Genomic DNA, 55,360 nt, shown 5'->3' on the forward strand with positions numbered 1-55,360 from the left:
CATGTAGACCCGGTTCTCGTAGCTGTTCAGTGCCAGCAACCGGCCGTCGCTGCGCACGCCGCCGACGGCCTCGACGGCATCGAGGACGGTGTCGGGACCGAGGGTCTCGAACGGGTGGCGCGTATCCATGAACCGGCTCCTACAGCTGGGTGTGGGCGACGACGGTCGTCCGGGGGACGGCCCCGGCCCCGCAGTCAGGGTAGCCCGCGGGCTGGTCGGCCGGCTATCCTTGGCCCTTTGAAAGGTCAAGCAGGTGGGAAACCCCATGCGCATGCAGAACGTCGAACGCGGGCCGATCGCGCGGGTCGCGGGCGTCATCGGGGCCATCGCCGTCATCGCCCTGGCGGCAACGCTCGGGATCGTCGTGCTGGCGGTGATGCTCGGTCTGGCCCTCATCGGTGCCGTGATCATCGCCGCCCGCACGTGGTGGCTACGCCGCCAGATGCGTCGCGCCGCCGCCCGCGGCGAAGGCTTCGACCCGGCACGCCGATCCGGCACGCCGACCCGTGGCCGGATCATCGAGGGCGAGTACAGCCGCGGCTCAGAGGACGATCCGCGTCATCCGCGGCGCTGAGTTGAGCCCGCCCCGGCAAAAGCGGCAGGAACCGCCGCGCCCCCGGGAGCGCCCCGTTCGCCATAGGGGAGCAGAGACGGCGTGAAGGATCGTTTCACGGTCACCATCACCGACTTCCGCGGCGCCCGCCACTATTCGCTGCACCAGATCGCCAAGCGCTTCGCGCTGGCCCTGGCCGGCGGCTTGGCGCTCGTGCTGCTCGCAGGCGCCCTCGCCCTCCATGCGCTCAACGACAAGATCACCGAACTGAACCAGGTCCGCGCCGACAAGGCCGAGGCCGCCCGCCAGATCGAGCGGCGCAACGAGGAACTCCGCGAGCTGGTCAGCGAGCGGGAGCAAGAGATCCACCGCATGGATCTCGAGCTCGGCCACATCGAGACCCTGGTCGGACTCGATCCCCAGCCGGAGGCCAAGCGCCGCGAGCGGCTCGACACCGCCGGCCAGACGGCGCTCGAGAAGGCGCTAATGTTGCGAACCATCCCCAGCGGCTGGCCCCTCCAAGAGGAGTCACGAATCACCAGCGGCTACGGCTGGCGGACCCATCCGGTGACCGGCGAGCGCTCGTTCCACGCCGCGGTCGATCTGCGCGCACCGGTGGGCGAGAAGATCGTCGCCACCGCCGACGGGGTAGTCAACTTTGCGGCCAAGCACCAGGGCAGCGGGCTCGGCAAGCTGGTCATCCTCGCCCACGATTTCGGTTTCCAGACCCACTACGCCCACCTGAGCCGGATCGAGGTGGAGACCGGCGAGTTCGTCGAAGAGGGCGATGTCATTGCCCGCTCCGGGGCCACCGGCAATGTCAACGGCCCCCATCTGCACTACGAGATCTGGCACACCCAGCGCAAGCTGAACCCGGAACCGTTTCTGGACTGGAGCCTGGAGAACTATGAAGAGCTCTTTGAAGAAGAGGGCCGCGTAAAATGGGAATCATTGGCAAAGGGGATCAATCGAAGAGCCGAAGCCCTGGAACGACAGTTATCTGCGACGGCACGCGACTGGTCGGAGAACTGACCCTGGAGTCGAACCTGCACCTGGACGGGCAGATCAAGGGCACCATCGTCTCGGACCATGACGTGAGTATCGGCCACACCGGCCGCTTCGAGGGCAATATCAAGGCCCACCGTCTGCTGGTCAGTGGCTACGTGGAAGGCGTGATCGACTGCGCCAGCCTCGAGATCGTCGCCGAGGGGCGCGTCTTCGGCGAGCTCCACAGCGACGACTTCATCATCGAGGCCGGCGGCCAGTTCCTCGGCGAGAGCCATCCGCGGCGCGAGGTGCCACTGGCCGCCTTGCAGCATGAAGCCGGCCGGGAGTCGCAACTGACCGGGCCGGAACAGGCGCAGGCGCCAGCACAGGCGGAGACCGGGGCCGATACCGAGGCCGGGGCCACCCCGACGACGGACACCCCGCCCGAGCCCGAACCGGAACCGCCGCGTGCCGACCCCAGGCCCGAGCCGCACCGGGAGGAAGCGCACGGCCCGGCGGAGGAACCTGAGCAAGCGCAGGGAAGGCAGGAGCAGGAAGAAGAGGAGCCGTCGCGCAATGTCCGCCCCCAGCCGAGGCAGACGTTCTGGGGGCGGCGCTGATCTGTGGCGGGCCCGCCGGCGGCGTGTGCTAGCATGGCCGGTATCCGCCTGGGGGATTCAGGGTTTCTGAGCGCCCAGACAGAGACGGCGAACGGGCAACAGAGGGGGAGACGCCGTGGAACGTTGTATTGGCCTGGACATGGGGTACGGGTTCATCAAGATCGATGACGGCCGCGAGGGGCACGTATTCCCCAGCGTCGTCGGCGAGGGCGAGTCGGGCATGCCGATGTCCCTGGGCGTGGCCCAGCGCAGCGGCAGCAGCGAGCTGCGCATCACCTACGGTGGTAAGAGCTATCTGCTGGGCGACTACGCCATCCGCCACTCGCGCCTGGCGCACCGGGGACTGTCGCCGACCCGCGCGGAGGGGGACGACCTCAAGATCCTCTTCCTCGGCGCCCTCAGCCTCTACGCCCGCGAGACGGTGAACAACTTCCACGTGGTCACCGGCCTGCCACCAGGCCGCATGCACATGGCCGACGACCTGGTCCGCCAGCTGCGCGGCGACCACGAGGTCATCCGCCACGTCGGCCCGAGCCGCTTCGGGGTCAGCATCCGGCTCGAGAACATCGAGGTGGTCCCGCAGCCGGTGGGCAGCTTCTGGGCCGAGGTCCTCGACGACCGCGGGCAGATCCGCGGCGATCACCCGCTGCTCAACGGCCGCGTCGGCATCATGGACATCGGCTTCCGCACCAGCGACTTTGCCACCGTGATCGACGGCGAGTACTCCCCGGGCTTCTGCAAGACGGTGCCGCTGGGGATCTCCTTCGGCTACGAGGAGATCGCCCAGGAACTCTCCACCCAGTACGGGCTCGAGCGCGAGCAGTACACGCTGGACGAGGCCATCATCCAGGGCCAGGTCAACGTCAACGGGCGACCGGTAGACATCGTCGAGCTCCGCGACCGCATCTTCGGCGACATCGCCACCAAACTGCTGGTCGAGGCCCGCTCGATGTGGCAGATCCAAGAGTACGACCACATCATCATCACCGGTGGCGGTGGCCGGGTGCTCGAGCGCTACCTCCGGCCCGAGCTCTCCCAGGCCCAGCTGGCGCAGGACTCCGTCACCGCCAATGCCCGCGGCTACTTCAACTGGGCCTATTTCAACGCCCAGCAACGCGCCGCGGAGATGGGCCACGCCGCCGAGCAGGAGGCCGCCCCGCAGGAGGACTACCGTTCCGGCAGCTACGGCACCGGCAGTACCACCTACAGCCGCGGGGGCGACAGCGACGGGGACGGCGCGGCCGTGCCGCCGGCCCGCAGCGGCAGCGAGGGCTGACCGCCTCCCGCTGGGGCCCACGCCCCGGCGAGCGGATCGGACCGAGGGGCCGCGCCGCCTGGCGCGGCCCCTTTTTGTTTGGCGTGGGTCAATCTGCTGTTGCAACGCAACACGGGTGGTGCTATGTTGCATCGCACAAGGCATGGCGAGCGGTCATGCCTCGAGCAGCTTCAACAAGGAGAGAGACCCATGCAAGACCAGCTCAACAAGACCATGCAACAGTTCCAGAAGATGATGGAGCCGAGCCGCAAGCTCAACGCGCTGCTCCTCGACCACGCCGAGAAGGTCGCTCACCTGAACCTGGAGGCGGCGCGCTCCTACACCGACCTGGCCATGGAGCAGATGCGCAAGGCCATGGAGGTCCGTGATCCGGAGAGCTTCCAGAACTACCTGAACGACCAGGGCAAGGTCGTGCAGACGATGAGCAACAAGTTCACCGAGAACGCCAGCACCCTGGCCGACATCAGCAAGAACATGGGCGAGGAAGTGCAGAAGATCGCCCAGGAGAACGTCACGGCCATGACCGAGACGATGCAGGGCCAGGCCGAGAAGGCCACCGGCAAGGGCCGCAGCGCGGGCAGCAGTGCCAGCGGTGGTGCCTCGGCGGGTGGCAGCGGCAGTGGCTCCGCCGCCTCCGGCAGCAGCAGCAAGAAGTCCGCGTAACCCCTCCGGGGATTCCCGACAACGGAGCCGGTGCCCCGCGGGGCGCCGGCTCCGTTTCGTTCAGCCCCCTCAACGGGGCACCGGGGGGGGGGGTCAGCCGGTTTCCCGGGCAATGGCCCGGGCACCGATGTCCCGCCGGTAAAACACCCCCTCCCAGTGGATGGCGGCGACACCGCGATAAGCGGCCTGTTGCGCAGCAGCCACACGCTCGCCCAGGGCGCAGCAGCAGAGCACCCGACCGCCGTTGGTCACCACCCGGCCGTCGGCGTCGAGGGTCGTGCCCCCGTGGAAGACCTTGCAGCCGGTGTGCTCGGCGTCGTCGAGCCCTTCAATGACATCGCCCCGCTCCACCGGCCCCGGATAGCCGGCCGCCGCCATCACCACGCCGACCGCCGGGCGCGGATCCCAGCTCAGCGCCACCTCCGGCAGCCGGCCGTCGAGGGCAGCCCGGCAGAGCTCGGCGAAGTCCGCATCCAGGCGCATCAGCAGGGGTTGCGCCTCCGGGTCGCCCAGGCGGCAGTTGTACTCGAGGACGCGCGGATGGCCCTCGTCGTCGATCATCAGCCCGGCGTAGAGAAACCCCTTGTAGGGCCGCCCCTCGGCAGCCAGCCCGCGGACCGTGGGCCGGATCACCTCGTCCATGACCCGCTGGTAGAGCCGTTCATCCATCAGCGGCGCCGGCGAGTACGCGCCCATCCCCCCGGTGTTCGGACCCTCATCACCGTCGTCCCGCGGTTTGTGATCCTGAGAGCTGGCCATCGCCACCACATGCTCGCCGTCGACCAGGGCGATGAAGCTCAGCTCCTCGCCCTGCAGGCACTCCTCGACCACGACGCGCGCACCGGCGTCCCCGAAGGCCTGGCCTGAGAGCATGCGCTCGGCGGCCAGCAGGGCGGCATCCTTGGTCGCCGCCACCTCGACACCCTTGCCCGAGGCCAGCCCATCGGCCTTGATGACCATCGGCGCGGGGTGTTCCCGGATGTAGTCGGTGGCCGCGCCCAGATCGTCAAAGGTCCGGTAGGCCGCCGTGGGGATCCCGTGACGGGCCATGAAGGCCTTGGCGAAGGCCTTGGAGCCCTCCAGCTCCGCGGCGGCCGCGGTCGGGCCCAGACAGGGGAGCCCCGCCTCCTGGAACGCGTCCACCACCCCGGCCACCAGCGGTGCCTCGGGCCCAACCACCGTAAAGGCCACCGCTTGTTCCCGGGCCTGCTGGACCAGCGCCGGGACGTCCTCCGCGCCAACCTGGATGTTCCGGACCCCGGGCTCGCGGGCGGTGCCGGCGTTACCGGGGGCGACGAGCACCTCTTCGACCTGCGCCGAGCGCGCCAGGGCCCAGGCCATGGCGTGCTCGCGACCGCCCCCTCCGATAACCAGTACCTTCATCCTCTACCTCGCTTGGCCGCGTTCAGTGGCGGAAGTGGCGCATCCCGGTGAAGACCATGGCCAGGCCATGCTCGTCGGCGGCGTCGATTACCTCTTGGTCGCGCATCGAGCCACCGGGCTGGATGAGCGCCGCGGCACCGGCCTCGGCGGCCTGATCGACTCCGTCCCGGAACGGGAAGAAGGCGTCGGAGGCGAGCACCGAGCCCTGCAGGGCGAGCCCCGCATCCGACGCCTTCTCGCAGGCGATCCGGGTACTGAACACGCGGCTCATCTGCCCGGCCCCCACACCGAGGGTGCGCTGCCCGCCCGCAAAGACGATGGCGTTGGACTTGACGTGCCGCACCACTTCCCAGGCGAAACGCAGGTCGGCCCATTCGGCGTCGGTGGGCTGACGCCGGGTGACCACCCGCAGGTCGGCCGGATCGACCACTGCGGTGTCTCGATCCTGGACCAGGAGACCGCCGCGCACCCGCTTGAGCTCCAGATCTGCGCCAGCCTTCCGCGGCCAGCGGCCGGTCTGCAGCACGCGCACGTTGGCCTTGGCGGAGAAGCGCGACAGGGCCTCGTCGGTGACCGCCGGGGCAATGACCACCTCCACGAACTGGCGATCCAGGATGGCACCGGCCAACTCGGCGTCGACGGTGTCGTTGAAGGCGATGATGCCACCGAAGGCCGAGGTCGGGTCGACCTCGAAGGCCCGGTCGTAGGCCTCGCGCAGGGTCTCGGCACAGGCCACACCGCAGGGGTTGGCATGCTTGACGATGACACAGGCCGGCGCCTCGAACCCCTTGACGCACTCCAGCGCGGCATCGGTATCGGCGACGTTGTTGTAGGACAGGGCCTTGCCCTGGAGCTGGCGCGCCGTGGCGACGCTGGCCTCACCGGGGGTGACGTCACGGTAGAAGGCAGCGGACTGATGCGGGTTCTCGCCATAGCGCATATCCGCGATCTTCTCCACCTGCAACGTCCAGATACCCGGGAAATCGCCCTGCTGCTCACCCTGCTCGTCGCGCTGGCTCAGGTAGGCGGCGATGGCGCCATCGTAGCGTGCGGTGTGGCTGAACGCCCGGGTTGCCAGGTGGTGACGCAGGGCCCGGCTGGTCCCGCCCAGGCGCTGGACTTCGTCCAGGACCCGATCGTAGGCGGCAGCCTCGGTGACCACCGCCACATCGGTGTGGTTCTTGGCCGCGGCACGGATCATGGCCGGCCCGCCGACGTCGATGTTCTCGATGGCCTCGGCCAGCGTGCAATCCTCGGCGGCGACGGCCTGCTCGAAGGGGTAGAGGTTCACGCAGAGCAGGTCGATGGGCCCGATGCCGTGCTCGTCCATGACCGCGTCGTCCGTGCCGCGCCGCCCCAGCAGCCCGCCGTGGATGCGCGGATGCAGGGTCTTGACCCGGCCATCCATGATCTCCGGGAAGCCGGTCTCGGCCGAAACCTCACGCACCGGGATACCGGCCTCGCCCAGCAGGCGGGCCGTACCACCGGTCGAGAGGATCTCGACGCCTTGCTCATGCAGGGCCCGGGCGAAGCCCTCCACCCCGCTCTTGTCGGAAACGCTGATCAAGGCCCGCCGCAGGGGCCGCACGCCGTCGTTGGTCGCCATATTGGATTGTCCGGGTTGTTCAGTTGTAGTCGATGCCGTGATCGCGCAGCTTCTTGCGCAGGGTCGCCCGATTAAGGCCGAGCAGCTGCGCAGCCCGCGTCTGATTGCCAGAGCAGTAGTCCATCACCGACTCGAGGAGCGGAACCTCCACCTCGTTGAGCACGAGCCGATAGAGACCATTGCAGTCGTGCCCGTCCAGCTCCCTGAAATAGTCATCCAGGGCGCGACTGACCGCCTCGCGGATGGGCCCCCCCACCTCGCCGTCGCCGCCCCTGCCAGGACCCTGTCCGGGACCGGGTCCCTTGCCGTCCTGCATGCATCACCCCCATTCATGTCTGTCTGGAAGGATAACAGAGCCGACCGGCGGCCCCCCGGGCCCTGGCGGCCCTACTCGACCGGTCGGAATGACAGCGAGAAACTCTCGGCCCCGCCGTCGGGCTCTGCCACGTAGAGTTCCACCGGGATCCGAGCCCCCGGCTCCATGCCCGCGCCCAGGCGCGCCCGCAGACGGCTGTCGGCCACGTAGTCCTCAGGGCGAACCCAGCGCTCGCCGGTCACGTGGCCGTCCAGATCCCGCAGTGTCAGCCGCATCTCGGGATAGGGCAGGCGCCGCTCGCCGGTGTGCACCAGCACCCCGCCGAGCATCAGCGCATCGTCCCGACGCGGATCCGGCTCCAGCCAGCGCTCCTCGACCTCGATGACGTCGTAGCTCGCCGCGGTCTCCAGCTGGCAGTCGTACACGGCGCAGACCGCCGAGAGCCACGCCCGCGTCCCGGGCAGCTCGAGCAGCTGCGCGCGGTAGAGGTACGAGCCATGGACCAGGGCCGCCGCCAACACCAGCACGCCAGCGGCGGTCATCCAGAGGCGCCGCTTGGGCCTCGTGCCAGCCCCCGGGGCACGGGCGGGACGCTGCCCGGCACGCAGCTCGGCCAGGACCTGCTCCCAGTCGGCCTCGCCCCCCCCCGGTTCGGCTGCCCGATCCGCCGCCTCCGGGCCGGAACCTGAGCGCTCCCCCGCGGTCGAGCGCTCACCGACGAGGGCCTGCAGGTCCACCGGCCGATCGCCTCTGTCGTCGGGCAGCATTCGGCCGATGGCCGACATCTGCGGTCCCAGGGCGGGGATGCGCACCTCGTCCCCACCGGCGGACCGGGACGGCGGGGCCCCGTCGGTCGTCGCGGCACCCGGCTCGCCGGGCAAGTCCTCGCTCAGCGCCTGAACCGCGTCGAAGGTGGTCTGGCACAGGCCACAGGTAACCCGACCGCGCGCCTGGCGAAGCTGCCACGCACGCAGCGCGAAGATCGTCCCGCATCCAGGGCACTGGGTGTACACGGGCTTCCCTCGTTGTTGGAAAATCCGGCGACCGACGTTCAGGCGGTGCGGGTGCCGCTGACCAGCACCCAGTCGCCGCGAGTCTGCGGCGCATCCCAGGCGATGCTGCCCTGGAAGGCATCCATGACCTGCTGCTCCTGCCCCAGGAGGATCCCGGAGAGCGCCAGGCGCCCACCGACGCGAACGCCGCTACGCAGCTCACCGGCCAGCTCCACCAGCGTCGATGCAAGGATATTGGCGACGAGGAAATCGGCGCAATACGCCGGCCGCTGATCGACGGCGTACGCCGGGACCCAATCGGCGACACCGTTGCGCTCGGCGTTGTCGCGGCTGGCGATCACTGCCTGGGGGTCGTTATCGACGGCCATGCAGCGGGCCGCGCCCAGACGTACCGCAGCCACGGCTAGGACGCCAGAGCCGGCGCCGAAATCGAGGCCGTCACGCCCCTGGATCGGCTCGCCATCAAGCCACTGCAGGCACAGCGCCGTGGTCTCGTGGGTGCCGGTGCCGAAGGCCAGCCCCGGGTCGAGGTGGATGGCCACGGCGTCGCGCGGCAGCTCCGGCTCGCTCCCGGTGGGGACGATCCAAAGCCGCTCGCCGAAGGCCATGGGGCGGAAGTGGTCGAGCCACTCGCGCTCCCAGGCACGATCCTCCAGCGTCTCCGCCTGCCAGCCTTGCAGACGTTCGCCCAGCTGCCCGGCGAGCAGCTTGTAAAGGTCCTCGGGATCGGTCCCGGCAGGAAACAGCGCGGCAACTCGAACCCGCTCCCACATCGGGTGCTCGCCCACGCCGGGCTCGAGGAGCACGGTGCCATCATCGGCCTGGTAGGTCTGGGACAGCGCCCCGGCCAGTTCCAGGGCGCCATCCACGGCATCGAGGTCGCCGGCGGCGACCTCCAGCGTCACCTGCAGCTGCGCCACGACTCAGGAACCTTGTCGCGGGGTCGGGGGAACCACGAAGCAGGCGGCCTGCTCGCGGGTATAGAAGCAGCCGTCGCGCTCGAACCCGGAGACCACCCGCTGCTTCACCGCGATGACCCGACCGCGGTCGTCGCGTTCGCTGATCAGCTCCTCGGGCAGACCGTCGAGGCGGTGAAAGGGGGCCGGCTGCCCGTTCCCGCTGCAGGAGAGGTAGATCGTCCCCGTCTCGGTGTCCAGGAAGGCCGGGCGGAAGCCGTGGTCCCGGTTGCAAGCGCTGACGCCACCGGTCCCCTGGAACGTGGCGTTCTCACACTTGAGTCGCTCTGCCGTAAGGGCGCGAGCCATCGCTCACCACCTCCGAACGTCGATACCGCTTCACGGGTTATCGGCCGCTCCACTGGCCCCCTGAGTCGGGCAACGCTCCCTGCGTTGCTACTGATTCCGGTAGTTGGACACCGCGTGCTCGATCTCGGCTCGCGCGGCGTCGGCGCCCTTCCAGTCGCGCACCTGAACCCACTTGCCGGGCTCAAGATCCTTGTAGTGCTCAAAGAAATGGCTGATCTCCTGCAGCAGGCGCGGCGGCAGGTCGTCGGGCCCCTTAACCTCGCTGTAGTCGGTGGTCAGCTTGTCCACCGGAACCGCAATCAGCTTGGCATCCTCGCCGGACTCGTCCGCCATCTCCAGCACACCCACCGGGCGGCAGCGGATCACCGAGCCGGGCTGCAACGGTAGGGGGGTGATGACCAGGGCGTCTACCGGATCGCCATCATCGGCCAGCGTCTGCGGCACAAAGCCGTAGTTGCACGGATAGTGCATGGCCGTGGCCATGATGCGATCGACGGTGAGCGCACCCGTCTCCTTATCCACTTCGTACTTCACGGGGCCGCCGTGGAGCGGGATCTCGATGACGACGTTGATATCGTCCGGAATCGACCGCCCGGCGGGCACGGAATCGAGGCTCATGCAGTTACTCCGTTCAGTAGAGGACGTTTGCGTATCGAGGAACGGTTCGACAGGGGCGAACTGTAACGCCGTTGCTGCGCCGCGGCAAGCAAGGCCGCGGCGCAACCGGCCGCCCCGTAAGGGGCCCTATGCCAGCGCACCCCGGCGTCGACGTCAACCGGCGGCATCGTGCCGCCATGCCATGCGGTATGATTGGGCCGAACAACCACCCAGGGGGAGAGCATGGGTCCTTTGCTGCAGAAACTGGTGGGGATCTGCCTCTTTCGCGACGGTCCCCAGGATCTGCCCTACTCGGCCACGCACCTGCTCGGGTTGATCGGGGCGAGCATGATCCTAACCTACATCGCCGCGGACAACCTCCCGGACACGGGCACCGTCGGCCTGCAGGTGGTGGTCGCGACCGGCTTCAGCCTGGCCTTCCTCTACGCCCTGCTCCTGCTGCGCGGACTAACTCCGCGCTTCACCCAGAGCGCCACGGCGATGTTCGGCACCGACGTGCTGATCGGCATCCCGGTCACACTGATGACCTTCCCCATCGCCGCCTACGGCGCGGAGCAGGCCCAGGGCGCCGCCGCCGGCATCCTCTTGCTCTGGTTCTGGCAGGTGGCCATCCTCGGGCACATCTTCCGGCATACGCTGGAGATGCGCCTGGCGCTCGGCATCCTCCTGGCGCTGGCGTACAGCTTCCTCAGCTTTCAGGTGGTCCAGCTGGCCGCCGACTGATCGGGACGGTCCATGAAGATACACATCCTCGGTATATGCGGCACGTTCATGGGCGGCGTCGCCCTCCTCGCCCGGGAGAGCGGGCACGCGGTGGACGGCAGCGACAGCGCGGCGTGGCCACCGATGAGCGACATCCTCGACCAGGCGGGCGTCCCGGTCCGACCCGGCTACGACGCCGCCCACCTGGAACCCGCCCCGGACCGGGTGGTCATCGGCAACGCCCTCTCCCGCGGCAACCCGGCTGTCGAGCACATCCTGGACCGCGGGCTGCCCTACCAGTCCGGTCCCGCGTGGCTGGCGGAGAACGTCCTCAACGGCCGCTGCGTGGTAGCCATCGCCGGCACCCACGGCAAGACCACCACCGCCTCGATGACCGCTTGGGCCCTGGAGCGCTGCGGCCTCGACCCGGGCTATCTGATCGGCGGCGCCCCGGGGTTCAGCGAGCGCTCCGCCCGGCTAGGCACCGGTTCGCCCTTCGTGGTGGAGGCCGACGAGTACGACACGGCCTTCTTCGACAAGCGCGCCAAGGTCGTCCACTACCAGCCCCGCGTCCTGCTGCTGAACAATCTGGAGTACGACCACGCCGACATCTACCCGGATCTGGAGGCCATCGCCACGCAGCTCCACCATGCGGTGCGTACCGTCCCCGGCAACGGCCGCGTGCTCATCAACGGCGATGACCCCAACCTGCCCGCCGTCGTCGCGCGCGGCTGCTGGTCGCGGCTGGAGCGAATCGGCTTTGGCGCCGACAATGACTGGCGCATCACCGCCGACGACCGCCCTGACGCCGGCGCCGTACTCCTGCACCGGCGCACTCCGCTCGGCCCGCTGCATCCGCCGCAGCCGGGCCGCCACAACCTGGCCAATGCCGCGGCGGCGGTGGCGGCTGCCGCCGGGGCCGGGGCGGATCCGACCACCGCCCTGGAAGCCGTGAACGCCTTCCCCGGCGTCCGCCGCCGGCTGGAGGTGCGCGGCCGCGTCGGCGGGGTCGAGGTCATCGACGACTTCGCCCACCACCACAGCGCCGTGGCCGCCACCCTGGAGGCCCTGGCCGCCCCGGGGCGGCGACTGCTGGCCGTGCTGGAGCCGCGCTCGAACACCATGCGCCTGGGCATCCACCGCCGGCAGCTGGCCGACGCCCTGGCCCGCGCCGACCACGCCTTCGTGTTGACCCCACCGGACCTGCCCTGGTCCGTCCCCGAGGCCCTGGCACCACTGGGAGGGCGCCTGCATACCGCCGCCGAGGTCGACCACCTGGCCCGGCTCGCCCTGGCCGAGGCGCGCCCTGGCGACCGCCTGGTGGTGATGAGCAACGGCGCCTTCGGCAACATCCACGAGCGACTGCTGGCCGGCCTGGAGGCCGGGAGCGCCCCGGCATGAGCGGGGTCAGCGTCGCCCTAACCGGGGCCTCTGGCCTGCAGTACGGTCTGCGCCTGGTGCAGACCCTCGCCGGGGCGGGCGAGACCGTCCATCTGCTGGTCTCCGATGCTGCCCGGGTGGTTGCCGGACTGGAGACGGACACCCCGCTCCCCCGGCGCAGCGCCGAGTTGCACCGCCAACTGGTCGGGGCCCTAGGCATCGATCCGGCGCGGCTCCACGTCTACAGTGATCAGCAGTGGACCGCACCCCTGGCTTCCGGCTCGGCAGCCCCGAAACGCATGGTGGTCTGCCCCTGCACCACCGGCACCCTGGCGGCGATCGCCGGCGGACACTCGGACAGCCTGATCGAGCGCGCCGCCGATGTGGTACTCAAGGAGCGCGGTCAACTGGTGGTGGTTCCGCGGGAGACCCCGCTCTCGGCGATCCACCTGGAGCATATGCTGTCCCTGACGCGGCTCGGCGTGGTGGTCCTGCCGGCCAACCCGGGGTTCTACCATCGGCCGCAGCGGGTCGAGGACCTGATCGACTTCGTCGTGGCACGGATCCTGGACCACTTGGATGTGGCCCACGACCTGGGCCCCCGCTGGGGCAAGGAGAGCGACTGATGGACGATGAGCTGCCGCTGTTCCCTCTGCGTACAGTGCTTTTCCCGGGTGGGCGACTGGAGCTGCGCATCTTCGAGCGCCGCTATCTGGATCTGGTCACCTACTGCCTGCGCAACGACAACACCGGCTTCGGCATCTGCCTGATCGAGAATGGCGGCGAGGCGGGGCTGCCGGCCCGTCCCCACGCCGTGGGGACGGAGGTGCGCATCATCGACTGGGACCAGCGCAGCGACGGTCTGCTGGGGATCACCGTCGAGGGACAGCGGCGCTTCGAGATCCTTGAGCGGCAGACCCCGACGGGGAAGGTGCAACAGGCGCAGGTGCGCTGGCTGACCGACCCGCCGGCGCCGCAACTGGACGCCGAGCTCCGCCCGCTGGCCGATCTGCTGGAGCGAATCCTCGATCAGATCGGCGGCCTGTACGGGGCCATGCCCCGCCAGCTCGATGATGCCGGCTGGGTCAGCGCGCGGCTATCGGAGCTGTTGCCGATCCCCACCGAGGCGAAGCAGCAGCTGCTGGAGATCGACGCCCCGGAGGAGCGCCTGGAGCTGCTGCGCCGGGCCCTGGAGCAGGACTCGCCGCCCCGCGGCGACGCCGACTAGCCCCACGCACCGGGCGTTGCGGTGTGCCCCCCGAGGCCGGGGCCTTTGAGCGTGCCGAGCCGCGCAGCCCCGGCGGGGGGCCAGCGCGAACCTTTCCGGTTCGCGCTGGTCAGCGAGGTTTTGTCCGAGCGGCGCGACCGCGCCGCGAGTTAAGCGAGCGGCCCCGCCGGGGCGAGCAGCGCAGGGGACCCCGCCGCCAGGCGGGGCGCGCTCATCAGGCCCCGGCCTCGGGGGGCACACCGCAACGCCCGGCGGGGGGGGTCAGCGACCAGCGTCGCCGGACAGGGCCCGGGCGGGCAAGATGCGGATCGGCTGTGCCGGCTCCAGGATGCGTAGATCCCCCGTGGTCAACAGCCGATCCACCACACGGATGCGCTCACCGGGTGTCACCGGCCGAGACTGGATCGCCGCCACCGGCCAGCCGCTCTGGATGCGCTCCACCTCCAGGCTGACCAGCCACACCGATGCCGCCTCGCCCGTGACGCTCATCGGCGCCGGCCACAGGCGCAGTACCAACCGTCGCTCCGAATCGGCCGGTATCACCCGAATCAGCGCCGGCAGACGCCCCCGGTACCAGCGCGGCAGCGGCGCCATTCGGTACAGATCCGGCTCCGGCTGCAACCAGCGCAACGCCCCGTAGAGGCGGCGCTGGGGCTCCTGCCAGCCGGCTTCATCGAGCCGGGCAACCAGTGTCTCCGGCTCCGCCAACCACTGCAGGTCCACCGCACGGCGGCCGCCGTCAAGCCAACGCAGTTCCCGTCCGAACGCGTGCGCCGGCCCCACCTCCAGCCACTCGGCAACCGTCAGCTCCGGCGGATCGGCCTGGGCGACGAAGCGCTGGCGCTCCTCGGGGAGGATCAACGCCGCCTTCACCACCACCCCAGCCACCAGGACCAGGGCCACGATGGCCGGCAAGGTTCGCTCCGGAAGGCGCCGCTGTGAAGCCGTGCGCGCCAGCACCACCAGCCCGGCGATGACCACGCCCAGCAGCAGGCCGCCCACCGCATCCGCCAGCCACAAATCCCCGACCACCACACCGCCGATTGCGGCCAGCAGCGGGATCCCCACCCCCACCACCTGCACCGGGCGGCGCAGCGGCCCGTAGGCCACCGTGGCCAGGACCCCTGAGGCCAGGACCAGCGTCGTGAAGCCGGCCAGCGCCGGCGACGGGAAGGCCAGCGGTGGGGCGCCGCGGTAGAGCGTGGCGGTGCTCAAGTTGCCACTGACCACCCCCAGCAGCACCGCCAACAGGGCCGCTGCAGGGACGATCAGGCCGAGCACGGCGGCCACCCGCAGGCGACCGCCCCAGGCCACCCAGGCCACCCCGGCCAGCCAGGCCGGCACCCAGGCCTGCGGCTCGAGGAGCAGGGCCGGCATGACGAAAGCCGCGCGCAGGCCGGTATCCAGTTCGCTCATCAGCACCGCCAGCAGCGCCTCGTCCACCAGCGTTGGCCCGCCCCACCACCCCTGGTACAGGGTCAGCACCATCAGGGCGAGCAGCGCCGCCCACCAGATCCACCCGGCGCCATAACTGAATGCGCGCAGGGCGTGGCGCGGACCACTAAGCACCTGGGCGGCCACCGGATGAACCCTTCCCCAGGCCCGGGCCCGCCAGGCGATCAGGGCCGCCGCCCGGCGCAGGCGCGGCGCGATCAGGTGGCGCGCCAGCCACCAGCCGGCCCAAACAGCGATCAGGGCGATCAGCAGCAGCGCCCCAAGGCGCAGCGACACCGATGCGGCCACGGCCAGCGAGGCGCCGAAGACCATCCCTGGCAGCAGGTAGGCCGGCGCCCAGAGCACCGCCGAGACCAGGTTCACGAGCAGGAAGGGCCGCGGCGGCATGTTCATCATGCCGGCGATGGCCGGGATGATCCCCCGCACCGGGCCCACGAAACGTCCAAAGAAGAGGCTCTTGCCACCGTGAGCAGCGAAGAAGGCGTCCCCCTTGGCGAGGGCACCGGGGTAGCGGCGCAGCGGCCAGTAGGTGCGCAGCCGATCGCCGAAGTGGCGACCGAGCCAATAGCTGATGGAGTCGCCGACGAAAGCCCCGGAAAAGGCGGCGACCAGACTCGGCCATAGCTCCAGATGCCCGGTGCCCACCAGGGCCCCCGCGAAGAACAGCAGCGTGGCACCGGGGACGATCAGACCGGCCACCACCACCCCCTCGCAGAGGGCGATGAGGAAGATGACCAAGGTGGCCCAGCCCGGGTGGGCCGCCACCCAGTCGAGCAGACCGGCGATCCAGGAGAGATCCATCAGTTCGCTGCTCCAGGCTGTCGGTCCCCGCTCGGGACAGACCTGCCCGCAGATAAAAAGATCCGGAGGGGCCGCAGCCCCGCCGGATCCGTGGATGCGCAGGTCCGGGCCGGCAGCGGCCCACCCGCGCGCGCCCGCACCCGCCTAGACGCGGGCGAAGGCACGCTCGGCGGCGTCCAGGGTCTCCTGCACCGCCGTGTCGTCGTGGGCCAGCGAGACGAAGCCGGCCTCGAAGGCCGCCGGCGCCAGGTAGACGCCCTCTTCCAGCATGGCGTGGAAGAAGCGGTTGAACGCCTCGAGGTCGCAGGCCTTGACCTGGTCGAAGCGGGTGACCGGCGCGTCTTCCGTGAAGAACAGGCCGAACATGCTCCCGGCCTGGTTCGTGGCCAGCGGGATGCCGGCGGCATCGGCCCGCTCCTTGATGCCGTCGACCACGCGCGTGGTGGTCTGCTCCAGACCCTCGAACGCCCCCGGGGCGGTGATCCGCTCCAGGGTCGCCAGCCCGGCGGCCATGGTCACCGGATTGCCGGAGAGCGTCCCGGCTTGGTAGACGCCACCGGTGGGGGCCAACCCTTCCATGATCTCGCGCCGGCCGCCGAAGGCGCCCACCGGCATGCCGCCGCCGACCACCTTACCCAGGCAGGTCAGGTCCGGGGTGATGCCGTAGCGCCCCTGGGCGCACTGCGGCCCGACGCGGAAGCCGGTCATGACCTCATCGAAGATCAGCAGGGCGTCGGTGCGGTCGCAGACCTCGCGCAGCTTCTCCAGGAAACCGGGCACCGGCGGCACGCAGTTCATGTTGCCGGCCACCGGCTCGACGATCACCGCGGCGATCTCGCTACCATGCTCGTTGAAGCACTGCTCCACCGCCTCGATGTCGTTGTAGGGCACGGTCAGGGTCTCGGCGACCACAGCCTCCGGGACGCCGGGGCACCCGGGCACGCCCAGGGTCAGGGCCCCGGAACCGGCCTGGGCCAGCAGCGCGTCGACGTGGCCGTGGTAATTGCCCTGGAACTTGACGATCTTGTCGCGCCCGGTGAAGCCACGAGCCAGGCGCAGGGCGCTCATGGTCGCCTCCGTGCCGGAGTTGACCAGGCGCACCATCTCCAGCGACGGCACGTGCTGGCAGAGGGTGCGGGCCATCTCCACCTCAAGTTCCACCGGGGTCCCGAAGGACAGCCCACGCGCGGCGGTCTCCTGCACGCGCCGGACGATCTCGGGATCCGCGTGACCGGCGACCAGCGGCCCCCAAGAGCAGACGTAGTCGACGTAGCGCTTGCCGTCCACGTCCCACATGTACGGCCCCTCGCCGCGCTCGAAGAAGATCGGTTCGCCGCCGACCCCCTTGAACGCGCGCACCGGGGAGTTGACACCGCCGGGGATCAGCTCCCGGGCCTGCTGGAACAACTGATGGGTGCGCTGCATGGGTACTCCTCTTGTCTTGTGATTCGGTCTCGGGACGGGATTCTACCGACTGCGCTGCCACTGGGCGACGAGCTGCCGGGCCGCCGCCTCCGCATCCTCGGCGGCGAATAGCGCGCTGACCACGGCAGCGGCGTCGGCCCCTGCGGCGGCCACCTCGTGGAGGTTCCCGGCGTCGATCCCGCCGATGGCGACGGTCGGACAGCCCGTGGCCTCGCGCCCGGTGCGCAGCAGCTCCATGGGCGCCAGGCCGGACTCCGGCTTAGTCGGCGAGGGGAAGACACTGCCGAAGGCCACGTAGTCCGCCCCCTCGGCCACCAGCCGGCGGGCCCGCTCCAGGTCGTCGTAGCACGATACGCCGATCCAGGCGGCATCGCCCAGCCGCTGCCGGGCCGCTGTCACGGAGCCGTCGTCGCGGCCCAGGTGGACCCCGTGGGCCCCGACGGCCTCGGCCAGGGCCACGTCATCATTGACCAGGAACAGGGCATCCGCGTCCGCGCAGAGCCGACGCAGCGCCGTCGCCTCACGCCGCCGACGCTCGCCGTCGTCACCCTTATCGCGGTACTGGACGATCCCCACCCCGCCGCGCAGCACGGCCGCCACGGCATCCTCGAGATCGGGGCGGGGCTGGGTCACCGCGTAGACCCCCGTCAGTTGACTTGCTCGCTTCTCCACGTCGACCTCACACCTCCATCGGCTCGAAGGCCTCCTTGCCGGCGCTGCACTCCGGGCAGAGGAAGCCCTCCGGCAGATCCTCAAAGGCAGTTCCCGGCTCGATCCCCTCGTCCGGGACCCCCTGACTCTCGTCGTACATCCAGCCACACACGGTACAAACCCAGACACGCTCGGCCACGACGGCCCCTCCCTGTATCGATTCCGACCCGCCTCACTCTACCAAAGCCTGTCCCCGTGCCCGACCCCGCGCCTCGTCGACCCCCAGGGCGACCAGGAAGGCACCGGCGAACAGCACCGCACACAGCAGGATCGCCGACTGCAGGCCGACGGCCGCCTGCAGCGCACCAACGCCGACCAAGCCGCCGGCGGCGGCCAGCTTGGTCGCCAACCCCCAGAACCCGAAGAACTCCGCGGCACGCCCCGGCGGTGCGAACAGGCCCACCAGCGTCCGCCCGGCGGACTGGCACGAGCCCAAGGCCAGGCCGGCAGCCACCCCGGCGGCGAGGAACACGTACTGTGCCTGCCACTGCGTGCCCAGCCAGCGGTTGAGCGCTTCGGTCAGCTCCGGCGTGAGCCAGATCAGCAGGATCGCCACCACCCACATCACCAGGGTCACCATGTAGGTGCGCTTGGCACCGAAACGATCCTGGGTCAGGCCGAAGCCGATGGCACCGGCCGCCGCCGAGAACTGGGTCACCACGAACATGATCAGCCGGGCCCGCTCGTCCCAGCCGATCACCTGGGCCCCGTAGATGAAGGCGTAGGCGATGACGATGGCCAGCCCCGACATGGCCATCAGCAGTGAGACCATAAACACGGCCAGATCGCGCAGGTAGCCGAGGCTGCGCAGGGTGCGCCCGACACGCTCGGCACCGAGCCGGATATAGCCCCGCCCGGCCGGCAGCCGGCGCGCCTGGCCGCGCTCGCGCAGCCACAGGAAGGTGGGGATGGCACAGATCAGGAAGAACGCGGCGGCGAAGGGCCCCACCCAGCGGATGCGGTCGAAGTTCTCCTCACTGACCTCGCCGAGGACCAGCACCGTGAACGCGGTGGCGAACAGCCCGCCGATGTAGCCCAGCGACCAGCCCAGCCCCGAGACCCGGCCCATCTCCCGCGGCCCGGCGATATCCGGCAGGAAACCGGCGATGAACGCCTCGCCCATGGAGTAGGCGTAACTGGAGATCACGATCAGCACGAAACCGAGGACGACGTATCCCGGCTCCACCCAGTAGAGCGCCGCGGTGGCGGCGACGGTGGTGATATAGCTGAGGAAAAGGAAGCGGCGCTTGGCCGCCGCGTAATCCATGACCGCGCCGAAGATCGGCGCGGTGGCCACCACGCCCAGATAGCTCAGCGCCAGCGCCGTGCTCCACAGCAGGTTGCCCAGCCGGTAGTCGTCGCCGCCGTCGCCGACGATCACCCGTGTGAACAGGTCGCCGTAGATGACGGTGATGATCAGCAGGGTGTAGGCCTGATTGGCGAAATCGAACATCGCCCAGCCGAACACCTCGCGCCGCGGCGCCCTGCTCGTTGCCCAGACCACGGGACCTCCCGCCAATCGGCCACCTTACGCCGGACACCGTACAGGGAGAGCCGCCCGGCGGCTAGCGGGCGGCGGCGGAGTCCGGTACCCTGAACGGCATGAGCGAAACTCACCTGACCGATCAGCGTTTTACCGACCTACCCATCCACGACGCGGTGCTCGACGGACTCGATGACGCGGGCCTGACCCACTGCACCCCGATCCAGGCGGAGACCCTGCCCCGGACGCTGGCCGGCGGCAACATCGCCGGCGAGGCGCAGACCGGAACCGGCAAGACCGCCGCCTTTGTCATCGCCACCCTCCACCATCTGATGAGCCATCCGGTGGACGAGGACGCCGTCGGCCCCTGGGCGATCATGCTCGCCCCGACCCGCGAGCTGGCCCTGCAGATCTACCACGACGCCGAGCAGATCGGTGCCTACACCGGCCTGAAGTTCGCCGCCGTCTACGGTGGCACCGGCTACGATTCGCAGCGCCAGCAGCTCCAGGACGGGGTCGATGTCATCATCGGCACACCCGGGCGGATCATCGACTTCTACAAGCAGAAGGTCTTCAGCCTGCGCAACATCGAGGTGGTGGTCCTTGACGAGGCCGATCGCATGTTCGACCTCGGCTTCATCTCGGACATCCGCTTCCTGCTCCGGCGCATGCCCCGGGCCGAGCAGCGGCTCAACCTGCTGTTCTCCGCCACCCTCTCCTACCGGGTCATGGAGCTGGCCTGGGAGCACATGGGCGACCCACCCCGGGTGGCGGTAGAGAGCGAGCAGCGCACCGCCGATCACGTCCGCCAGACGCTCTACCACGTGGCCAAGGAGGACAAGACCTCCTTCGTGGTCGGGCTGCTGCAGCACATCGACCCACGGCGTACCCTGATCTTCGCCAACACCAAGCGCGCCGCCGAGCGCCTGGTGGGCTACCTCAAGGGCAACGGCATCGAGGCGGCGGTCATCTCCGGCGACATCCCGCAGAACAAGCGCGAACAGCTGCTTGAACGCTTCCGCAGCGGCGATCTGCCGGTGCTGGTCGGCACCGACGTGGCTGCTCGCGGGCTGCACATCGACGCCGTCAGCCACGTCATCAACTTCGACCTGCCCAACGATCCGGAGGACTACGTCCACCGCATCGGGCGCACGGCGCGTGCCGGCGAGAGCGGCGATGCCATCTCCCTGGCCTGCGATGAATACGTCTTCTCGCTGCCGGACATCGAGGCGTACCTGACCGAGAAGATCCCCTCGGCGCCGCCGCCGCAGGAGTATTTCGCCGAGCTGGCGCCGCCGAAGATGCCGCGCAAGCCGCGCAACGGCGGAGGCCCGCGCCGTTCCGGGGGGCAGAACGGACGTGGACCGTCTTCGCGCCGGCGCAGCAGCGGGGCGCGGAGTTCGCGCTGAGGCGTCTGGTCTCGCCCCGCGCGGGCGTGTCATAGTCGGAGGCGAGGGGCGCGACCGCCGGGGCAGACAAGGCGAACGGGAGACCATGTACGACTTCCTCAGCTACCGCGTAAGCGATTACATGACCACGGCGCCGAAGACGGTGGGCCACGAGACCCCGCTGCGCGAGCTCCAGCGCCTGTTCGACGCCCACGACTTCAACGGCGTGCCCGTGGTGGACGAGCAGCAGCGGCTGCTCGGGCTGGCCACCAAGCTCGACCTGCTCAAGGCGTTCACCTTCACCCCGGACGCCATGGTGCCGCGCTACGACGCCATCATGGAGCGTCCGGTCCACGAGGTCATGACCCGCGAGCCCATCACGGTGCCACCGGACCTGCCCCTGACCCGCGTCCTGCAGCGCATGGTGGACATGCGCACCAAGGGGTTCCCGGTGGTCGATGACGAAGGTCGCGTGGTCGGCGTGATCGCCCGCGAGGATCTGCTTGGCGCCCTGCGGGACGCCACCAGCAGCACCGGCTAGGCAGCAGAGGGCCGCACCCCCATGAACCCGTCTACCCTGGTCGGCATCATCGGCGGGTTGATCCTGGTCGGCTCCGTGCTGTTCATCGCCGCGGAAGAGGCGCTGGTCTTCCTCAACTTCCCCGGCTTGGCGATCGTCATCGGCGGCACCCTGGCTGCCACCTTCCTCGCCTACCCCATGGACGAGGTCCTGCGGGTCTTCCGCCTGGTGTGGATCGTCATCCGCAACGAGCGCGTCTACACCCGCGACGACATGGAGGAGCTGATCCGCATCTCGCAGCTCTGGTTCAAGGGTGACGTGCGGGCGGTGGAGGACGCGCTGGAGAACGTGGCCAACCCCTTCCTGCGCACCGGGGTGCAGCTGCTCATCGACCTGACACCGGAGGAGGACATCCTCGACCTGCTGCAGTGGCGCATCCAGCGGCTGCGCGCCAAGGAACACGCCGAGGCGCAGATCTTCCGGGTCATGGCCTCCTTTGCGCCGGCGTTCGGCATGATCGGCACCCTGGTGGGGCTGATCAACATGATGTTCATCCTCGACGACGGCGACATCGCCCAGATCGGCCAGCAGATGGGCGTGGCACTGCTGACCACGTTCTATGGCATCCTCCTCGCCAACCTCGTCCTCAAGCCCATCGCGGTGAAGCTCGAGCGGCGCACCGAGCAGCGGCTGGTGACCCTGAACATGATCCTCCAGGGCATCTCGCTGATGTGCCAGAAGCGCAACCCGACCCTCATGCGCGAGACGCTGCACTCGTTCATCGCCCAGTACAAGGACGAGATCCGGGACCCGGACCTGATCCAGCAGCTCGAGGAGACCAGCCAGCGCGCCGCGGCCGCCGCCAACTCCCCGACTGGCGGACAGGGCGGTGGCAGGCCGGAGGCGCGCGGCGGCGGCGACCGCCCCGCCGGCGCCGAGCGCTGACCCCGGGGGCAAATCGTGGCCGAGCAGACCCCCAGCAACCGCCGCACCCGACAGTTCAACCGGCAGGTCCAACCGGAGGGCGACAAGGAGGAGGACAACAGCTGGCTGCTGGTCTACCTCGACGTCATCACCCTCCTGCTGATCGTTTTCGTCATCCTCCTCGCACTGCTCGAGCCGGAGGAAGACGATGACCGCGAGGGCCTCGGCGACGGCGTCCTGGAGGGGCGCGAGCATATCCTCGAGGGTGACCCCAGCGTGCTCGAGGGGCTGCCGGCCCCGCTGGATGAGCCCGACCCCGTTGAAGTCCCCGCGGAACTCGAGGAGGCCGGCATCCAGGCCGTGGGCGAGGAGGAGACCCTCACCTTCCGGCTCGACGACGCCGTACTCTTCGAGACCGGACGGGCCGAACTCCAGGCTGAAGGCCAGGACGCCATCGACGAGCTGGTCCCGATCCTCGAGGCCACCGGGGTGCGCCTGTCGGTGGAGGGGCATACCGACAACATCCCCATCGCCACCGAGCAGTTCCCGTCGAACTGGGAGCTCTCCTCGGCGCGGGCCAGTGCCGTTCTGCGCTACCTCGAGCAACAGGGCCTGGACCCGCGACGGATGCGCGCCATCGGCTACGGCGACATCCGCCCGATCGCCGACAACGAGACCGCCGAGGGGCGCGCCGAAAACCGCCGGGTGGAGATCACCCTGCACTTCGGCACCGATAGCCCGCCGGAAGATCTGCCGCTGCCGTAGGCAAGCAGCCGGGCACCGGCGATACTGACCCCTGGAGACCGACTGGAGACCCGAGCCCCGAGATGGACAACGCTGGCCCGCCCACCCTGTCGAACTTTCCGCCGGTCATCGGCTTCCTGCTGACGGCGAACATCCTCATCTTCCTGCTGCAGATCGTGATCGGGCCGCAACTGCTGATCACCGTCTTCGGACTCTGGCCGCTGACCGGGGGGCTGGACCTACCCCCGACCATGGGGCCGCTACCCGATTTCCAAATCTGGCAGCTGCTCACCTACGGCTTCCTGCACGGCGGGCTGCTGCACCTGTTCGTGAACCTCTTCGCCATGTGGATCCTCGGCGTCCACCTGGAGTACGCGTGGGGCTCACGGACCTTCGCGCTCTACTTCTTCATCTGCGTCATCGGCGCCGGTCTGGTCCAGCTGTTCGTCGCCACCCAGGCAGCGGCGGATGGCCAGATCTACCCGACCGTCGGCGCCTCGGGCGGGGTGTTCGGCATCCTCCTGGCCTTCGGCATGATGTTCCCCAACTACCGGCTGATGCTGCTCATCCCGCCAATCCCGATCAAGGCGAAGTACTTCGTCATCGGCTACGGCGCGTTCGAGTTGTTCGCCGGCATCACCGGCACGGTGGCCGGCATCGCCCACTTCGCCCACCTCGGCGGCATGGTGGTCGGCTTCCTGCTGATCCAGTACTGGCGCGGCAAGCTGCCGATCAAACCGCGGTACCAGCGCTTCCACTGGTAGGCCCCTTCCCCCGTCGGGGCCGACCGGTCTACGCTGGAGCTTCGCTTCAGGGACGAAGCCGAAGGAGAACGCATCATGGACGACGATCGTGCCACGGTCCGCCTCGTGGACCGTCTCCTGGCCGACGCCGTGCGGCGTCGGGCCTCGGACATCCACCTTCAGCCGGAAGCCGACCGGATCCGCGTGCGGCTGCGTATCGACGGCCTGCTGCGCGAAGCCGAGGCCCCGCCGGCCGCCCTGCACGGGCGCATCGCCGCGCGCATCAAACTGCTCGCTGGGATGGACGTCGCCGAGCAGCGCCTGCCGCAGGACGGTCGCCTGGAAGCCCGCGACGGTGACGGCCACCGCGTGCAGTTCCGCGTCGCCAGCTGCCCCGGGGTCCACGGCGAAAAGCTGGTCTTGCGCCTGATCGAGCAGGACGCCCCGACCACCCTCGAGGCCCTGGGCCTGCCCGATCCCGCCCGGCAGGCCCTGGAGGCGGCCCTTGACCGCCCCGACGGCCTGATCCTGGTCACCGGACCCACCGGCTCCGGCAAGACGGCGACGCTGCACGCTGCGCTGCGCCGGCTGAACACCCCCGAGCGCAACATCTGCGCCGTCGAGGATCCCGTGGAACTGGACACCCCCGGGGTGACCCACGTGGCCGTCAACCGCCGCGCCGGCATCGACTTCGCCCGGGCCTTGCGCGCCTTCCTGCGCCAGGACCCGGACGTGATCATGGTCGGCGAGATCCGCGACGCCGAGACCGCAGCCATCGCCGTCAAGGCGGCGCAGACCGGTCACCTGGTCCTCTCCACCCTGCACACGCGCAGCGCCCCCGGGGCGGTAGAGCGCCTGGCACAGATGGGCTTGCCTGGCCACGATCTGGCCTCCAGCCTCTCCCTGGTCGTGGCCCAGCGGCTGGTCCGCCGCCTCTGCCCGGCGTGCCGGGACACCACCGAGACGGCGCCGCAGCCGATGGCGGCAGAGCCGCCCGGCGACTACGCCCGCCGCGGCTGTCCACAGTGTCAGGACGGCTACTGCGGGCGACGCGGTATCTTCCAGGTCATGCCACTCACGCGGACGGTGGCCGATGCCGTACTCGCCGGGGCCTCGGCCCGCGAGATCGAGACACGCGCCCGGGCGGACGGCATCCCGGACCTGCACGACGCCGGTTGGCCGCTGGTGGAGGCCGGCGAGACCAGCGCCACCGAGCTGCGTCGGGTCACCCACGAGGCCGACTCTTGGCCCGCCTGAGCTGGCGTGGCCTCGACCGCGGCGGGCGTCGCCTGGGCGGAAGCTGCCACGCCGATTCACCGGCCGCCCTGCGTTACGCCCTGGCCGAGTGGGGGGTGGCGGTGACCGACGTGCGGCGCCAACCGGCCCGACCCCGGCGGCGCCGCACGCGCAGCGTCGAGCGCGCCGCCGCCCTCCGCCGGCTGGCCTCGGTGCTGGAGGCCGGGGCGCCGTTCAGCGAGGCCCTGCGCGTGGCGGCGGCCCAGGCCCCCACACCGGCGCTGCGCCAGGGGTTGCGCGGGGTGCGCCACGCGGTCGAGCGTGGCACCGATCCGGCCACCGCCTTCCGCAGTCAGTTTCCGGGGCTGCGCCCGGTCCATGGCGCCCTGCTCGCCGCCGGCACGTGGACCGGCGACCTACCCGCAGCCCTCGGCAGCGTCGCCACCGAGATCGAGCGCGAGGCGGCCATCGTCGCACTGCTGCGCCGCGCCCTGAGCTACCCGGCGGTGGTGGCGACAGCCGCCCTGGCCTTGATCAGCCTGCTGCTGACGGCGGTGGTCCCCCGCTTCGAGGGCTTGTTCCAACAGGGGGGCGAGCCCCTGCCGGCCCCAACACGGGCCGTGCTGACCGCTTCCGAGCTTTTCGCCGTGACGGCACCAGTGGTGGTGCTCGGCGGCCTGGCAGCAGGCATGGCCCTCACAATGGCGGTGCGCCGTCATCCGGTCCGACGGCAGCGACTCGCCGCACTCGTTGCCCGCCTGCCCTGGCTCGGCGGCCTCCTGCTCGAGGCGGCACTGGCCCGCTGGGCAGCCACCCTGGCGCGCCTGTACGGTGCCGGTGTACCCCTGCTCGAAGCCCTGCCGCGCGCGGCCGATGCGGCCGGGGGCGCCGGCCTGGGGCCGCGCCTGAGCCGACTGCACAAACGCATCGAGGCGGGCGAGCCACTGGCCGCGGCCCTGCGCGAGCACCTTCCCGAGGCGCGGGAGATCAGCCAGCTGGTGGCCATCGGCGAGAACAGCGGACGCCTCGAGGAGATGCTCCACGACGCCGCGACACTGCATCAGCAGCGGCTGGAGGAGCGCCTTCAGCGCGCCGGCGCCCTGCTCGAGCCGGCCCTGATCGTCCTGCTCGGTGTCATCACCGCCGGGGTGGTCGGCGCACTCTACCTGCCGATCTTTCGCATGGGCACGACACTGTGATCCGCCCCCCCCCTACAATGGGCGCCCGTTACCCGGCACAGGCGCGGAGAGCCATGGAGACGTGGAATCAGTTACCCGAATGGATCATCTGGGGCGGTGCCGGCCTGCTCGGCCTGCTGGTGGGCAGCTTCCTCAATGTGGTTGTCCACCGCCTGCCGGCTATGCTCGAGCGGCGCTGGAGCCACGAGGCCCGGGACATCCTCGGTACCGAGTCGGAGGGCGCCGCAGAGACGACCTACCACCTGGGCTGGCCGCCGTCGCACTGCCCCCAATGCCAGCGCCGCCTGCGGGCGTGGGAGAACATCCCGCTGCTGAGCTACCTGCTCCAGCGCGGGTGCTGCCGCGGCTGCCGGGCTCGCATCCCGGCGCGCTACCCGATCATCGAGGCGCTCACCGGCATTGCCACGGCGACGGTCGTGGCCAGCCACGGGCTCTCCCCGCTGATCATCGGCCCGCTGCTACTGACCTGGGTCCTGATCGCTGCGGCGGCCATCGACTATGAACACTACCTCCTCCCGGACGCGCTGACCCTGCCGGTGCTCTGGCTCGGCCTGATCTGGAGCATCGTCGACCCCGGCTCACCGACACCCACCGATGCCATCCTCGGTGCCGTGGCGGGCTACCTGGCGCTGTGGGCCATCTTCCACGGTCACCGCCTGGTCACCGGGCGCGAGGGCATGGGCTACGGCGACTTCAAGCTGACCGCCGCCCTCGGGGCCTGGCTGGGCTGGCAGGCCCTACCGGCCCTGGTGCTCTTCGCCGCCCTGACCGGGCTGGCAGTGGCGGTGCTGCTCGCCGTGCGCAGCCGCCCCCTCGGCCAGCCCCTGCCCTTCGGCCCGGCGCTGGCCGTGGCCGGCTGGCTGCTGCTGGTGCTGTCGCCCGCCGGCGTGGCCTGGCAGCTGGTATGACAACGCGCGCGAAGACCCGGTGCATCGGACTGACCGGCGGCATCGCCAGCGGCAAGAGCACGGTGGCGGGACTCTTCGCCGCCCGCGGCGTGCCGGTGATCGACACCGACCTGCTGGCCCGCGAGGTGGTGGCGCCCGGCACCGAGGGCCTCGCCGCCGTCGTCGCGACCTTCGGCGCGGCTGTGCTCACGGAGGCCGGCCAGCTCGATCGCGCCGCCCTGGGTCGGCGCATCTTCGCCGACGACGAGGCCCGACGCACCCTCGAGGCCATCCTCCACCCACGCATCCGGCAGCGGTTGCGGGCCAGACTGGCGTGCCTGCGTGCCCCTTATGCCGTCGCAGTGGTACCTTTATTGGTTGAGACTGGCATGGACCGCGACATGGACGCGGTGGTGGTGGTCGACCTGCCAGAGGCCCAACAGCGCGAGCGACTCATGGCCCGCGATGGCCTCGGGCAGGAAACGGCCGAGCAACGACTGGCCAGCCAGGCGAGCCGCAGCCAGCGCCTGGCCGTGGCCGATTACGTCATCGACAACAGCCGTGCGCGCGGCTCACTGGCCGGGCAGGTGGCCGAGGTGCACCGCCAGCTGCTGGCCCGGGCCCGCCGCGCACCCCCCGATCAGGAGTGAGACGCACCGCGATGAGTGACAAGAACCAGGACTGGGTCGTCTACGAGCACCCGCTGAATGAACGCCTGCGCACGCTGCTGCGGCTGGAATTCCTCATGGAGACCGCCAGTGCCGCCATGGAGCGCGAGCAGATCATCGACAGCCGCATGGCGGTGGAGGCGTTCATCCACACCCTCAACGTCCTCGAGCGTGGCGAAGTGCGCTCGGAGGTCATCAAGGAACTCGACCGACTCTCCACCGAGACCGCCTACATGGGCGCCCGTGGCGTCTGGTCCGCTTCCCGGGTCCAGGAGGAGACCGACCGCTGCCGGCAACTGCTGCGCCGCGTCGGCGAGCCCGACGCAGCCCTGGGCCAAGAGCTGCGCGAGGACGAGCTGCTGGGGCTGATCACCCAGCGCTTTGGCGTCGGCGCCGGCACCTGCAACTTCGACCTGCCCAGCTACCACCGCTGGCTGAGCCGCCCCTACGACGAGCGGCGGGCCGACATGCAGCGCTGGTACGACAGCTTCGCGGACCTGCGCGCAGCGGTCACCTTTGCCCTACGTGTCCAGCGCGATGCCGGCGCGTTCGCCGACGAGGTGGCCGAGGGCGGCTCCTGGCAGCAGCGCACCCCCTACGACAGCCGGGTCACCCAGATGCTGCGCCTCCAGGCTCCGATCGAGAACGGCGTCATCCCCGAGATCAGCGGCAACCGCCACCTGGTCACCATCCGCTTCCTGCGCCAGCCGGATACCCGCAGCCGACCGGAACCGGTGGGTGCCGACGTCTCCTTCCGAATGGCGCGCTGTACGCTCTAGACCGGCGCCCACCTTACACGCCGGCCCCGGCGTGATCCGCCAGCAGGCCACGGATGGCCGCCACACCCTGCCCACCGCAGCTACGCGCCCGCGCGATATCGGCCGGCCCCACGCCGCCGAGGGCGTAGACCGGCAGGCGCGCCCCGGCCACCCACTCGGCAAAACACGCCCATCCCATACCGGTCTGCTCGGGGTGGCTGGCCGTCCACTGCACGGGCGAAAGCACGGCAAAATCGGCGCCGCAGGCGGCGGCGCGCTCCAGCTCGCCGGCATCGTGGCAGGAGGCACCGACCCAGCGCGCCCAGTGCGGGCGCTCTGGCCCAGCTGCCAGCGCGCGGCTGCTCCAGTGCACGCCGTCGGCCCCGACCGCCCGGGCCTGCTCCGCCGGCGCGTTGGCCAGCAGCCTCGCCCCGTGGGCGTCACAACGCGCACGCAGGGCGCGCCCCAGGCGCACCCAGGCCGCCGGATCCAGATCCGGGCGACGCAGCTGGACCAGGCGTACGCCCAACGCCAGGGCCGCGTCCACGCGGTCCAGCCAGGCAGCCTCATCGGTTGGCTCTGCGGGCGTGATCAGGTAGCGATCGGGGAGCTGCAGCGAGCGGATGATCGGCCAGTTGGCAGCCGGCCACGCCCGACCGCCCATCTCCTCGGCGGTGAGCCAGTCCAGGCTCTGACCCTCGCGGCCGTGGGGCTGCCCGGACCACTCGGCAACATCGAGGACGTGAAGCACCACCCGTCGATGGTTGTACGTCCACGGGACACGGATGCGCAGGGCCCCCGGTTGGATCCGGATGCCCAGCTCCTCGGCCAGTTCGCGGACCAGGGCCGCGGCCACCGACTCGCCCGGCTCGATCTTGCCCCCGGGGAACTCCCACAGACCGCCGTGATCCAAGTGCTTCGGCCGACACTGGACGAGCACGCGGCCATCACCGCCGCGAAGCACCCCAGCGGCCACGTGGATCGGTTCGGGGACGACGCCGCCTGCCACCCGGGTCTCGCTCAGGTCCGGTACTCGGCGTTGATGCGGACGTATTCCGCGGTGAGGTCGCAGGTCCACACGGTGGCGGCCGCCCCACCGCGGCCGAGGTCCACCCCTAGGCGCACCTCAGAGCCGGCCAGATACGCGGCGGCGGCCGCCTCGTCGTAGTCGGGGGCAACCGCACCGCGCTGGGCAACCACCTGGTCGCCGATGGACAGGACCACGGCATCGACGTCGAGGTCGTCGATGCCTGCCCGGCCGACGGCCGCGAGGATCCGGCCCCAGTTGGGGTCGGCCGCGGCGAGGGCGGTCTTGACCAGCGGCGACTCCGCCACCGTAAAGGCCACCCGCTCGGCCTCGGCGGTATCTTGCGCCCCCTCGACCGCGACATCCACCAGCCGCGTTGCCCCCTCGCCGTCGGCGGCGATGGCCCGGGCCAGATCGATGCAGACCGCCTCGACGGCGGCCTGGAAGCGCTCGAAGTCGCCCCCCTCATCGGGCACGCGGGGCCCCCGCCCGGTGGCAGCCAACAGGCAGGCGTCGTTGGTGGAGGTGTCTCCGTCGACGGTGACCCGGTTGAACGATCGCTCGGTGGCGCGGCGCAGGCAGTCGGCCAGGGCCGCATCGGAGATCTCGGCATCGGTGGCCAGGAAGGCGAGCATGGTGGCCATGTCCGGGCGGATCATCCCCGCCCCCTTGGCGATCCCGGTCACCGTGCAGGTACCGCCGGCCAGCGTCACCTGGTAGCTGGCGATCTTCTCCCGGGTGTCCGTGGTCTGGATACCGACCGCCGCCGCCTGCCAACCGTTTTCCTCCAGCGCCTCGAACGCCCCGGGGATGCCGGCAGTGATGCGCTCGACGGGCAGCGGCTCACCGATCACGCCGGTGGAAAAGGGGACCACGGCCTCGACGGCGCATCCGGCCTGCTCGGCCACGCCACGGCAACAGGCCAGGGCGTCGGCCTCGCCACGCTCGCCGGTCCCGGCGTTGGCGTAGCCGGTGTTGATCAGCAGATAACGCGGCGCGGTGGCGGCCAGATGGCGCTCGGCGATGCGCACCGGAGCAGCCCGGAAGCGGTTGCGGGTGAACACCGCCGCGGCACGCCCCGTCTCGGGCAAGGCCATGACCACCAGATCCGGCCGCCCAGGCTTGCGGATACCGGCCGAGACCGTACCAAGGCGGAACCCCGGCACTGGATGGATCACCGCATCTGCGCCCGACATCTCAGAGCTTCCCGCAGCAGTGCTTGTACTTCTTGCCGGAGCCACAGGGGCAGGACTCGTTGCGCCCGACCTTGGGGCCCTCGCGGGCCACGGTCTCCTGCCCCCGCCCCCCGGCGGCCTGCTGCCGGCCATCGCCGCCGCGCGCGCCCTCGCCCTCGGCCGCCGAGGCGCTCCCCCCGGCGGCAGTCACGGCGCCTGCGGCGGCGGAGGCCGGCGCGGCATGGCGCATCTGCATTCGCTCCGCCTCCTGCCGGCGCTGCTCCTCGACGGCCTCCACGTCCTCCTCGGCGCGGACCTGGACGCGCAGCAGCACGCCGACGGCGTCGCGTTTCAGGCCCTCGAGCATCTCCTGGAACATGGCGAAGGCGTCCTTCTTGAACTCCTGCTTCGGGTTGCGCTGGGCATAGCCGCGCAGCCCCACCCCCTGGCGCAGGTAGTCCATGGCGGCCAGGTGCTCCTTCCAGTGCTTGTCCAGAACCTGGAGCATCACCGCCTTCTCGAAGTGGCGCACGACGCTGGCACCCGCCTCGGCCTCCTTGGCCCGGTAGGCCTTCTCGATCTCGGACTGGATGCGCTCGCGCAGGGTCTCCTCGTGGAGGCTGTCGTCCTCGTCGAGCCAGCGCTGGACGGGCAGTTCCTGGCCGAACTCCTCCTTGAGGGTACGCTCCAGCCCGGCGACGTCCCATTGCTCGTCGATGGACCCCGGCGGGATGTACTCGGAGATCACCTTGTCGACCACGTCCTGGCGGATGGCGTCCACCGTCTCGGAGACGTCATCGGCCTCGAGCAGCTCGTTGCGCTGCTCGTAGACCACCTTGCGCTGGTCGTTGGCGACGTCGTCGAACTCCAGCAGGTGCTTGCGCATGTCGAAGTTGTGCGCCTCGACCTTGCGCTGGGCGTTCTCGATCACCCGCGAGACCATGCCCGACTCGATGGCCTCGCCGTGCTCCATGCCAAGCTTCTGGAGCATGCCGGACATGCGCTCCGAGGCGAAGATGCGCAGCAGCGAATCCTCCAGCGACAGGTAGAAGCGCGACGACCCCGGATCGCCCTGACGCCCGGAGCGCCCACGCAGCTGGTTGTCGATGCGGCGGGATTCGTGGCGCTCGGTACCGATCACGTGCAGACCACCGGCATTCACCACCCGGTCGTGGCGGTCCTGCCACTCGGCCTTGCGCCGCTCCACCTCGGCCGGGTCGGGGTCATCGCCGAGCTCGGCCAGCTCTTGGTCCAGGTTGCCGCCGAGGACGATGTCCGTGCCGCGACCGGCCATGTTGGTGGCGATGGTCACCGCACCCGGCCGGCCGGCGTCGGCGATGATCTGCGCCTCGCTCTCGTTGTGCTTGGCGTTGAGCACGTTGTGCTCCACGCCGGCCTCCTTGAGCGCCTTGGACAGGCGCTCCGAGGCCTCGATGGAGGTGGTGCCCACGAGCACGGGCTGGTCGCGCTGCACGCAGTCCTTGATGTCCGCAATGATCGCCTCGTACTTCTCGTCGGCGGTGCGGTAGACCAGGTCGTGATGATCGGCGCGGACCATCGGCCGGTGGGTGGGGATGGAGAGCACCTCCAGGCTGTAAATATGCTGGAACTCGAAGGCCTCGGTATCCGCCGTGCCGGTCATACCAGCCAGCTTGTCGTAGAGCCGGAAGTAATTCTGGAAAGTGATCGACGCCAGGGTCTGGTTCTCGGCCTGGACGGGCAGGCCCTCCTTGGCCTCCACTGCCTGGTGCAGACCCTCGGACCAGCGCCGGCCGGGCATGGCGCGCCCGGTGAACTCGTCGACGATGACCACCTGGTTGTCACGGATCAGGTAGTGGACGTCGCGCTCGTAGAGGGTATGGGCCCGCAGCGCCGCATTGAGATGGTGGACCACGTTGATGTTGCGCGCATCGTAGAGCGAGTCGTTCTCGCCGATGAGCCCCTCCTCGCGCAGCAGCTCCTCGGCCCGGTCATGGCCCCCTTCGGTGAGATACACCTGGCGGGCCTTCTCATCTACGTAGTAGTCACCCGGTCCCAGCTCCGGGGTCTCCTCGGGGCGCTCCTCGGGCTTCTGCGCCTCCAGGCGCGGCACCAGCCGGGACATCGCCTCGTAGAGCTCGCCGGCCTGCTCCGCCGGGCCGGAGATGATCAGCGGCGTGCGGGCCTCGTCGATGAGGATGGAATCGACCTCGTCGACCAGCGCGTAGTAGAGATCCCGCTGGACCTTGTCCTCCTTGCGGAAGGCCATGTTGTCGCGCAGGTAGTCGAAGCCGAACTCGTTGTTGGTGCCGTACGTGATATCGGCCTGGTAGGCGGCGATCTTCTCCTCGCGGGGCTGGCGCGGCACCACCACGCCCACCTCCATGCCGAGGAACCGGTAGAGCCGGCCCATCCACTCGGCGTCACGGCGGGCCAGGTAGTCGTTGACAGTCACCACGTGGACGCCGCGACCGGTCAGGGCGTTGAGGTAGACCGGCAACGTGGCGACGAGGGTCTTGCCCTCGCCCGTTTTCATCTCCGAGATGTTGCCGTCGTGCAGGACCATGCCGCCGAGCAGCTGAACATCGAAGTGGCGCAGGCCCAGCACCCGGCGCGAGGCCTCGCGCACGACGGCAAACGCCTCCTCGAGGAGATCGTCCAGGGTCTCGCCCTGCGCGAGCCGCGCCTTGAACGCCTCGGTCCTTGCCTGAAGCTGCTCGTCGGATAGCTTCTGCAGCTCCGGCTCGTGCGCGTTGATGGCCTCGATCCGCTTGCGCAGACGCTTCAGCGCACGATCGTTACGGGTTCCGAAGACGCGTTTGGCGATGGCTGAAAACATGGGCACTCGATACAGATTTCCGGCGAAGTCAAGTCCAACAGGATACAGATAATCGGTGCGGGAGGGTAAGGCGTCGGCCGCCGATTCAGCCCACCGGGGCGCGGTCCCCCTTGCATCCGAGCGCCGGGGACCGGAGACTCCGACGACATGAGCGACCCGAAACGCTTCAACCCGGCCCGCCCTCCGCGCCGTGAGGGCAAACTGCACCGGATCGCGCCGCGCCTGGCACAGCGCCCCGGGCCGTTGCGCGCCGTCATCGACCACGCCCGTGGGCTGGAGCGGCTCGGGCGGCGGCTGCAGCGGAACCTGCCGCCGGAGACGCAGGGCCACTGGCGCCTAGCCCGACTGGATGAGGAGGAGATGGTCTTGATCGCCGACGGCAGCGGCTGGGGAACGCGGCTTCGTTACCTGTCGCGCCAGCTCCAGGACGCCGCCGAGGCGATCTCCGGGCAGCGGCCGCGGCGGGTGACCGTGCGCGTCGCCCCGGCCTCGTCGGCCCCGCGCAAGCTCCAGGGACCCGGGCCGCTCAGCGAGCAGGCCGCCAACACCCTGCGCCGGGCCGCCGCCACCAGCAGCGACCCGGCGCTGCGCGAGGCCCTGGAACGGCTCGCCTCACGGCGGCGCGACGAGGACTAGTGCTCGTCCCGATCCTCGAGCCCACTGCGCAGGACGTGGGTCTCGGGGTCGTAGTGGTGGCGCAGTTCATCCTTGATCGTCCCGTCCCACAGCGGCACACCGACGAAGTAGCCGGCCCGGCCGATGACGTGGGCGGCCACCGGGGCGGTGAGCACGATGAAGACGATGATCGCCACCGCCCGTGCCGTCACCGAGGCGTCGGCGAAGTGCACCGCCACCCCGGCGATGATCAGCGCCGCCCCCAGGGCGCCGGCCTTGGTCGTGGCGTGCATCCGGGTGAGCAGATCCGGCAGGCGGTACAGGCCCACCGCAGCGATGAGCATCAACCCGCCGCCGAGCAACAACAGGACCGAGGCGATCAGCTCCTGCAGGAAATCAGTCATCCCGCGGCCCCCCTTTCTCCAGATACCGGGCGAACCCCACCGCGGCCATGAAGGCGAGCAGGGCCAAGACGATGGCCACGTCGATGAAGTGGTCAACACCGGTGTGGATGGCGTAGACGCCGATGAACCCGACCAGGATCGAGGCGATCAGCTCCAGCGCCACGACCCGATTGGGCAGCATCGGTCCCTTGGCCAGGCGCACGAAGGCCAGCACCAGCGACGCCGAGAGCATGGCAAAGACGAGGGTTGCGGCAATCCCGAGCATCAGCGCATCACCTCCAGCACCCGGCGCTCCAGCTCCTTGACCTCATCCAGCAGCGCCTCCTCATCCTCGATGTACATGGCGTGGATGTAGAGCACCCGCCGGTCGGTGGAGACGTCCAGCGACAGCGTCCCCGGGGTCAGGCTGATCAGGTTGGCAACCACCGTAATCTCGCCGTCCGTGCGAGCCTCCAGCGGGACACCGATCACCCCCGGCCGCATGCCCCACTCCGGCGTGACCACATCGTAGGCGACCCGGGCGTTGGCCTTGATCAGCTCCCAGATGTAAAAGAACACGAAACGGATGAACCGCGGCACCCGCTGGCCGTAGCCGGCGAACGCCGGCAGCTGGTTCTGCATCACGGCGATGGCGCCATAGCCGAGCAGGAAGCCGAACAGGGCATTGACCGCACTGAAGTTGGCGGTCAGCACCACCCAGACCATGGCCAGGACGACGTTCCAGGCGAATGGGATCACTGCGCACCCTCCTCCAGCACGGCGTCGATGTAGACCTGCGGATCAAGCAGCTGCTTGGCGGAGGCCTCGGCCAGCTCGTAGAGCGGCTGCGCGTAAAGACCGATGAACAGGGTCAGCAGCGCCAGCCCAGCGATCGGCAGATACATGGCCCACAGGCCCGGGTCGCGCCGCTCGCCGGTGAGCACCGAGGTGTCCTGCACATGCTCGGGCACCCCGTGCCAGAACGCCTCCTGCCAGATCTTGGTCATCGAGTAGAGGGTCAGCAGGCCGGTGAGCAGGGCCACAAAGACGATCCCCCAGGAAGCCTGCTCGACGCCGGCCCAGATGACGATCAGCTTGGCGATGAACCCGGACAGCGGCGGCAGGCCGGCCAGCGACAGCGCCGGCACGGCGAAGAGCAGCCCCAGGAACGGCCGGTGCTTGTAGAGCCCGCCCAGGTCGCGCAGCTCGTAGCTGCCCAGCATCCGGTAGGCCACGCCGGCGACCAGGAAGAGGTTGGTCTTCACGATGATGTGGTGCGCGATGTAGAAGACACCGCCGATCAGGGCCAACGGCGTGAACAGCGCCAGGCCCATGATCATGTAGCCGATCTGGCTGATGATGTGGAACGAGAGGATGCGGCGCACCTCGTAGTGGTACGCGGCACCCAGCACGCCGGTGATCATCGTGAAGCCGGCCGCCCAAAGCAGGATCTCGTGGGTGTAGGCGACCTCCTGCGTGAAGATCAGCGTAAACACCCGGTACAGGGCGTAGACACCGACCTTGGTCAGCAGGCCGGCGAACAGCGCCGAAATGGCGATCGGCGGGGTGTGGTAACTCGCCGGCAGCCAGAAGAAGAGCGGGAAGGCACCGGCCTTGATGCCGAAGGAGACCATGTACATGGCCGCCAGCACGGTGACCAGCCCGGGCTGATCCACCTCGGCGAGCTTCACCGCCATGTCGGCCATGTTCAGGGTGCCGACCAGGCCGTAGGTAATGCCCACCGCCGAGAGGAAGATCATCGACGAGAGCAGGTTGAGGGTGACGTACTTGATCGCCCCCTCCATCTGCGCCCGCTCGCCGCCGAGGATCAGCAGCGCGAACGAGGCGACGAGCATCACCTCGAACCAGACGTAGAGGTTGAAGACGTCGCCGGTCAGGAAGGCGCCGGCCACACCGGCGAGCAGCAGGTGCAGCAGCGGCCAGTGGCCGTAGTGCTCGTGCCCGCGCGGCGTGGTGGCCGTAGAGTACACGGCGGTGGCGAAGCCCATGATGCCGGTGAGCACCGCCATGATGGCGCCCAACAGGTCGGCGACTAGGGTGATGCCGAAGGGCGCCTTCCAGTCGCCCATGTGCATCACCACCACGCCCTCGTGCCAGACCGTGTGCAGCAGCCACAGGGTGCTGGCCAGCAGCGCGCCGGTGCCGAGCACCCCCAGCCAGCGCTGCACGGTCAGGTGGCGGTGGACCGCCAGCGAGACGGCGCCCAGCAGCAGGGGCAGCAGTACCGGTATGGCGACTTGCAGACTCACGTGTCCGTATCCTTCATCTGATCCAGATCGTCGGCCTGCACCACCTGATACGCCTTGTTGATCAGCACCAGCGCAAAGGCCAGCACGCCGAAGGCGATCACGATGGCGGTCAGGATGAGGGCCATGGGCAGCGGATCACCCACCGCGCCCACCGGCCCGTCGGCGCCCTCGGGGATCAGCGGCGGCGCTCCCCGCGTCATCCCCGCGGCGGTGAAGAACAGCAGGTTCGCCGCGTTGGAGAGCAGGATCAGGCCGATGACCAGCTTGACGATGGAACGGCGCAGCATCATGTAGATGGCGGCGGCGAACATGATGCCCACCAGGACGGCCATTAACGGTTCCATAGCCTTACTCCTCCGCCTCCGCCAGGCTCACCACGATGGCCAGCACCGAGCCGAGCACGGTGAGGTAGACCCCGACGTCGAAGATCAGCGGCGTGTTGATGCTCACCTCCCCGATCAGCGGGATCTCCGGATACCACCACAGCGCCTTGAAGAAGGGCTCGCCGATGAAGATCGGCGGTACGGCGGCGAGGGTGCCGATGACCAGGCCGACCCCGGCGATGGTCCGTGCATCCACCCGCAGCACCTGCTGCGTGGCCGGCACGCCGAAGGCGAACAGGTAGAGGATGAACGCCGAGGAGGCCACCAGCCCGGCGATGAAACCGCCGCCGGGCAGGTCGTGACCGCGCAGCAGCATGAAGATGGAGAACAGCAGCTGCAGCGGCAGCAACAGCCGCGCCATCGTCGAGAGGATCAGGGACCCGGGCTGGATCATTGGTTGTCCTCCTTCTCGGCGGGACTGCTCTCACCGGTCACCCGGTACTTGACCATGGCGTAGACGCCGATGGCGGCCAGAGCGACGACGAAGATCTCGCCCAGGGTGTCCAGCGCCCGATAGTCCACCAGGATCACGTTGACCACGTTGCGGCCGTGGGCCAGCGGCACACTCTCATCCAGGTGGTAGGCCGAGATCGGCTCGGCGAACTGGACATCGATGGTGATCAGCAGCAGCGAGGTCACCAGCACGCCCATCACCGCGGCCACCACGCCGTCGCGCACCCGCTGCTGCGGCGCGGAGAAGTTCATGAAGCCGGGCAGCCGGAAGAGCACCAGGACCAGCAGGATCACCGTCAGGGTCTCCACCAGGATCTGCGTGATGCCCAGATCCGGGGCGCTGAACAGGATGAAAATCAGCGCCACGGTGAAGCCCATCACGCCCAGCGACGCCACCGCCCCCAGCCGCGAGTTGGTCACGCAGGCGAAGAGCACCGAGGCGATCAGCACACCGGCGATGATCCACTCGTAGAAGTAGACCTCGAGGCCGGCGCCGAAGCCCCCGTCGTAGCGGGTGGCGAGGGTGTAACCGACCAGAAGTACAGTGGTCAGCACCGTGGTGGTGATGTAGTGGCGCAGGTAACCGTTCTGCAGCACGCGGGTCTGCCAGTCCGCACTCCAGACCAGGGCGTCGAGGGTGCGAAAGTAACCGGCCTCCGGGCCGCGCTCATAGAGCCAGTCGTACCGGGCCATCGCCTCGCGCACCTGATCCCAGCGGGTGAACAGGAAGGCGCCGGCGGCAATGGCGAACAGCGACATGACCAGCGGCAGATTGACCCCGTGCCAGAGCGAGAGGCTCACCGAGATCTGCTCACCGGCCAGCGATGAGGCCACGGCACCGATCAGTCCCTCGGGAATGAACGGGAACACCCCGAAGAGCAGGCTCAGGACACCGAGGACCGCCGGCCCGGCGAGCATCCCCGGCGGCGCCTCGTGGGGCTCCTTCGGGGTCTCGGTGCGCTCGCCGAAGAACGGCCGGATGACCACGATGCCGGCGACAATGACCACGAGCACGGCGGTGCCCAGGGCGAGCAGGGCCAGCACCGCGGAGAGGTAGGGCGCCGCCAGCACCGACTCAAGCATCAGCTCCTTGCCGAGGAAGCCGAACAGCGGCGGGATGCCGGCCAGTGACAGGGCCGAGACCGCGGCCAGCACCGCCGTCTTCGGCATGGCGTGGCGCAGGCCGCCCATCTTGAGGACGTCCTTGGTGCCGGTCTCGTGGTCGAGGGCGCCGGCGACCAGGAACAGGGCGCCCTTGTAGAGCGAGTGCGCCAGCAGGAAGGCGCCGAAGGCGATCATCGCCCCCTCGGTACCGATACCGGCGAGCATGGTCAGCGTACCCAGGGCCATCACCGTGGAGTTGGCCAGCACCCCCTTGATCCCGGTGCTGCGCACGGCGAAGTAGGCGCCGGTGAACATGGTGATGGCGCCGACCAGCGGCAGCAGCGTCATCCACAGCGTGGTGTCACCCAGTGCCGGGTGCAGCTTGGCCAGCAGGAAGACGCCGGCCTTCACCATGGTGGCCGAGTGCAGGTAGGCCGACACCGGGGTCGGCGCGGCCATGGCCCGCGGCAACCAGAAGTGGAACGGCACCTGGGCCGACTTGGTGAAGGCGCCGAGGAGGATCAGCAGGGTCAGCGGCACGTACCACTCGTGCTCGCGGATCACATCGCCCTGCTTCAGGAGCTCGGAGATCGTGTAGGTGTCGCCGACGATCCCCAGCATGATGAAACCGGCGAGCAGCGCCAAGCCACCGCCAACGGTCACCAGCAGACCCTGCAGGGCGTAGCGCCGCGCCTTGGCATCCTCGTTGTCGTAGCCGATCAGCATGTACGAGGTAATGCTGGTCAGCTCCCAGAAGATGAACAGGGTGATGAGGTTATCGGAGAGCACCAGGCCCAGCATCGACGCCATGAAGGCGAGGATGTGGACGTAGAAGCGCGGCTGACGCTCGTCGCCATCCAGGTAATCGCTGGCGTAGAGCAGGACGAAGGTGCCGATCCCCGAGATCAGCAGGGCGAAGAGCAGCGACAGCCCGTCCACGTAAAAGGACAGGTTGACGTCGAGCCCGGGCACCCAGGTGTACTCCATCCACACCGTCTCGCCGCCGACAATCTGCGGCAGGAAGGTGGCAAAATAGAGGGTGAGCACCGCGGGCAGCGCGGCGAAAGCCCAGCCGGCGCGGCGGCCCAGGACGGGCTGCAGCCACGGCACGAGGGCGGCGAGCACGAATCCGGAAAGTACTGCAGCAAGCATGCGAGGCCGATCTCCTGACGGTCTCGTCGGCAGACAACGGTTGTGGAAGATACCCGATGCTCCGGGGGCTGACAAGTTGGCGCAGCTGCAGGGGCGCCGGTAACCCCTTGAGTCGCCTTCTCACATCTGCCCGTCGCGGGTATCCTCCCGACCCATGAGCGAAGCCGATATGACCGAGCACCCCCCGGACAATGTCGTCTACCTCGCCCGCACCGAACGCGGTCAGGGTCGGGCGATCCCCGGTCGGATCGAGCGGCTGCGCCGCCACGTCGAGGGCCGTCTGGTGGGATCGCTGCGTCAGGGCCTGCACGAGGCGCAGGAGCGGCTCCACGAGCTGGCCGGCGGCGGCGAGCAGGGTGACGCCTACCGCCAAGACATGCAGATGGTCCGACTGCACCGCCACGACATGGAAGAGGTCTTGCGCGCCGGTCTCGAGTACCGCTTCGCCGGGCTCATCGACCCGGCGGCCGTTGACCCGCCACCCACCCCGGCGCACCACAGCGCGGCGGCGCGCATTCTGACCGATCTGCGCAGCCGCACCGCAGCGACGACCGAGCCGACCACCCGCGCCCTGGACGCCGCCCTCCCCACGGTGCGCGTGCGCGAGCCGCTCAACCCGCTGGCCGCAGCGCAGGTGGCCGACCTGCTGCTGCGTGTCCAGCAACGCCCGCCGCTCGCCGCCCCGGCACAGGAGGTGGTGCTCGAAACGCTCGGGGACGCGGTGGGCCGCATGCTGCCGGATCTACACCGCGAGGCGGTGGCGCAGCTCACCGGCGACGGCGCGGCGGACCCCGCCGGGCCGTCGGCGGCGACCAGCGTCGCCGACGAGACCCGATTCGCAGCACGCGCCGTGCGCAGCCGCGACCGTGTGGAGGCGGCCCGGCAGCGGGTCAGCGAGGAGATCGAGCGCTGCCTGGAGGGGCGCCGGCCGCCGGCACTCATCGAGCAGCTGATCCGGGACGCCTGGGCACGGCTGCTGCTGCTGATCCACCTGAGCGACGGCGCGGACTCTGAGAACTGGGTCCGCCACTGCGCGGTGATGGAGCGCCTGGTCTGGAGCGTCGACACCCCGCCGGATGCCACCTCGCGCCGACGGCTGGTCCTGGAGATCCCCCTGCTCCTCCACGAGGTGGCCGACGGCCTGCGCGAGGTCCTCCATGACCCCTTCGAGGTCAGCAAGGTGCTCCGCGCCCTGGAGGCCGAGTACCTGAACTGCCTGACCCGCGGCGATCCGGGGCTGGCCCAATTCAGCGCCAGGAACGACGATACCGCCGCGGCGAGCCACCGCGAGGGGGACGTGCGCCGGGTGGCCGCCCTGCCCGAAGGGACCTGGATGGAGATCGGCGGGGCACAGGGCGAGCGCCTGCGCGTCCGGCTGGCCGGGCACACCGCCGATGGTCGGCTGATCTTCGCCAACCGGGCCGGCTTCAAGGTCCTCGAGCGCAGCACCGAGGCGCTCGCCGCGGCCGTGGCCGACGGGCAGGCCAAGCTGCTCGACGACCATGAGCTGCTCAACGACGGGCTCTCGCGGGTCATCCGCCGGCTCGTCGAGCGGCGTGCGGGGCACGGCGAATGAGCTTGGCCCGCCGCGTACGGGCGGCCCTGATCCTCGCCTTGGCCCTCGTCCACCTACTCCTCGGCGGGCTGTGGGTCACCGGGGCCAGCCTGCTCTCGCGGCGGCTCGGGCGCCACGCGGCGGCCCTGTGGAACCGGATCCTCATGGCCCTGATGCGCGTCCGCCTTCACCGGCACGGTCGCCCGCAGCGCGGCGCCCTCCTGGTGGCCAACCACCTCTCCTGGCTGGACATCGTTGCCCTGTTCGCCCTGGTGCCGGACACCTTCCTGAGCAAGGCGGAGCTGCGCGACTGGCCGATTGTCGGCCGCGTGGCCCGCAACCTCGGCACCCTGTTCATCGGCCGCGGCCACAGCGGCGCAGCGCAGCGGGCCGCCGGCGAGATGGCCGAGCGGCTGCGCCGGGGCGATGCCGTGATCTTCTTCCCCGAGGGCCGGATCAGCACCGAATTCGGCATCCAGCCGTTCCGCCCGCGGCTGTTCCGTGCCGCCCACGAGGCCGACTCCGCAGTGCAGCCGGTGGCCATCGGCTACCGTCCGCGCCACCGCGGTGACGATCTGGGGGAACTGGTGCCGGAGCGTCGCATGCTGGACAGCGCCTGGTGGGCGGCCGGCCACGGGGTGGAGGTCCACATCCACTTCCTGGACCCCATCCCGGCCGCGGAGCGGGACCGCCGGCAGCTGGCCGACGAGGCGCGCAAACGGATCGCCGATCGGGCGGGGCTGCCGCTGCTCGGGCGGACGCCGGCCAACGGCGAACACTAGTTGGGGCCGGCGGCTTGGCCTCGCGCGGCGGCTCCGCCACGGGGCCCGCTCTAGAAATCCATGCGTACGCCGGAGCCCACCGCCCAAGCCGAGCGGCCTGATCCGATTTTCGCATCCTCGCCGCTAGGGCCGGCGGTCCGGCCGACCTCCCAGGGAACCAACCGCGAGTCGTCGTCGTTGCTCAGATAGGTAGCGGTGGCGTAGAGGCGCAGCCGCTCGCTTGCGTGGAAAATCGGGCCGACGGAGACCAGTCGGGCCCCGTGACCGGAGGCATCCACGTCCAGGGTGTAGTACTGCAGGCGCAGGTCCAGATCGTCCTCAAGGGCATAGAGCAGCCCCGCGCCGTAGGCAGCGGCGTCGCTGTAATCAGCGTCATCAACCGCGTAGGCATCCCGGGTCGCCTGCCCCAGCGCGGTCACCCGCAGGGCCTCGGTGGCCTGCCAATCCAGACCCAGCCGGAGGGCATCAGCACTGCGCACCGCTCCCGCGCGGCCGGCCACCCGCTCGTAGCCCACCGCGACCCAGACGCGCTCGCCGCTGTAGCGCAGGGCACTGCTGACGGCGGTGCGTTCGTTGTCGTCCGCCGGGAAGGCCTCATCGTCGTCTTCTTCTCCGTCCCAATCGAAGCTCCCCTGCAGGTCGACGCCCCAGCCGGGCTGCTCCGGCGAGCTGTAGCGGACCGCATTGGGAAAGCGCTGATCAAAGTGGGGCCTATGGCCAGCGCGCAGCACGTTGCGGGCATTGCCCAACTGACTGCCGAAGAGATCCACGCGGCTGCGGATGTCCTTAACCGCCGTGTCCATGTAGCCCAGCCGCAGCGTCCCCCACGCCCCGGTCAGCCCCAAGTAGGTATCCCGGGGAGCCAGGTCGGCGCCGTCGCCGCGATTGTAGTCCAGGGTGCGCTCCAGGCGGCCGTAGACCGTCAGTCCGGTCTCCAGGGTGTGACCAACGCGCAGCCCCAACCGGGAGGAGTTGCTAGCCAAGTCGCCGGCGGCGTAACCGCCGCCGCTGTAGTAATCAACGCTGACGTCGGCACGGCCGTAGACCGACCAATCGATCTCTGCGGCCGCCACCGGATTGCCGGCGATACACGGCGCCGCCGGCGCCAGCAGGGGCAGCGCGGCGAGCAGACGCCAGCCGGATGCGGGGCGCCGACGCCCCGTGCGGATCACTCCCATGCAGTGCTCCTTGAAGACCGTTGGTAGGGACCGGCGCCGTGCGCCCCTCCGGCGCGCCGGAACCGATGGTTGCAACCGGGCGGGATTGTAACCCGGCGCTGGGCGGCGGATCAGGCGGCCGCGCCCGGGCGCCGCCAGGCCCAGAGCAGCAGCGCCACCCCGCCGAGGATCATGGGCAGGGTGAGGACCTGGCCCAGGGTCAGCCAGCCAAAGGCGAGGTAGCCGATGTGCGCATCCGGCATGCGGAAGAACTCGACGAAGGCGCGGAAGCCCCCGTACGCCGTCAGGAACAGACCGGTGACCGCCCCGCGGGCCCGCGGTCGGGCGGAGAACCACCACAGCAGCACGAACAGGGCGATCCCCTCCAGCCCCATCTGATAGAGCTGCGAGGGGTGGCGCGCCTCGTCGCCCAGGGGCGGATAGACCATGGCCCAGGGGACCTCGGAGGGCCGGCCCCACAGCTCGCCGTTGATGAAGTTGCCCAGCCGCCCGGCGCCGAGGCCGATGGGCACCAGCGGCGCGGCGAAATCGGTCAGACCCAGCAGCGGGATCCGGTAGCGCCAGGCGTAGACCCCCAGCGCGGCGGTGACCCCGAGGAGCCCGCCGTGGAAGGACATGCCGCCTTCCCAGAGCCTCAGCAAGGCGAGCGGGTCGGCGGCGAGGCCATCCAGGTTGTAGAAGAGGTGGTAGCCGAGCTTGGCGCCGACAATCACCCCCAGGGCGCCGAAGAAGACCAAGTCGTCCACCTGCTGCCCGGTCACCGGGCTGTCCGGCCGACGCGCCCGCCAGCGCCCCAGCCCCCAGGCGGCAAGGAAGCCGACGACGTACATCAGGCCGTACCAGTGGATGGCCACCGGCCCGAGCTGGATGGCGACCGGGTCGATATCGGGATAGACGAGCATGGGCGGAGACTAGTGGAGAGCGACGCGGCAAGGCAAGCGCGGCGCCGACATCCGCGGTAGGAAGCGGGCCAAGCAGGCAGACAGCCAGGAAGCGAGAAAGGATCCCGTGGCCCCGCAGCCGGGGTGGCCGCAGGGCCACGGGATCAGCGCGCCCGAATCAGCGCGAAGGAAGTGGAGCACCCACGGGCGACCTCAGAAGCCGAAGCCGAAGCCGACATTCAGGTAGAGGCCATCCAGGTTGTCGGGGCTATCGCCATCGGAAAAAGCGTCTAACTCGTCGTCTACGGCGTTCGTCCCCCGGTAGGCGATCTTGGTGAACAGCTCCGAGGTGTCCCCGGTGTCCAGGGCGAAACGGCCGTAGATGTCGGTGGCTGTGACGTCGGCGCTGGCCTGCCCGAACATCAGGCCGACGCTGGTGGCGAAGCCGACACCACCAACCAGATCGTACTCGGCAGTCAGACCACGGAAGTCCCCTGTCGTGCCTCCAAAGCCATCCAGCCGCTCGTAGTAGACGCCCATGCGGAACTCGTCGTTGAGATGGACGCCGAAGTCGAAGGTGTTGGCGGAGATATCACTGTCCTCGACGTCGGAGTCGAAGGCGGTGTAGACCGGCGTGTGGCCGTACTTGAAGAAGAACGTCTCGGCGCTGGCCGAGGCGGCGAAGGCCGTGGCCGAGAGCAGGGCCACGCCGGCGATGGTGTGCCTGGCATGCTTGTGCATGGTCAACCTCCTCTGTTGCCTGTTCTGCTGCACCCGCACCCGCGCCCCGCGCCCCGCGGTTCGGGGGCGGCGTTTGGGCGATCGTCTTAGAAGTGGACGCCGAAGCCGACACTCAGCGTGAAGCCGTGCATGTCACTGGCGTCGTCCGCTGCACCGTCGAAATCCTGAGCAAAATCGCTGTCCGGCACGGTGCGGTAGGCGAGCTTGGCGTTCAGGTTGGCGTGGTCGTTGGCCAGCAGCGCCGCGCGGCCGTAAATGTCCGCCACCAGGCTGTTGCCGCTGTCGGAGCGGCCATTGCCAACCATGAAGCCGACACTGCCCATGAAGTCGCCGGTCTCGAGCATGCCGTACTCGGCACTGATGCCCTGGATGTTGGCGCTATTGCCGTCAACGCCATCCAGGCGCTCGTGGTAGACGCCGGCGCGCAGCTCGTCGGTCACACTGGTGCCGAACTCGAAGGCGTTGGCGGAGAGATCGCTGTCCTCCACGTCCGAGTCGAGCGCGGTGTAGACCGGCGTATGGCTGTAGTTGAAGAAGAAGCCGTGCTCGGCCACCGCCGGGCTCGCTGCCAGGGCGCCGGCGGCGACCAGGGCACAGCCGCCGATAATGCGTGGGGAAGCTTTGCGCATGTAGACCTCCTTGCTCAAAGGTGTTGTTGCCGGAAGGCGCCGCCGCCTGCCGGATCGGGCACAGCCCGGGCGGGCGGCGGCGCGGAATAGGGGTGCAGAGGCGCGCGGCCGCAGTGCGCTCGGATAGCCGCATGGCGGCCCGCCAGGGATCGGGTCAGACAGGAGGGATTCAAGGCCGGGATCGACGGCATGGGATCTCCTTATCAAGGACGTCCCCGGGAACACGGGCGCGCCTCCTGCGCACCGCCGTTAATCGCAGGTTAGCAACGGGCCGGAATACGCTCAACGGACAGAAAACCGCACGCCGGGGCACCCCGGTGACGCCGCGGGCGCCCGCTCAGCCGGCCGCGTCGAGACGCAGCGAAAGATCCAGGGCGTGGACGTGCTTGGTCAGGGCACCGACGGAGATACGGTCCACGCCGGTGGCGGCCAGACCGCGCACGGCGTCCAGATCCACCCCGCCGGAGACCTCCAGGGCCACCCGCCCGGCGGCCTGCTCCACCGCCTGACGGATGCCGTCGGCATCGAAATTATCGAGCATCACCACATCAGCGCCGGCGGCGATGGCCTCGTCGAGCTGCGCCAGGTCCTCGATCTCTACGGTGATCGGCGTCCCCGCGGCGCGCAGGCGCGCCACCTCAACGGCCGGGGTGAGCCCGCCGCAGGCGGCGATGTGGTTCTCCTTGATCAGGTAGGCGTCGAACAGCCCGAAGCGGTGATTGTCGGCCCCGCCGGCGCGCACGGCGTACTTCTGAGCGGCGCGCAGCCCGGGCACCGTCTTGCGGGTATCGAGCACCTGCACCCCGGTGCCGGCCAGGGCATCGGCGTAGCGCCGTGCCGTGGTGGCGGTCCCGGAGAGGAACTGCAGGAAGTTCAGCGCCGTGCGCTCGCCGGTGAGCACCGCCCGGCTCGGCCCCTGGATCCGGCAGACCTCGGTGCCCGGCTCCAGCCAATCGCCGTCGCCGTGAAGCCAGCGCACCCCCACGGCCCGGTCGAGCTGCCGGAAGACCTCATCGAACCAGGCGCTGCCGCAGAGCACCGCCGCCTCGCGGGCGACGACGTGGCCTTCGGCCTGCCGGCTGGCCGGCACCAGGGCGGCGGTGAGATCACCGCCGCCGACGTCCTCGGCCAGGGCGCGGGCGACATCGTCACGGATGGTTTCGCGGGGAGGGAGCGGGATGGGCATGCTTGATCAGGGTTCCGTGGGCACGATTCACAGGGTGCAGCGTACCCGGGGTCAGGGCAAGCTGGTGGCGATCACGGCGCGCAGGAACAGCGCCTTGAGGTAGTCGGTCTCGGGGATGGCCGGGTGGATCGGGTGGTCGGCGGGGAGCCCGCCGCGCTCGAGGATGCGCACCGAGCGATCCAGGTGCCGCCCGGCGGCCAGCAGGATCCCCGACAGCCGCTCCTCGGGCAGATGGGCCGAGCAGGAGCAGCTGAGCAGTACGCCGTCGCGGCCGAGCAGACGCAGCGCGGCCTCGTTGACGCTGCGGTAGCCGCGCTCGCCGGCCTTGCGGTCGCGGCGGCGCTTGATGAACGCCGGCGGATCCACCACCGCCACGTCGTAGCGCTCCCCCTCCTGCCGGGCCACCGCCAGGTAGTCGTTCACCTCGCCCTCGACCACCGTCACCCGGTCGGCGACGCCGTTGCGCTCGGCGTTGGCGGCGATCCGATCACAGGCCTCGGCGGAGCGCTCCACGGCCACTGCCTCGCGCGCCCCGGCCACAGCGGCGGCGATGGCGAAGCCGCCGGCGTAGGCATAGGCGTCCAACACCCGAGCGTCCTCGGCATAGGCCGCCAGGCGCTGGCGGTTGCCGCGCTGATCGTAGAACCAGCCGGTCTTCTGCCCGCACACCGCCGGCACCTGGAAACGCAGGCCCGCCTCGCGGACCTCCAGCTCCTCCGGACCGGGCGCGCCGAGCCACTCCACCCGCCGGTCGAGCCCCTCGCGCTCGCGCACGTTGTTATCCGCCCGCCAGAGCACATGCGTCGGGCCGACCACCTTCGCCAGGGCATCCAGGACCTCGGCCTGGAGCCGCTCGATGCCCGCGGTGTTGGGCTGAACCACGCAACAGTCGCCGAAGCGATCGACGACCAGCCCGGGCAGGCCGTCGGCCTCGCCGTGGACCAGCCGATACCACGGCTCGGCGAAGAGGCGCTGGCGCATGGACAGGGCCACCTGCAGGCGGTGGACCAGGGTGGAACGATCCAGCGACACCTTGGCGTCGCGGCTGACCAGCCGGGCGCAGATCAGCGAGTTGGGATTGACGTAGGCGCAGCCGAGGGCCTTGCCGCGGGCATCCTCCACCACCACCTGCTCCCCGGGGGCGAAGCCGCGCAGGGGGGTACGGTGGGTGTCTACCTCGTTGCTGAAGATCCACAGATGACCGGCGCGCAGGCGCCGCTCCTCGCCGGTCTTCAGGCGCAGTACGGGTCGCTGCTCCATAGGGCCTCCTGAAAGGAAGCCCGGTATTCTGCGGTGCTGTCGCGCGGCACGCAATCGCACCCGGTCCGGAGCGGCGCCGATGCCCATCACCATCCGGCGATTGCTTCTTGTTAAACTGACGCCATCGTATTGGCCAAGCTGGAGCGACATCCGTGCGCATCAAGTCCGCCCCCGTCGTCATCCTCTCCGCCGCCCTGGTCACCGCCCTGCCGGCGACCTCCGTCACGGCGCAGACCGCCTATGTCGGCGACGAGATCAGCATCTCCTTCCGCACCGGTGCCGGCTCGCAGTACGCCATCGAGCGCTTCCTGAGCACCGGCGCCCCCCTGGAGGTCCTCGACCCCCCCGAGGATGCCGAGGAGCGCTTCGGCGAGGCGGCCCTGGAGGACTGGATCTACGTCCGCGACAACCGCGGCGACGAGGGCTGGGTGCAGGAGCGCTTCCTGATGGCCGAGCCGCCGGCCAGGGTGCGCATCGGCCGGGTTGAGGAAGAGCGCGACGCCGCCCTGGAGCGGATCGCAGAGCTGGAGGACGAACTGACCGGGCAGGCGGAAGAGAAGGACGCCCTGAGCGAGGAGCTGGCCGAGGCCGAGGCGCGCATCGAGGAGCTGGAGGCCGACCTGGAGGCCGCCAGCGACGGCTACGAGCTGGTCGAGGCCAACGAACAGCTCCAGGAGCGGGTGGAGCGGCTGCTCGAGCGCAACGAGCAGCTGGAGGAGCAGAACTCCGCCCTCGCCGAGCGCAGCCGCCAGGAGTGGTTTTTGGCTGGCGCCGGCGTGCTGGTGGGCGGGCTGATCCTCGGACTGATCCTGCCGCATCTGCGCCCGCGCCGCCGGGACAGCTGGGGCGGCGGGCTGTAACGCCGTGACCGCGCCGCTGCCGGCCCTGCACGAGATGATCGCCGAGCTGGTCGCCGAGCCGTCGGTGAGCAGCGTCGAGGCGGAGCACGACCAGGGCAACCGTGGCATCACCGAGCGACTGGCCGGCTGGCTCGAGGATCTGGGCTTCGACTGCCGCATCGAGGCCCTGCCCGGCCGTCCGGAGAAGACCAACCTCACCGCCACCCTGGCCCCAGCGCGGGCACCGGAGCGGGGCGGATTGGCCCTGTGCGGGCACACCGACACCGTCCCCTGCGATCCGCAGCGCTGGTCCGGCGACCCGTGGCGCCTGCGCGAGGTGGACGGCCGCCTCTACGGACTGGGCGTGACCGACATGAAGGCGTTCCTGGCCCTGGCCGTCGAGGCGGCCCGCGAGGTCAACCCGGCGCAGCTACAGGCGCCGCTGACCCTGCTCTGCACGGCGGACGAGGAGAGCGGCATGGACGGCGTGCGCGCCCTGCTCGACGCCCACCCGGAGGGCCTGGGCCCACACCATGCAGTGGTCGGCGAGCCGACCCGCAACCACCCGGTGCACGTGCACAAGGGCATGATGATGGAGGCGCTCCACATCGAGGGGCGGGCCGGGCACTCCAGCGACCCGCGCCTGGGGCGCAACGCCCTGGACGCCATGACCCGGGTGCTCAACGCCCTGATCGCCTGGCGCGAGGAACTGGCCGCCACCCACCGGGACGAGCGCTTCGCCGTGGCCCACCCGACCCTCAACCTCGGGCACATCCGCGGCGGCGACAACCCCAACCGCATCTGCGGCGAGGCGGAGCTGCACATCGACCTGCGCCCCCTGCCCGGCATGGATCCGGCGGCACTGCAGCAGGAGCTCGACCGGCGCCTGGCCGAGGCCCTCGGCGACGACGCCGTACACCTAACCCGCCGCCCCCTGTTCCCGGCCCATCCGCCCATGGCCACGCCAGCGGACGCCGAGGTGGTGCGCTTCGCCGAGTCGGTCACCGGCCACCCGGCCGGTGCCGTGGCCTTCGCCACGGAGGCGCCCTACCTGACCCGGCTGGGTATGGACGTGGTGGTCCTCGGCCCCGGCGAGATCGAGCAGGCCCACCAGCCCGACGAGTCCATCGCCATCGAGCGTCTGGCGCCCACCGTGGCGCTTCTGCGCCGCTTCATCCACCGCTTCTGCCTGTAGGCCGCGGAGCCCCAATGCGTCTCGCCGACCTCGATCCGCAGCAGTTCGTGGAGTGGTTCCGCCACGCGGCGCCGTACATCAACGCCCACCGCGGGCGAACCTTCGTCGTCGCCTTCCCCGGCGCCGCCGTCGAGGGCCCGCGCATCGACGGCCTGATCCACGACCTGGCGGTGCTGGCCAGCCTGGGCGTGCGCCTGGTGCTGGTCCCCGGCGCCCGCCCCCAGGTGGAGGGGCGCCTGCGCCGCCGCGGCCTGGAACCGCGCTACGCCCAGGGCAGCACCGGCCTACGCATCACCGACGGCGACGCCCTGGAGTGCGTGCGCGATGCCATCGGCGAGGTACGCACCCGGCTCGAGGCGCGCCTTTCCACCGGCGTGGCCACCTCACCGATGGCCGGCCTGCGCCTACGCGTAGCCTCGGGCAACGTCATTACCGCCCGCCCGGTGGGGGTGCGCGACGGCATCGATCACCTCTACACCGGCGAGGTACGCCGGGTGGACGCCGACGCCCTGCGCCGGCGCCTGGACGACGGCGACGTGGCCCTGGTCTCGCCGCTGGGCTACTCGCCCACCGGCGAGGCGTTCAACCTCTCGGCCGAGTCCGTGGCCCGGGCCGTGGGCGAGGCGCTAGCGGCGGACAAACTCATCCATCTGACCCGGCACGCCCCCCTGCGCGACGCCGACGGCGCCCCGGTGCGCGAACTGACCCCGCGCGAGGCGCGGGCCCGCCTGGACGCCGGCGGGCTCGCCGACGACGCCCGGCGCCTGCTGCACAGCGCGCACCAGGCCTGCCTGGGCGGCGTCGGCCGGGTCCACCTGCTCGACCGCACCCAGGACGGCGCCCTGCTGCTGGAGCTCTTCACCCGGGACGGCGTGGGCACGCTGATCGCCCCGGAGCCGTTCGAGTCCCTGCGCACCGCCGGGCTCGACGACATCCCCGGCATCCTCGGCCTCATCCGCCCGCTGGAGGAGAGCGGCGCGCTGGTCTACCGCCCCCAGGAGCTGCTCGAAGAGCAGATCAGCGCCTTCACCGTGGCCGAGCGCGACGGCGCCGTAGTCGCCACGGGCGCCCTGCTGCCGTGGCCGGCCGAGGATGCCGGCGAGATCGCCTGCCTGGCCGTGGACCCGGACTACCGCGGCGCCGGGCGCGCCGACGCCCTGGTCCGCCGCCTGGAGCAGCAGGCCCGCGGCCACGGGCTGCACCGGCTGTTCGTGCTCACCACCCGGGCCGAGCACTGGTTCCGCGAACGCGGCTTCGAGCCCGCCGCCCCGGAGGCCCTACCGGCCACGCGGCGGGCGCTCTACGACCGGACCCGGGGCTCGAAGGTCCTGGTCCGGGACATTCCGTGATCCGCCAAACCTGAGGAGTGCTTCGGGCTGATGCGCGCCTATCTCGATCTCGTCCGCCACGTCATGGAGCACGGCCACCGCAAGGCCGACCGGACCGGCACCGGCACGCTGTCGATCTTCGGCCACCAGATGCGCTTCGACCTGCAGGCCGGCTTCCCGCTGGTGACCACCAAGCGCGTGTTCTGGCGCGGCGTGGCCGAGGAGCTGCTGTGGTTCATCCGCGGCAGCACCAACGCCCGCGAGCTGGAGGAGCGCGGGGTGCGGATCTGGTCGCCGTGGGCCGACCCGGACGGCGAGCTGGGACCGGTCTACGGCGCCCAGTGGCGCAGCTGGCGCGCGGCGGACGGCGGCGAGATCGATCAGCTCCGCCAGGTACTCGACCAGCTGCGCGAGCGCCCCGACTCCCGCCGGCACCTGGTCAGCGCCTGGAACGTGGGCGAGCTTGAGCGCATGAACCTGCCGCCCTGCCACCTGCTCTTCCAGTTCTATGTGGCCGACGGGCGGCTCTCCTGCCAGCTCTATCAGCGCAGCGCCGACCTGTTCCTGGGCGTGCCGTTCAACATCGCCTCGTACAGCCTGCTCACCCACCTGGTGGCCCGCCACGTGGGCCTGGACGTGGGCGAGTTCATCTGGACCGGCGGCGACTGCCACCTCTACCTCAACCACCTGGAACAGGCTCGCGAGCAGCTCGGCCGCGAGCCGCGGCCACTGCCCACCCTGCACATCGACCCGGCGGTCACCGACCTCTTTGCGGTGCGCTTCGAGCACCTGCAGCTGACGGGCTACGACCCCCACCCCAAGCTGACCGCCCCGGTGGCGGTGTGAATCTGCAGCCAATAACTCCGATATGCCATCATGAGGCGTGATATGACGCAGTTTTAAGCGCGACCCACGGCGACCTCAGGATGCCAGCATGGCCGAGACACCCGCGAAGCCGCAGCACACTTCCAACTACCGGCGACTGCGCACTCAGCGAGCGCAGGCTGCGCGGGATCGCGTACTCCCTCTTGCTCATGAGGCATTGGGACGCCTTCAGAAGCTTGGAGTGGAAGCCCGCGTGACGGGATCGCTGGCACGGGGCACATTCCACGAGCGCTCGGATGTCGACTTCCTGATCATCCGATTGCCCGACGAGGAGCTGCGGTATCGGCTGGAGCGCGTCATCGAGGAGACGATGGCCGGCATCCCGTTTGATGTCGTCTATCTCGATGAGGTCAGTCATCCCGAACTCCGCCGACGATTCCTTGAGGCCGCCCGTGACCGAAGCAATCTGGCGTGATATCGAGATTGAACTTGAACGTCTCGAGCGCGAGGAAGGGTTCACGCAACGCTTGCTCCAGGAAATGCCCGAAGACCCGCCGTCGGACTCTTATGTTGAATGGCGGGATAAGAAGGCGCTCTCCGATGCCGTTGAGTCCCTCTACACCGGGATGGAACGAGTCCTGAACATCGTTGCCGAGCACTGCGATGGAGAAGCGCCCGCCGGCCGCGACTGGCACCGGCGCCTGATTGACCGCCTTGCCCACGAAGGCGCCGACAGCCAACGGCCGCCATTGCTCTCATCGGAGACCGCCGAGCGGCTCCACGATCTACGCGGTTTCAGACATCGCTCCCGCCAGGGCTACGGCGCTGAACTCGACTGGCGGAAAACGCGCCGGGCCGGAGGCGACGCACTCGACGCACTAACCGCCTTCCGCAACGACCTGCACGTGTTCGGGCGAGCACTCGGCCTGCACGACCATTAACCCTCTTCCACCGGGGAACGGATTCATGGAAATCGTCCTTGTCGCCATCGTCGGCCGCAACGGCGTCATCGGCGCCGACGGCGACCAGCCGTGGCACTTCCGCTGTGACCTACAGCACTTCAAGGCGATCACCCGCGGCCACCCGGTGATCATGGGCCGGCGCACCTTCGCCGCCATCGGCCGCCCGCTGCCGCAGCGGACCAACATTATCCTCAGCCGCGACCCGGCCTTCGCCGCCGAAGGCGTCGAGGTGGCCGCCGACGCGGAGAGCGCCCTGGCCCGCGCCCAGGCGGCGGCCGGGGGCGAGCAGGTGATGATCCTCGGCGGCGGCGCGGTCTACCGGCTCTTCCTGCCCCGCGCCCACCGGGTGGAGCTGACCGAGGTGGATGACGCCCCGCCCGGCGACACCACCTTCCCGGCGCTGGGCGACGACTGGCGGGAGACCGCCCGGGACGAGGCCGAGGAAGACGGCTACCGCCTGACCTTCCGCACCCTGCTCCGTCGCGACGGTTGACCCGGAGGCGCCGTGTACCAGTACCTGTTCGGCCCCGTCCCCTCCCGCCGTCTGGGCATGTCCCTGGGCGTGGATCTGGTCCCGCACAAGGTGTGCAGCTTCAACTGCGTCTACTGCGAGTGCGGCCGCACCACCCGGCTGACCGTCGCCCGCGACACCTACGTGCCGCTGGAGGCGGTGACCGCCGAACTCGAGCACTACCTGGCCCACCACCGCCCGCCGGATTTCTTCACCTTCTCCGGCGCCGGTGAACCCACCCTCAACAGCCACCTGGGCGAGGTGCTGGCCTTCATCCGCGAACGCGCGCCGCAGGCGCGCACGGCGGTGATCACCAACACCAGCCTGATCGACGACCCGCAGGTGCGCGCCGAGCTGGCCGCCGCCGATGTCGTCATGCCGTCGCTGGATGCCGCCACCGAGCGAACCTTCCGGCGCATGGACCGCCCCTCGCCGCGGGTGCGCCTGCAGCCGCTGCTCGACGGCCTAGTGGCTTTCCGCGACCGCTTCAGCGGGGCCATCTGGCTGGAGGTGGTGATCCTCCCCGGCCACAACGACCACCCCGAGGACCTGGCCGCCCTGCGCGAGGCCCTGGTGCGCATCCGCGCCGACCGCATCCAGCTCAATACCCTCGACCGCCCCGGCACCGAGACCGACCTACAGCCCGCCCCGCGCGAGCAGTTGGAGCGAATCGCCGCCGAATGGGGGCTGGGGAACGTCCACGTAGTCGGCGCCGCCCCGCCCCCTGCCACCGAGGCGGGCTACCGCAGCGATGGCGGCTCCAACACCGTACTCGCGACCCTGGCCCGCCGCCCCTGCACCGCCGACGACCTGGCGCACCTGCTCGGCCTCCCCACCGACGAGGTGACCGCACGCCTGGCCACCCTGGAGGCAGAGGGGCAAATCACCGCCGTGGTGCAGGAGCGCGGGGTGTTCTACCAGGCCACGGACCGCGCCGCCCGGGGCGAGGCGGAGTGACGTCAGGGACTTGGGTGCCGCGAAGCCGCGCACGCCTTCAACCACTACTGCAAGAGGCCTGCGAAACTTATTGAAAATATTGCGCCATTCCCCACCAGACGTATTGCGCCGATCCTCGACCATCGTGTAAAAGGTGGCGTATCCGCTGAGCCGCTTGAAAAGGCTCAACGGAGCCCGTGACGCGGGGGCACTCAAGCATCGCCGGCACCGGCCGACAACGGTTGGTGAGGGACCGGCTCGCGGAAACGGCGGCCCCGGCTGACAGAACGACAAAAGCAGAAGCTCAGAAAAAGACGAGGAGCACCCCCTATGAAGAAGCAACTCATCACTCTGGCGACGGCCACCGCCATGGCCGCCCCGGTGGCCGTCCTTGCCGACAGCCACGACGACGGCATGGGCTGGTTCGACCTGTACGGTCGCGTCCACCTCTCCCTTGACCATGAGGGATACGATGACGCAAACGGCGACAGTGGCAGTCTGCAGGTGCACGACCGTCGTTCCCGACTGGGTATCCAGGGCGAGAATGAGCTGGACAACGGCGTCACTGCTTTCTATCAGTACGAGATCCAGATGAACCTCGACAGCTTCGAGGATCTGGA

The 55,360-nt window shown here is 70.0% G+C and carries 60 protein-coding genes (2 of these 60 running past the window's edge); 31 read left to right on the forward strand and 29 right to left on the reverse strand.

Going from position 1 to position 55,360, the window contains the following annotated elements; genetic code table 11:
- Window positions 1-129: the 5' portion of a serine/threonine protein kinase gene (locus CCR79_RS10645; RefSeq protein WP_201172096.1), read on the reverse strand. It extends 858 nt beyond the left edge of the window; the window shows 129 of its 987 coding nt (coding positions 1-129); its start codon is at window positions 127-129; the stop codon falls past the left edge of the window.
- A gap of 136 nt (window positions 130-265) precedes the next feature.
- Between CCR79_RS10645 and CCR79_RS10650 the strand changes: the two genes are divergently transcribed.
- The 5 genes from CCR79_RS10650 (at window position 266) to CCR79_RS10670 (ending at window position 4,099) form a co-directional block, all read left to right on the forward strand.
- A complete protein-coding gene (locus tag CCR79_RS10650) occupies window positions 266-574 on the forward strand; it encodes a hypothetical protein (RefSeq protein WP_201172097.1) in 309 nt (102 codons plus the stop codon).
- Window positions 575-655: 81 nt separating this feature from the next.
- Entirely contained in the window at window positions 656-1,585 is a 930-nt protein-coding gene (locus tag CCR79_RS10655; RefSeq protein ID WP_201172099.1) for a peptidoglycan DD-metalloendopeptidase family protein, read from the forward strand.
- The gene (locus CCR79_RS10660) at window positions 1,495-2,160 is read left to right on the forward strand and encodes a bactofilin family protein (protein WP_201172100.1); all 666 of its coding nucleotides are present in this window, start codon (window positions 1,495-1,497) and stop codon (window positions 2,158-2,160) included. The genes CCR79_RS10655 and CCR79_RS10660 overlap by 91 nt, the downstream gene beginning before the upstream one ends.
- A 115-nt stretch (window positions 2,161-2,275) precedes the next feature.
- On the forward strand, window positions 2,276-3,436 hold the full coding sequence (locus CCR79_RS10665; RefSeq protein ID WP_201172102.1) for a ParM/StbA family protein: 1,161 nt from the start codon (window positions 2,276-2,278) through the stop codon (window positions 3,434-3,436).
- A gap of 189 nt (window positions 3,437-3,625) precedes the next feature.
- Window positions 3,626-4,099, forward strand: a complete 474-nt coding sequence (locus CCR79_RS10670) for a phasin family protein (RefSeq protein ID WP_201172104.1) — start codon at window positions 3,626-3,628, stop codon at window positions 4,097-4,099.
- Window positions 4,100-4,192: 93 nt separating this feature from the next.
- Here CCR79_RS10670 and purD read toward each other — a convergent pair whose 3' ends face one another.
- From purD to ppa, 7 genes are all read right to left on the reverse strand, one after another.
- Complete coding sequence (gene purD / locus CCR79_RS10675; protein WP_201172106.1) at window positions 4,193-5,482, reverse strand: phosphoribosylamine--glycine ligase; 1,290 nt, start codon at window positions 5,480-5,482, stop codon at window positions 4,193-4,195.
- A gap of 22 nt (window positions 5,483-5,504) precedes the next feature.
- The gene (purH, locus tag CCR79_RS10680; RefSeq protein WP_201172108.1) at window positions 5,505-7,088 is read right to left on the reverse strand and encodes a bifunctional phosphoribosylaminoimidazolecarboxamide formyltransferase/IMP cyclohydrolase; all 1,584 of its coding nucleotides are present in this window, start codon (window positions 7,086-7,088) and stop codon (window positions 5,505-5,507) included.
- A gap of 19 nt (window positions 7,089-7,107) precedes the next feature.
- A complete protein-coding gene (fis, locus tag CCR79_RS10685) occupies window positions 7,108-7,404 on the reverse strand; it encodes a DNA-binding transcriptional regulator Fis (RefSeq protein ID WP_201172119.1) in 297 nt (98 codons plus the stop codon).
- Window positions 7,405-7,475: 71 nt separating this feature from the next.
- Window positions 7,476-8,417, reverse strand: a complete 942-nt coding sequence (locus tag CCR79_RS13835) for a DUF3426 domain-containing protein (protein WP_201172121.1) — start codon at window positions 8,415-8,417, stop codon at window positions 7,476-7,478.
- 38 nt (window positions 8,418-8,455) lie between these two features.
- Entirely contained in the window at window positions 8,456-9,337 is an 882-nt protein-coding gene (gene prmA, locus CCR79_RS10695; RefSeq protein ID WP_201172123.1) for a 50S ribosomal protein L11 methyltransferase, read from the reverse strand.
- Between the two features lie 3 nt (window positions 9,338-9,340).
- Window positions 9,341-9,682, reverse strand: a complete 342-nt coding sequence (locus CCR79_RS10700) for a hypothetical protein (RefSeq protein WP_201172126.1) — start codon at window positions 9,680-9,682, stop codon at window positions 9,341-9,343.
- An 87-nt stretch (window positions 9,683-9,769) separates the two neighbouring features.
- On the reverse strand, window positions 9,770-10,300 hold the full coding sequence (ppa, locus tag CCR79_RS10705) for an inorganic diphosphatase (RefSeq protein WP_201172136.1): 531 nt from the start codon (window positions 10,298-10,300) through the stop codon (window positions 9,770-9,772).
- A 222-nt stretch (window positions 10,301-10,522) separates the two neighbouring features.
- Between ppa and CCR79_RS10710 the strand changes: the two genes are divergently transcribed.
- From CCR79_RS10710 to CCR79_RS10725, 4 genes are read left to right on the forward strand one after another with little or no spacing between them, the layout of a single operon-like run.
- Complete coding sequence (locus CCR79_RS10710) at window positions 10,523-11,023, forward strand: hypothetical protein (RefSeq protein ID WP_201172139.1); 501 nt, start codon at window positions 10,523-10,525, stop codon at window positions 11,021-11,023.
- 12 nt (window positions 11,024-11,035) lie between these two features.
- Window positions 11,036-12,403: a UDP-N-acetylmuramate:L-alanyl-gamma-D-glutamyl-meso-diaminopimelate ligase gene (gene mpl / locus CCR79_RS10715; RefSeq protein ID WP_201172141.1), complete on the forward strand. Its 1,368-nt coding sequence runs from the start codon at window positions 11,036-11,038 to the stop codon at window positions 12,401-12,403.
- Window positions 12,400-13,008, forward strand: coding sequence for a flavin prenyltransferase UbiX (locus CCR79_RS10720; protein WP_201172143.1), 609 nt, complete (start codon window positions 12,400-12,402; stop codon window positions 13,006-13,008). The genes mpl and CCR79_RS10720 overlap by 4 nt, the downstream gene beginning before the upstream one ends.
- On the forward strand, window positions 13,008-13,610 hold the full coding sequence (locus tag CCR79_RS10725) for an LON peptidase substrate-binding domain-containing protein (RefSeq protein ID WP_201172154.1): 603 nt from the start codon (window positions 13,008-13,010) through the stop codon (window positions 13,608-13,610). The genes CCR79_RS10720 and CCR79_RS10725 overlap by 1 nt, the downstream gene beginning before the upstream one ends.
- Before the next feature lie 261 nt (window positions 13,611-13,871).
- On the opposite strand, the gene CCR79_RS10730 is transcribed toward CCR79_RS10725, so the two are convergent.
- The 5 genes from CCR79_RS10730 to CCR79_RS10750 all read right to left on the reverse strand — a co-directional run bounded on the left by CCR79_RS10730 (window position 13,872) and on the right by CCR79_RS10750 (window position 19,455).
- Window positions 13,872-15,866 (reverse strand): DedA family protein, encoded by a 1,995-nt coding sequence (locus CCR79_RS10730; protein WP_201172156.1) that lies wholly within the window; start codon window positions 15,864-15,866, stop codon window positions 13,872-13,874.
- Between the two features lie 144 nt (window positions 15,867-16,010).
- Window positions 16,011-17,291, reverse strand: coding sequence for a glutamate-1-semialdehyde 2,1-aminomutase (hemL, locus tag CCR79_RS10735; protein ID WP_201172158.1), 1,281 nt, complete (start codon window positions 17,289-17,291; stop codon window positions 16,011-16,013).
- A gap of 42 nt (window positions 17,292-17,333) precedes the next feature.
- Window positions 17,334-17,963, reverse strand: a complete 630-nt coding sequence (gene thiE, locus CCR79_RS10740; protein WP_201172160.1) for a thiamine phosphate synthase — start codon at window positions 17,961-17,963, stop codon at window positions 17,334-17,336.
- 7 nt (window positions 17,964-17,970) lie between these two features.
- Window positions 17,971-18,141: a rubredoxin gene (locus CCR79_RS10745; protein ID WP_201172163.1), complete on the reverse strand. Its 171-nt coding sequence runs from the start codon at window positions 18,139-18,141 to the stop codon at window positions 17,971-17,973.
- 33 nt (window positions 18,142-18,174) lie between these two features.
- The gene (locus CCR79_RS10750; RefSeq protein WP_201172562.1) at window positions 18,175-19,455 is read right to left on the reverse strand and encodes an MFS transporter; all 1,281 of its coding nucleotides are present in this window, start codon (window positions 19,453-19,455) and stop codon (window positions 18,175-18,177) included.
- A gap of 149 nt (window positions 19,456-19,604) precedes the next feature.
- Here CCR79_RS10750 and CCR79_RS10755 point away from each other — a divergent pair, with 149 nt between their 5' ends.
- The 10 genes from CCR79_RS10755 to zapD all read left to right on the forward strand — a co-directional run bounded on the left by CCR79_RS10755 (window position 19,605) and on the right by zapD (window position 28,573).
- On the forward strand, window positions 19,605-20,894 hold the full coding sequence (locus tag CCR79_RS10755) for a DEAD/DEAH box helicase (RefSeq protein ID WP_201172170.1): 1,290 nt from the start codon (window positions 19,605-19,607) through the stop codon (window positions 20,892-20,894).
- A gap of 85 nt (window positions 20,895-20,979) precedes the next feature.
- Window positions 20,980-21,414: a CBS domain-containing protein gene (locus tag CCR79_RS10760; RefSeq protein ID WP_201172183.1), complete on the forward strand. Its 435-nt coding sequence runs from the start codon at window positions 20,980-20,982 to the stop codon at window positions 21,412-21,414.
- Between the two features lie 21 nt (window positions 21,415-21,435).
- The gene (locus tag CCR79_RS10765) at window positions 21,436-22,338 is read left to right on the forward strand and encodes a motility protein A (protein ID WP_201172196.1); all 903 of its coding nucleotides are present in this window, start codon (window positions 21,436-21,438) and stop codon (window positions 22,336-22,338) included.
- A gap of 15 nt (window positions 22,339-22,353) precedes the next feature.
- Window positions 22,354-23,082 carry an OmpA family protein gene (locus tag CCR79_RS13910; protein ID WP_201172198.1) on the forward strand — a complete coding sequence of 243 codons (729 nt, stop codon included), beginning with the start codon at window positions 22,354-22,356 and terminating at the stop codon, window positions 23,080-23,082.
- A 62-nt stretch (window positions 23,083-23,144) separates the two neighbouring features.
- A complete protein-coding gene (locus CCR79_RS10775; RefSeq protein ID WP_201172200.1) occupies window positions 23,145-23,825 on the forward strand; it encodes a rhomboid family intramembrane serine protease in 681 nt (226 codons plus the stop codon).
- A 75-nt stretch (window positions 23,826-23,900) separates the two neighbouring features.
- Complete coding sequence (locus CCR79_RS10780; RefSeq protein WP_201172202.1) at window positions 23,901-25,061, forward strand: GspE/PulE family protein; 1,161 nt, start codon at window positions 23,901-23,903, stop codon at window positions 25,059-25,061.
- Window positions 25,049-26,239: a type II secretion system F family protein gene (locus tag CCR79_RS10785; RefSeq protein WP_201172204.1), complete on the forward strand. Its 1,191-nt coding sequence runs from the start codon at window positions 25,049-25,051 to the stop codon at window positions 26,237-26,239. Before CCR79_RS10780 ends, CCR79_RS10785 begins: the two co-directional genes overlap by 13 nt.
- A gap of 53 nt (window positions 26,240-26,292) precedes the next feature.
- Window positions 26,293-27,147 (forward strand): prepilin peptidase, encoded by an 855-nt coding sequence (locus CCR79_RS10790; RefSeq protein ID WP_238636907.1) that lies wholly within the window; start codon window positions 26,293-26,295, stop codon window positions 27,145-27,147.
- Complete coding sequence (gene coaE / locus CCR79_RS10795) at window positions 27,144-27,776, forward strand: dephospho-CoA kinase (protein ID WP_201172208.1); 633 nt, start codon at window positions 27,144-27,146, stop codon at window positions 27,774-27,776. Before CCR79_RS10790 ends, coaE begins: the two co-directional genes overlap by 4 nt.
- 11 nt (window positions 27,777-27,787) lie before the next feature.
- Entirely contained in the window at window positions 27,788-28,573 is a 786-nt protein-coding gene (zapD, locus tag CCR79_RS10800; protein WP_201172209.1) for a cell division protein ZapD, read from the forward strand.
- A 13-nt stretch (window positions 28,574-28,586) separates the two neighbouring features.
- Here the strand turns inward: zapD and CCR79_RS10805 are convergent, their stop codons facing one another.
- Genes CCR79_RS10805 through secA form a run of 3 tightly spaced genes read right to left on the reverse strand, consistent with a single transcriptional unit; the run spans window position 28,587 to window position 33,572 of the window.
- On the reverse strand, window positions 28,587-29,561 hold the full coding sequence (locus CCR79_RS10805; protein ID WP_345941496.1) for a Nudix family hydrolase: 975 nt from the start codon (window positions 29,559-29,561) through the stop codon (window positions 28,587-28,589).
- Between the two features lie 11 nt (window positions 29,562-29,572).
- Window positions 29,573-30,775, reverse strand: a complete 1,203-nt coding sequence (gene argJ / locus CCR79_RS10810; RefSeq protein WP_201172210.1) for a bifunctional glutamate N-acetyltransferase/amino-acid acetyltransferase ArgJ — start codon at window positions 30,773-30,775, stop codon at window positions 29,573-29,575.
- A 1-nt stretch (window position 30,776) separates the two neighbouring features.
- A complete protein-coding gene (secA, locus tag CCR79_RS10815) occupies window positions 30,777-33,572 on the reverse strand; it encodes a preprotein translocase subunit SecA (protein WP_201172219.1) in 2,796 nt (931 codons plus the stop codon).
- Between the two features lie 147 nt (window positions 33,573-33,719).
- On the opposite strand from secA, the gene CCR79_RS10820 reads away from it, so the two are divergent.
- Window positions 33,720-34,208 (forward strand): DciA family protein, encoded by a 489-nt coding sequence (locus CCR79_RS10820; RefSeq protein ID WP_201172229.1) that lies wholly within the window; start codon window positions 33,720-33,722, stop codon window positions 34,206-34,208.
- On the opposite strand, the gene mnhG is transcribed toward CCR79_RS10820, so the two are convergent.
- From mnhG to CCR79_RS10855, 7 genes are read right to left on the reverse strand one after another with little or no spacing between them, the layout of a single operon-like run.
- Complete coding sequence (gene mnhG / locus CCR79_RS10825) at window positions 34,205-34,591, reverse strand: monovalent cation/H(+) antiporter subunit G (protein ID WP_238635668.1); 387 nt, start codon at window positions 34,589-34,591, stop codon at window positions 34,205-34,207. The two genes, CCR79_RS10820 and mnhG, sit on opposite strands and share 4 nt — an antisense overlap.
- Window positions 34,584-34,856, reverse strand: coding sequence for a monovalent cation/H+ antiporter complex subunit F (locus tag CCR79_RS10830; protein ID WP_201172231.1), 273 nt, complete (start codon window positions 34,854-34,856; stop codon window positions 34,584-34,586). Before CCR79_RS10830 ends, mnhG begins: the two co-directional genes overlap by 8 nt.
- Window positions 34,856-35,329, reverse strand: coding sequence for a Na+/H+ antiporter subunit E (locus CCR79_RS10835; protein WP_201172233.1), 474 nt, complete (start codon window positions 35,327-35,329; stop codon window positions 34,856-34,858). The genes CCR79_RS10830 and CCR79_RS10835 overlap by 1 nt, the downstream gene beginning before the upstream one ends.
- Window positions 35,326-36,840, reverse strand: coding sequence for a Na+/H+ antiporter subunit D (locus tag CCR79_RS10840; RefSeq protein ID WP_201172235.1), 1,515 nt, complete (start codon window positions 36,838-36,840; stop codon window positions 35,326-35,328). Before CCR79_RS10840 ends, CCR79_RS10835 begins: the two co-directional genes overlap by 4 nt.
- Entirely contained in the window at window positions 36,837-37,184 is a 348-nt protein-coding gene (locus CCR79_RS10845) for a Na+/H+ antiporter subunit C (protein WP_201172237.1), read from the reverse strand. The genes CCR79_RS10840 and CCR79_RS10845 overlap by 4 nt, the downstream gene beginning before the upstream one ends.
- 4 nt (window positions 37,185-37,188) lie before the next feature.
- Complete coding sequence (locus tag CCR79_RS10850) at window positions 37,189-37,614, reverse strand: Na+/H+ antiporter subunit B (RefSeq protein WP_201172589.1); 426 nt, start codon at window positions 37,612-37,614, stop codon at window positions 37,189-37,191.
- Window positions 37,614-39,932 carry a putative monovalent cation/H+ antiporter subunit A gene (locus tag CCR79_RS10855; protein WP_201172239.1) on the reverse strand — a complete coding sequence of 773 codons (2,319 nt, stop codon included), beginning with the start codon at window positions 39,930-39,932 and terminating at the stop codon, window positions 37,614-37,616. Before CCR79_RS10855 ends, CCR79_RS10850 begins: the two co-directional genes overlap by 1 nt.
- 154 nt (window positions 39,933-40,086) lie before the next feature.
- Here CCR79_RS10855 and CCR79_RS10860 point away from each other — a divergent pair, with 154 nt between their 5' ends.
- The gene (locus CCR79_RS10860) at window positions 40,087-41,508 is read left to right on the forward strand and encodes a DUF1631 family protein (protein ID WP_201172242.1); all 1,422 of its coding nucleotides are present in this window, start codon (window positions 40,087-40,089) and stop codon (window positions 41,506-41,508) included.
- Complete coding sequence (locus CCR79_RS10865; RefSeq protein WP_201172245.1) at window positions 41,505-42,269, forward strand: lysophospholipid acyltransferase family protein; 765 nt, start codon at window positions 41,505-41,507, stop codon at window positions 42,267-42,269. Before CCR79_RS10860 ends, CCR79_RS10865 begins: the two co-directional genes overlap by 4 nt.
- 50 nt (window positions 42,270-42,319) lie before the next feature.
- Here the strand turns inward: CCR79_RS10865 and CCR79_RS10870 are convergent, their stop codons facing one another.
- The 6 genes from CCR79_RS10870 to CCR79_RS10895 all read right to left on the reverse strand — a co-directional run bounded on the left by CCR79_RS10870 (window position 42,320) and on the right by CCR79_RS10895 (window position 48,144).
- A complete protein-coding gene (locus CCR79_RS10870; RefSeq protein WP_201172248.1) occupies window positions 42,320-43,447 on the reverse strand; it encodes a porin in 1,128 nt (375 codons plus the stop codon).
- A gap of 110 nt (window positions 43,448-43,557) precedes the next feature.
- The gene (lgt, locus tag CCR79_RS10875; protein WP_201172263.1) at window positions 43,558-44,349 is read right to left on the reverse strand and encodes a prolipoprotein diacylglyceryl transferase; all 792 of its coding nucleotides are present in this window, start codon (window positions 44,347-44,349) and stop codon (window positions 43,558-43,560) included.
- A gap of 192 nt (window positions 44,350-44,541) precedes the next feature.
- Window positions 44,542-45,069, reverse strand: a complete 528-nt coding sequence (locus CCR79_RS10880) for a hypothetical protein (protein WP_201172265.1) — start codon at window positions 45,067-45,069, stop codon at window positions 44,542-44,544.
- An 86-nt stretch (window positions 45,070-45,155) separates the two neighbouring features.
- Window positions 45,156-45,698, reverse strand: a complete 543-nt coding sequence (locus tag CCR79_RS10885) for a hypothetical protein (protein ID WP_201172267.1) — start codon at window positions 45,696-45,698, stop codon at window positions 45,156-45,158.
- Window positions 45,699-46,035: 337 nt separating this feature from the next.
- On the reverse strand, window positions 46,036-46,884 hold the full coding sequence (gene nadC, locus CCR79_RS10890) for a carboxylating nicotinate-nucleotide diphosphorylase (RefSeq protein ID WP_201172269.1): 849 nt from the start codon (window positions 46,882-46,884) through the stop codon (window positions 46,036-46,038).
- Between the two features lie 51 nt (window positions 46,885-46,935).
- Window positions 46,936-48,144, reverse strand: a complete 1,209-nt coding sequence (locus tag CCR79_RS10895; RefSeq protein WP_201172271.1) for a class I SAM-dependent rRNA methyltransferase — start codon at window positions 48,142-48,144, stop codon at window positions 46,936-46,938.
- Between the two features lie 152 nt (window positions 48,145-48,296).
- On the opposite strand from CCR79_RS10895, the gene CCR79_RS10900 reads away from it, so the two are divergent.
- The 9 genes from CCR79_RS10900 to CCR79_RS10940 all read left to right on the forward strand — a co-directional run.
- Window positions 48,297-49,004, forward strand: coding sequence for a TIGR04211 family SH3 domain-containing protein (locus CCR79_RS10900; RefSeq protein ID WP_201172273.1), 708 nt, complete (start codon window positions 48,297-48,299; stop codon window positions 49,002-49,004).
- Window positions 49,005-49,008: 4 nt separating this feature from the next.
- Window positions 49,009-50,178: an acetylornithine deacetylase gene (gene argE / locus CCR79_RS10905; protein ID WP_201172275.1), complete on the forward strand. Its 1,170-nt coding sequence runs from the start codon at window positions 49,009-49,011 to the stop codon at window positions 50,176-50,178.
- 14 nt (window positions 50,179-50,192) lie between these two features.
- Window positions 50,193-51,527, forward strand: a complete 1,335-nt coding sequence (gene argA / locus CCR79_RS10910) for an amino-acid N-acetyltransferase (protein ID WP_201172277.1) — start codon at window positions 50,193-50,195, stop codon at window positions 51,525-51,527.
- Between the two features lie 30 nt (window positions 51,528-51,557).
- Window positions 51,558-52,352, forward strand: coding sequence for a thymidylate synthase (locus tag CCR79_RS10915; RefSeq protein WP_201172280.1), 795 nt, complete (start codon window positions 51,558-51,560; stop codon window positions 52,350-52,352).
- An 88-nt stretch (window positions 52,353-52,440) separates the two neighbouring features.
- A complete protein-coding gene (locus CCR79_RS13705; protein WP_201241444.1) occupies window positions 52,441-52,806 on the forward strand; it encodes a nucleotidyltransferase domain-containing protein in 366 nt (121 codons plus the stop codon).
- Window positions 52,784-53,272, forward strand: a complete 489-nt coding sequence (locus CCR79_RS10925; protein WP_201172287.1) for a hypothetical protein — start codon at window positions 52,784-52,786, stop codon at window positions 53,270-53,272. The genes CCR79_RS13705 and CCR79_RS10925 overlap by 23 nt, the downstream gene beginning before the upstream one ends.
- A gap of 25 nt (window positions 53,273-53,297) precedes the next feature.
- On the forward strand, window positions 53,298-53,786 hold the full coding sequence (locus CCR79_RS10930) for a dihydrofolate reductase (protein ID WP_201172289.1): 489 nt from the start codon (window positions 53,298-53,300) through the stop codon (window positions 53,784-53,786).
- A gap of 12 nt (window positions 53,787-53,798) precedes the next feature.
- On the forward strand, window positions 53,799-54,761 hold the full coding sequence (locus tag CCR79_RS10935; RefSeq protein ID WP_201172301.1) for a radical SAM protein: 963 nt from the start codon (window positions 53,799-53,801) through the stop codon (window positions 54,759-54,761).
- Between the two features lie 309 nt (window positions 54,762-55,070).
- Window positions 55,071-55,360, forward strand: partial view of a porin gene (locus tag CCR79_RS10940; RefSeq protein ID WP_201172304.1) — the beginning only. 829 nt of this gene lie beyond the right edge of the window; the window shows 290 of its 1,119 coding nt (coding positions 1-290); the start codon lies at window positions 55,071-55,073; its stop codon lies beyond the right edge, outside the window.

This window comes from Halorhodospira halophila, assembly GCF_016653405.1.
Lineage (GTDB): Bacteria > Pseudomonadota > Gammaproteobacteria > Nitrococcales > Halorhodospiraceae > Halorhodospira > Halorhodospira halophila_A.

What these genes read in the sequence shown, in the direction of transcription:
- CCR79_RS10790 (WP_238636907.1), top strand. Translation starts at nt 26,293, where the DNA reads ATGGAGACGTGGAATCAGTTACCCGAATGGATCATCTGGGGCGGTGCC.
- CCR79_RS10845 (WP_201172237.1), bottom strand. Translation starts at nt 37,184, where the DNA reads ATGGAACCGTTAATGGCCGTCCTGGTGGGCATCATGTTCGCCGCCGCC.
- CCR79_RS10710 (WP_201172139.1), top strand. Translation starts at nt 10,523, where the DNA reads ATGGGTCCTTTGCTGCAGAAACTGGTGGGGATCTGCCTCTTTCGCGAC.
- CCR79_RS10670 (WP_201172104.1), top strand. Translation starts at nt 3,626, where the DNA reads ATGCAAGACCAGCTCAACAAGACCATGCAACAGTTCCAGAAGATGATG.
- CCR79_RS10820 (WP_201172229.1), top strand. Translation starts at nt 33,720, where the DNA reads ATGAGCGACCCGAAACGCTTCAACCCGGCCCGCCCTCCGCGCCGTGAG.
- CCR79_RS13705 (WP_201241444.1), top strand. Translation starts at nt 52,441, where the DNA reads ATGGCCGAGACACCCGCGAAGCCGCAGCACACTTCCAACTACCGGCGA.
- ppa (WP_201172136.1), bottom strand. Translation starts at nt 10,300, where the DNA reads ATGAGCCTCGATTCCGTGCCCGCCGGGCGGTCGATTCCGGACGATATC.
- mpl (WP_201172141.1), top strand. Translation starts at nt 11,036, where the DNA reads ATGAAGATACACATCCTCGGTATATGCGGCACGTTCATGGGCGGCGTC.
- CCR79_RS10765 (WP_201172196.1), top strand. Translation starts at nt 21,436, where the DNA reads ATGAACCCGTCTACCCTGGTCGGCATCATCGGCGGGTTGATCCTGGTC.
- CCR79_RS10700 (WP_201172126.1), bottom strand. Translation starts at nt 9,682, where the DNA reads ATGGCTCGCGCCCTTACGGCAGAGCGACTCAAGTGTGAGAACGCCACG.
- purD (WP_201172106.1), bottom strand. Translation starts at nt 5,482, where the DNA reads ATGAAGGTACTGGTTATCGGAGGGGGCGGTCGCGAGCACGCCATGGCC.
- CCR79_RS10870 (WP_201172248.1), bottom strand. Translation starts at nt 43,447, where the DNA reads ATGGGAGTGATCCGCACGGGGCGTCGGCGCCCCGCATCCGGCTGGCGT.
- argA (WP_201172277.1), top strand. Translation starts at nt 50,193, where the DNA reads ATGCGTCTCGCCGACCTCGATCCGCAGCAGTTCGTGGAGTGGTTCCGC.
- CCR79_RS10855 (WP_201172239.1), bottom strand. Translation starts at nt 39,932, where the DNA reads ATGCTTGCTGCAGTACTTTCCGGATTCGTGCTCGCCGCCCTCGTGCCG.
- CCR79_RS10830 (WP_201172231.1), bottom strand. Translation starts at nt 34,856, where the DNA reads ATGCTCGGGATTGCCGCAACCCTCGTCTTTGCCATGCTCTCGGCGTCG.
- CCR79_RS10750 (WP_201172562.1), bottom strand. Translation starts at nt 19,455, where the DNA reads ATGTTCGATTTCGCCAATCAGGCCTACACCCTGCTGATCATCACCGTC.
- CCR79_RS10780 (WP_201172202.1), top strand. Translation starts at nt 23,901, where the DNA reads ATGGACGACGATCGTGCCACGGTCCGCCTCGTGGACCGTCTCCTGGCC.
- hemL (WP_201172158.1), bottom strand. Translation starts at nt 17,291, where the DNA reads ATGCAGCGCACCCATCAGTTGTTCCAGCAGGCCCGGGAGCTGATCCCC.
- CCR79_RS10865 (WP_201172245.1), top strand. Translation starts at nt 41,505, where the DNA reads ATGAGCTTGGCCCGCCGCGTACGGGCGGCCCTGATCCTCGCCTTGGCC.
- purH (WP_201172108.1), bottom strand. Translation starts at nt 7,088, where the DNA reads ATGGCGACCAACGACGGCGTGCGGCCCCTGCGGCGGGCCTTGATCAGC.
- coaE (WP_201172208.1), top strand. Translation starts at nt 27,144, where the DNA reads ATGACAACGCGCGCGAAGACCCGGTGCATCGGACTGACCGGCGGCATC.
- CCR79_RS10660 (WP_201172100.1), top strand. Translation starts at nt 1,495, where the DNA reads ATGGGAATCATTGGCAAAGGGGATCAATCGAAGAGCCGAAGCCCTGGA.
- lgt (WP_201172263.1), bottom strand. Translation starts at nt 44,349, where the DNA reads ATGCTCGTCTATCCCGATATCGACCCGGTCGCCATCCAGCTCGGGCCG.
- CCR79_RS10930 (WP_201172289.1), top strand. Translation starts at nt 53,298, where the DNA reads ATGGAAATCGTCCTTGTCGCCATCGTCGGCCGCAACGGCGTCATCGGC.
- zapD (WP_201172209.1), top strand. Translation starts at nt 27,788, where the DNA reads ATGAGTGACAAGAACCAGGACTGGGTCGTCTACGAGCACCCGCTGAAT.
- secA (WP_201172219.1), bottom strand. Translation starts at nt 33,572, where the DNA reads ATGTTTTCAGCCATCGCCAAACGCGTCTTCGGAACCCGTAACGATCGT.
- fis (WP_201172119.1), bottom strand. Translation starts at nt 7,404, where the DNA reads ATGCAGGACGGCAAGGGACCCGGTCCCGGACAGGGTCCTGGCAGGGGC.
- CCR79_RS10775 (WP_201172200.1), top strand. Translation starts at nt 23,145, where the DNA reads ATGGACAACGCTGGCCCGCCCACCCTGTCGAACTTTCCGCCGGTCATC.
- CCR79_RS10730 (WP_201172156.1), bottom strand. Translation starts at nt 15,866, where the DNA reads ATGGATCTCTCCTGGATCGCCGGTCTGCTCGACTGGGTGGCGGCCCAC.
- CCR79_RS10860 (WP_201172242.1), top strand. Translation starts at nt 40,087, where the DNA reads ATGAGCGAAGCCGATATGACCGAGCACCCCCCGGACAATGTCGTCTAC.
- CCR79_RS10885 (WP_201172267.1), bottom strand. Translation starts at nt 45,698, where the DNA reads ATGCGCAAAGCTTCCCCACGCATTATCGGCGGCTGTGCCCTGGTCGCC.
- CCR79_RS10895 (WP_201172271.1), bottom strand. Translation starts at nt 48,144, where the DNA reads ATGGAGCAGCGACCCGTACTGCGCCTGAAGACCGGCGAGGAGCGGCGC.
- CCR79_RS10725 (WP_201172154.1), top strand. Translation starts at nt 13,008, where the DNA reads ATGGACGATGAGCTGCCGCTGTTCCCTCTGCGTACAGTGCTTTTCCCG.
- CCR79_RS10880 (WP_201172265.1), bottom strand. Translation starts at nt 45,069, where the DNA reads ATGCACAAGCATGCCAGGCACACCATCGCCGGCGTGGCCCTGCTCTCG.
- CCR79_RS10760 (WP_201172183.1), top strand. Translation starts at nt 20,980, where the DNA reads ATGTACGACTTCCTCAGCTACCGCGTAAGCGATTACATGACCACGGCG.
- nadC (WP_201172269.1), bottom strand. Translation starts at nt 46,884, where the DNA reads ATGCCCATCCCGCTCCCTCCCCGCGAAACCATCCGTGACGATGTCGCC.
- CCR79_RS10755 (WP_201172170.1), top strand. Translation starts at nt 19,605, where the DNA reads ATGAGCGAAACTCACCTGACCGATCAGCGTTTTACCGACCTACCCATC.
- mnhG (WP_238635668.1), bottom strand. Translation starts at nt 34,591, where the DNA reads ATGACTGATTTCCTGCAGGAGCTGATCGCCTCGGTCCTGTTGTTGCTC.
- CCR79_RS10720 (WP_201172143.1), top strand. Translation starts at nt 12,400, where the DNA reads ATGAGCGGGGTCAGCGTCGCCCTAACCGGGGCCTCTGGCCTGCAGTAC.
- argJ (WP_201172210.1), bottom strand. Translation starts at nt 30,775, where the DNA reads ATGTCGGGCGCAGATGCGGTGATCCATCCAGTGCCGGGGTTCCGCCTT.
- CCR79_RS10650 (WP_201172097.1), top strand. Translation starts at nt 266, where the DNA reads ATGCGCATGCAGAACGTCGAACGCGGGCCGATCGCGCGGGTCGCGGGC.
- CCR79_RS10915 (WP_201172280.1), top strand. Translation starts at nt 51,558, where the DNA reads ATGCGCGCCTATCTCGATCTCGTCCGCCACGTCATGGAGCACGGCCAC.